The organism is Staphylococcus sp. HMSC062A01, assembly GCF_001836805.1.
Lineage (GTDB): Bacteria > Bacillota > Bacilli > Staphylococcales > Staphylococcaceae > Staphylococcus > Staphylococcus haemolyticus.
In genome coordinates, this window is the sequence record NZ_KV830609.1 from 1 (window position 1) to 55,906 (window position 55,906).

Annotated in this window: 54 protein-coding genes and 1 other annotated feature; of the genes, 48 read left to right on the top strand and 6 right to left on the bottom strand. The window is 34.3% G+C overall.

The features are described 5' to 3' along the window. Positions 1 to 195: 195 nt before the first annotated feature. Positions 196 to 546 carry a DoxX family protein gene (locus HMPREF2715_RS03340; protein WP_070581350.1) on the top strand — a complete coding sequence of 117 codons (351 nt, stop codon included), beginning with the start codon at positions 196 to 198 and terminating at the stop codon, positions 544 to 546. A gap of 81 nt (positions 547 to 627) precedes the next feature. Here the strand turns inward: HMPREF2715_RS03340 and HMPREF2715_RS03345 are convergent, their stop codons facing one another. Further along, positions 628 to 1,989, bottom strand: a complete 1,362-nt coding sequence (locus tag HMPREF2715_RS03345) for a MocR-like pyridoxine biosynthesis transcription factor PdxR (protein ID WP_037552098.1) — start codon at positions 1,987 to 1,989, stop codon at positions 628 to 630. 101 nt (positions 1,990 to 2,090) lie between these two features. Here HMPREF2715_RS03345 and pdxS point away from each other — a divergent pair, with 101 nt between their 5' ends. After that, the gene (gene pdxS / locus HMPREF2715_RS03350; protein WP_070443019.1) at positions 2,091 to 2,978 is read left to right on the top strand and encodes a pyridoxal 5'-phosphate synthase lyase subunit PdxS; all 888 of its coding nucleotides are present in this window, start codon (positions 2,091 to 2,093) and stop codon (positions 2,976 to 2,978) included. A gap of 3 nt (positions 2,979 to 2,981) precedes the next feature. Beyond that, positions 2,982 to 3,536 (top strand): pyridoxal 5'-phosphate synthase glutaminase subunit PdxT, encoded by a 555-nt coding sequence (gene pdxT, locus HMPREF2715_RS03355; RefSeq protein ID WP_070839396.1) that lies wholly within the window; start codon positions 2,982 to 2,984, stop codon positions 3,534 to 3,536. A gap of 105 nt (positions 3,537 to 3,641) precedes the next feature. Here the strand turns inward: pdxT and HMPREF2715_RS03360 are convergent, their stop codons facing one another. Continuing rightward, the gene (locus HMPREF2715_RS03360) at positions 3,642 to 4,856 is read right to left on the bottom strand and encodes a NupC/NupG family nucleoside CNT transporter (protein ID WP_037552096.1); all 1,215 of its coding nucleotides are present in this window, start codon (positions 4,854 to 4,856) and stop codon (positions 3,642 to 3,644) included. A 154-nt stretch (positions 4,857 to 5,010) separates the two neighbouring features. Here HMPREF2715_RS03360 and HMPREF2715_RS03365 point away from each other — a divergent pair, with 154 nt between their 5' ends. The 28 genes from HMPREF2715_RS03365 to tuf all read left to right on the top strand — a co-directional run bounded on the left by HMPREF2715_RS03365 (position 5,011) and on the right by tuf (position 36,303). Next, positions 5,011 to 5,472 carry a CtsR family transcriptional regulator gene (locus HMPREF2715_RS03365; protein WP_070443018.1) on the top strand — a complete coding sequence of 154 codons (462 nt, stop codon included), beginning with the start codon at positions 5,011 to 5,013 and terminating at the stop codon, positions 5,470 to 5,472. 22 nt (positions 5,473 to 5,494) lie between these two features. Next, complete coding sequence (locus HMPREF2715_RS03370) at positions 5,495 to 6,058, top strand: UvrB/UvrC motif-containing protein (RefSeq protein ID WP_011276738.1); 564 nt, start codon at positions 5,495 to 5,497, stop codon at positions 6,056 to 6,058. Next, positions 6,051 to 7,058, top strand: coding sequence for a protein arginine kinase (locus tag HMPREF2715_RS03375; RefSeq protein WP_037552094.1), 1,008 nt, complete (start codon positions 6,051 to 6,053; stop codon positions 7,056 to 7,058). The genes HMPREF2715_RS03370 and HMPREF2715_RS03375 overlap by 8 nt, the downstream gene beginning before the upstream one ends. Before the next feature lie 15 nt (positions 7,059 to 7,073). After that, positions 7,074 to 9,548, top strand: a complete 2,475-nt coding sequence (locus tag HMPREF2715_RS03380) for an ATP-dependent Clp protease ATP-binding subunit (RefSeq protein WP_070839399.1) — start codon at positions 7,074 to 7,076, stop codon at positions 9,546 to 9,548. A gap of 221 nt (positions 9,549 to 9,769) precedes the next feature. After that, positions 9,770 to 11,134 (top strand): DNA repair protein RadA, encoded by a 1,365-nt coding sequence (gene radA / locus HMPREF2715_RS03385; RefSeq protein WP_070839402.1) that lies wholly within the window; start codon positions 9,770 to 9,772, stop codon positions 11,132 to 11,134. Positions 11,135 to 11,159: 25 nt separating this feature from the next. Further along, positions 11,160 to 12,227 (top strand): PIN/TRAM domain-containing protein, encoded by a 1,068-nt coding sequence (locus tag HMPREF2715_RS03390; protein WP_053025233.1) that lies wholly within the window; start codon positions 11,160 to 11,162, stop codon positions 12,225 to 12,227. A gap of 444 nt (positions 12,228 to 12,671) precedes the next feature. After that, the gene (gltX, locus tag HMPREF2715_RS03395) at positions 12,672 to 14,126 is read left to right on the top strand and encodes a glutamate--tRNA ligase (protein ID WP_070839404.1); all 1,455 of its coding nucleotides are present in this window, start codon (positions 12,672 to 12,674) and stop codon (positions 14,124 to 14,126) included. A 456-nt stretch (positions 14,127 to 14,582) separates the two neighbouring features. Continuing rightward, positions 14,583 to 15,212, top strand: a complete 630-nt coding sequence (cysE, locus tag HMPREF2715_RS03400) for a serine O-acetyltransferase (RefSeq protein WP_172458793.1) — start codon at positions 14,583 to 14,585, stop codon at positions 15,210 to 15,212. Beyond that, the gene (gene cysS / locus HMPREF2715_RS03405) at positions 15,196 to 16,596 is read left to right on the top strand and encodes a cysteine--tRNA ligase (RefSeq protein WP_070839407.1); all 1,401 of its coding nucleotides are present in this window, start codon (positions 15,196 to 15,198) and stop codon (positions 16,594 to 16,596) included. Before cysE ends, cysS begins: the two co-directional genes overlap by 17 nt. A 1-nt stretch (position 16,597) precedes the next feature. Further along, positions 16,598 to 16,984: a Mini-ribonuclease 3 gene (locus HMPREF2715_RS03410; protein ID WP_029376688.1), complete on the top strand. Its 387-nt coding sequence runs from the start codon at positions 16,598 to 16,600 to the stop codon at positions 16,982 to 16,984. An 8-nt stretch (positions 16,985 to 16,992) separates the two neighbouring features. Continuing rightward, positions 16,993 to 17,742, top strand: a complete 750-nt coding sequence (gene rlmB / locus HMPREF2715_RS03415; RefSeq protein ID WP_070839409.1) for a 23S rRNA (guanosine(2251)-2'-O)-methyltransferase RlmB — start codon at positions 16,993 to 16,995, stop codon at positions 17,740 to 17,742. After that, on the top strand, positions 17,739 to 18,266 hold the full coding sequence (locus HMPREF2715_RS03420; RefSeq protein ID WP_011276728.1) for an NYN domain-containing protein: 528 nt from the start codon (positions 17,739 to 17,741) through the stop codon (positions 18,264 to 18,266). The genes rlmB and HMPREF2715_RS03420 overlap by 4 nt, the downstream gene beginning before the upstream one ends. Positions 18,267 to 18,336: 70 nt before the next feature. After that, entirely contained in the window at positions 18,337 to 18,927 is a 591-nt protein-coding gene (locus tag HMPREF2715_RS03425; protein ID WP_070839411.1) for a sigma-70 family RNA polymerase sigma factor, read from the top strand. 95 nt (positions 18,928 to 19,022) lie between these two features. Further along, on the top strand, positions 19,023 to 19,166 hold the full coding sequence (gene rpmG / locus HMPREF2715_RS11620) for a 50S ribosomal protein L33 (RefSeq protein ID WP_016931334.1): 144 nt from the start codon (positions 19,023 to 19,025) through the stop codon (positions 19,164 to 19,166). A 61-nt stretch (positions 19,167 to 19,227) separates the two neighbouring features. Beyond that, a complete protein-coding gene (secE, locus tag HMPREF2715_RS03430; RefSeq protein WP_011276726.1) occupies positions 19,228 to 19,428 on the top strand; it encodes a preprotein translocase subunit SecE in 201 nt (66 codons plus the stop codon). Between the two features lie 17 nt (positions 19,429 to 19,445). Further along, on the top strand, positions 19,446 to 19,994 hold the full coding sequence (gene nusG / locus HMPREF2715_RS03435) for a transcription termination/antitermination protein NusG (RefSeq protein WP_053025238.1): 549 nt from the start codon (positions 19,446 to 19,448) through the stop codon (positions 19,992 to 19,994). A gap of 186 nt (positions 19,995 to 20,180) precedes the next feature. After that, the gene (gene rplK, locus HMPREF2715_RS03440; RefSeq protein WP_001832298.1) at positions 20,181 to 20,603 is read left to right on the top strand and encodes a 50S ribosomal protein L11; all 423 of its coding nucleotides are present in this window, start codon (positions 20,181 to 20,183) and stop codon (positions 20,601 to 20,603) included. Between the two features lie 224 nt (positions 20,604 to 20,827). Beyond that, positions 20,828 to 21,523, top strand: a complete 696-nt coding sequence (gene rplA / locus HMPREF2715_RS03445) for a 50S ribosomal protein L1 (RefSeq protein WP_011276724.1) — start codon at positions 20,828 to 20,830, stop codon at positions 21,521 to 21,523. Positions 21,524 to 21,781: 258 nt separating this feature from the next. Then, positions 21,782 to 21,933 (top strand) — a sequence feature (ribosomal protein L10 leader region). Positions 21,934 to 21,971: 38 nt separating this feature from the next. Then, positions 21,972 to 22,472, top strand: a complete 501-nt coding sequence (gene rplJ / locus HMPREF2715_RS03450; RefSeq protein WP_070839413.1) for a 50S ribosomal protein L10 — start codon at positions 21,972 to 21,974, stop codon at positions 22,470 to 22,472. A gap of 39 nt (positions 22,473 to 22,511) precedes the next feature. After that, positions 22,512 to 22,880 (top strand): 50S ribosomal protein L7/L12, encoded by a 369-nt coding sequence (rplL, locus tag HMPREF2715_RS03455; RefSeq protein ID WP_011276720.1) that lies wholly within the window; start codon positions 22,512 to 22,514, stop codon positions 22,878 to 22,880. Between the two features lie 172 nt (positions 22,881 to 23,052). Then, positions 23,053 to 23,661, top strand: a complete 609-nt coding sequence (locus HMPREF2715_RS03460) for a class I SAM-dependent methyltransferase (protein WP_070581358.1) — start codon at positions 23,053 to 23,055, stop codon at positions 23,659 to 23,661. A gap of 205 nt (positions 23,662 to 23,866) precedes the next feature. Further along, positions 23,867 to 27,418, top strand: a complete 3,552-nt coding sequence (gene rpoB / locus HMPREF2715_RS03465) for a DNA-directed RNA polymerase subunit beta (protein ID WP_037552082.1) — start codon at positions 23,867 to 23,869, stop codon at positions 27,416 to 27,418. 197 nt (positions 27,419 to 27,615) lie between these two features. Further along, the gene (gene rpoC, locus HMPREF2715_RS03470; RefSeq protein ID WP_176746963.1) at positions 27,616 to 31,209 is read left to right on the top strand and encodes a DNA-directed RNA polymerase subunit beta'; all 3,594 of its coding nucleotides are present in this window, start codon (positions 27,616 to 27,618) and stop codon (positions 31,207 to 31,209) included. Positions 31,210 to 31,406: 197 nt separating this feature from the next. Next, on the top strand, positions 31,407 to 31,667 hold the full coding sequence (locus tag HMPREF2715_RS03475; protein ID WP_070839420.1) for a ribosomal L7Ae/L30e/S12e/Gadd45 family protein: 261 nt from the start codon (positions 31,407 to 31,409) through the stop codon (positions 31,665 to 31,667). Between the two features lie 89 nt (positions 31,668 to 31,756). Beyond that, on the top strand, positions 31,757 to 32,170 hold the full coding sequence (rpsL, locus tag HMPREF2715_RS03480) for a 30S ribosomal protein S12 (RefSeq protein WP_070839423.1): 414 nt from the start codon (positions 31,757 to 31,759) through the stop codon (positions 32,168 to 32,170). Positions 32,171 to 32,240: 70 nt separating this feature from the next. After that, the gene (rpsG, locus tag HMPREF2715_RS03485; protein WP_001137495.1) at positions 32,241 to 32,711 is read left to right on the top strand and encodes a 30S ribosomal protein S7; all 471 of its coding nucleotides are present in this window, start codon (positions 32,241 to 32,243) and stop codon (positions 32,709 to 32,711) included. Positions 32,712 to 32,832: 121 nt separating this feature from the next. Next, entirely contained in the window at positions 32,833 to 34,914 is a 2,082-nt protein-coding gene (gene fusA / locus HMPREF2715_RS03490) for an elongation factor G (protein WP_049396704.1), read from the top strand. Between the two features lie 204 nt (positions 34,915 to 35,118). Then, complete coding sequence (gene tuf, locus HMPREF2715_RS03495) at positions 35,119 to 36,303, top strand: elongation factor Tu (RefSeq protein ID WP_037552072.1); 1,185 nt, start codon at positions 35,119 to 35,121, stop codon at positions 36,301 to 36,303. 207 nt (positions 36,304 to 36,510) lie between these two features. On the opposite strand, the gene HMPREF2715_RS03500 is transcribed toward tuf, so the two are convergent. Next, positions 36,511 to 37,677 carry a M20 family metallopeptidase gene (locus HMPREF2715_RS03500; protein ID WP_070839426.1) on the bottom strand — a complete coding sequence of 389 codons (1,167 nt, stop codon included), beginning with the start codon at positions 37,675 to 37,677 and terminating at the stop codon, positions 36,511 to 36,513. Between the two features lie 234 nt (positions 37,678 to 37,911). On the opposite strand from HMPREF2715_RS03500, the gene HMPREF2715_RS03505 reads away from it, so the two are divergent. The 4 genes from HMPREF2715_RS03505 (at position 37,912) to HMPREF2715_RS03520 (ending at position 41,672) form a co-directional block, all read left to right on the top strand. After that, the gene (locus HMPREF2715_RS03505) at positions 37,912 to 39,102 is read left to right on the top strand and encodes a glycine C-acetyltransferase (protein WP_053022462.1); all 1,191 of its coding nucleotides are present in this window, start codon (positions 37,912 to 37,914) and stop codon (positions 39,100 to 39,102) included. 212 nt (positions 39,103 to 39,314) lie between these two features. Then, positions 39,315 to 39,821 carry a GNAT family N-acetyltransferase gene (locus HMPREF2715_RS03510; protein WP_053022463.1) on the top strand — a complete coding sequence of 169 codons (507 nt, stop codon included), beginning with the start codon at positions 39,315 to 39,317 and terminating at the stop codon, positions 39,819 to 39,821. Between the two features lie 11 nt (positions 39,822 to 39,832). Further along, positions 39,833 to 40,252 (top strand): NUDIX hydrolase, encoded by a 420-nt coding sequence (locus HMPREF2715_RS03515; protein ID WP_053025244.1) that lies wholly within the window; start codon positions 39,833 to 39,835, stop codon positions 40,250 to 40,252. A gap of 460 nt (positions 40,253 to 40,712) precedes the next feature. Next, positions 40,713 to 41,672 carry an ornithine cyclodeaminase family protein gene (locus HMPREF2715_RS03520; RefSeq protein ID WP_070581363.1) on the top strand — a complete coding sequence of 320 codons (960 nt, stop codon included), beginning with the start codon at positions 40,713 to 40,715 and terminating at the stop codon, positions 41,670 to 41,672. 198 nt (positions 41,673 to 41,870) lie between these two features. Here the strand turns inward: HMPREF2715_RS03520 and HMPREF2715_RS03525 are convergent, their stop codons facing one another. Beyond that, positions 41,871 to 44,711, bottom strand: coding sequence for a 5'-nucleotidase C-terminal domain-containing protein (locus tag HMPREF2715_RS03525; RefSeq protein WP_070839428.1), 2,841 nt, complete (start codon positions 44,709 to 44,711; stop codon positions 41,871 to 41,873). 288 nt (positions 44,712 to 44,999) lie between these two features. Between HMPREF2715_RS03525 and HMPREF2715_RS03530 the strand changes: the two genes are divergently transcribed. From HMPREF2715_RS03530 to HMPREF2715_RS03550, 5 genes are all read left to right on the top strand, one after another. After that, positions 45,000 to 45,956, top strand: coding sequence for an L-threonine 3-dehydrogenase (locus HMPREF2715_RS03530; RefSeq protein ID WP_033079552.1), 957 nt, complete (start codon positions 45,000 to 45,002; stop codon positions 45,954 to 45,956). Positions 45,957 to 46,199: 243 nt separating this feature from the next. Continuing rightward, positions 46,200 to 47,276, top strand: coding sequence for a branched-chain amino acid aminotransferase (locus HMPREF2715_RS03535; protein ID WP_070839431.1), 1,077 nt, complete (start codon positions 46,200 to 46,202; stop codon positions 47,274 to 47,276). A 149-nt stretch (positions 47,277 to 47,425) separates the two neighbouring features. Continuing rightward, positions 47,426 to 47,689, top strand: a complete 264-nt coding sequence (locus HMPREF2715_RS03540; RefSeq protein WP_141757440.1) for a TrmB family transcriptional regulator — start codon at positions 47,426 to 47,428, stop codon at positions 47,687 to 47,689. Between the two features lie 417 nt (positions 47,690 to 48,106). After that, complete coding sequence (locus tag HMPREF2715_RS03545) at positions 48,107 to 48,526, top strand: GNAT family N-acetyltransferase (protein WP_070839434.1); 420 nt, start codon at positions 48,107 to 48,109, stop codon at positions 48,524 to 48,526. Positions 48,527 to 48,625: 99 nt separating this feature from the next. Next, on the top strand, positions 48,626 to 49,327 hold the full coding sequence (locus HMPREF2715_RS03550) for an HAD family hydrolase (protein WP_049395836.1): 702 nt from the start codon (positions 48,626 to 48,628) through the stop codon (positions 49,325 to 49,327). A gap of 58 nt (positions 49,328 to 49,385) precedes the next feature. Here the strand turns inward: HMPREF2715_RS03550 and HMPREF2715_RS03555 are convergent, their stop codons facing one another. Together HMPREF2715_RS03555 and HMPREF2715_RS03560 are read right to left on the bottom strand one after the other, a co-directional pair. Beyond that, positions 49,386 to 50,048, bottom strand: coding sequence for a deoxynucleoside kinase (locus HMPREF2715_RS03555; protein WP_049395837.1), 663 nt, complete (start codon positions 50,046 to 50,048; stop codon positions 49,386 to 49,388). Further along, on the bottom strand, positions 50,041 to 50,658 hold the full coding sequence (locus tag HMPREF2715_RS03560; protein WP_053017854.1) for a deoxynucleoside kinase: 618 nt from the start codon (positions 50,656 to 50,658) through the stop codon (positions 50,041 to 50,043). The genes HMPREF2715_RS03555 and HMPREF2715_RS03560 overlap by 8 nt, the downstream gene beginning before the upstream one ends. Positions 50,659 to 50,721: 63 nt before the next feature. On the opposite strand from HMPREF2715_RS03560, the gene tadA reads away from it, so the two are divergent. The 8 genes from tadA to HMPREF2715_RS03595 form a co-directional block, all read left to right on the top strand. Then, positions 50,722 to 51,195, top strand: a complete 474-nt coding sequence (gene tadA, locus HMPREF2715_RS03565; RefSeq protein WP_053027034.1) for a tRNA adenosine(34) deaminase TadA — start codon at positions 50,722 to 50,724, stop codon at positions 51,193 to 51,195. A 136-nt stretch (positions 51,196 to 51,331) separates the two neighbouring features. Continuing rightward, the gene (locus HMPREF2715_RS03570; protein ID WP_070581366.1) at positions 51,332 to 52,201 is read left to right on the top strand and encodes a Cof-type HAD-IIB family hydrolase; all 870 of its coding nucleotides are present in this window, start codon (positions 51,332 to 51,334) and stop codon (positions 52,199 to 52,201) included. Between the two features lie 22 nt (positions 52,202 to 52,223). Then, positions 52,224 to 52,790 carry an NADPH-dependent FMN reductase gene (locus HMPREF2715_RS03575; RefSeq protein WP_070839437.1) on the top strand — a complete coding sequence of 189 codons (567 nt, stop codon included), beginning with the start codon at positions 52,224 to 52,226 and terminating at the stop codon, positions 52,788 to 52,790. A 241-nt stretch (positions 52,791 to 53,031) separates the two neighbouring features. Then, the gene (locus tag HMPREF2715_RS03580; RefSeq protein ID WP_070839440.1) at positions 53,032 to 54,096 is read left to right on the top strand and encodes a YSIRK-type signal peptide-containing protein; all 1,065 of its coding nucleotides are present in this window, start codon (positions 53,032 to 53,034) and stop codon (positions 54,094 to 54,096) included. Beyond that, positions 54,068 to 54,196, top strand: a complete 129-nt coding sequence (locus HMPREF2715_RS12200) for a hypothetical protein (RefSeq protein ID WP_256327010.1) — start codon at positions 54,068 to 54,070, stop codon at positions 54,194 to 54,196. Before HMPREF2715_RS03580 ends, HMPREF2715_RS12200 begins: the two co-directional genes overlap by 29 nt. 90 nt (positions 54,197 to 54,286) lie before the next feature. Then, a complete protein-coding gene (locus HMPREF2715_RS03585) occupies positions 54,287 to 54,670 on the top strand; it encodes an Ig-like domain-containing protein (RefSeq protein WP_256327012.1) in 384 nt (127 codons plus the stop codon). A 3-nt stretch (positions 54,671 to 54,673) separates the two neighbouring features. Beyond that, positions 54,674 to 55,300 carry a fibrinogen-binding adhesin SdrG C-terminal domain-containing protein gene (locus tag HMPREF2715_RS03590; protein ID WP_083318746.1) on the top strand — a complete coding sequence of 209 codons (627 nt, stop codon included), beginning with the start codon at positions 54,674 to 54,676 and terminating at the stop codon, positions 55,298 to 55,300. A gap of 295 nt (positions 55,301 to 55,595) precedes the next feature. Next, the coding region (locus HMPREF2715_RS03595) for a YSIRK-type signal peptide-containing protein (protein WP_256327011.1) at positions 55,596 to 55,906 on the top strand (311 nt) is incomplete at its 3' end.

The window sequence follows — 55,906 nt, forward strand, 5'->3', positions numbered from 1 at the left end:
TGGTAGTTGGATTTACGTTCCGCTAGAGTAGGACATTGCCAGGCAAATTGTATGGATGCGATGGGCCGATATCGAGACCGAAAGGTCTCTTTTTTTTATGCACCAAAACAAAACCGAAGGTTTAATAAGATATCAACAAATCAAAGTGTTATAGCTTTACGAAGAGCAAGCATTTGAAGTCGATGAATTAAGAATATTGGTTTATTATTAATAAGACTTAGGTTAGGTATTACATTTACAATACATGGTGCTCAAAAAGTATTTGGTGGCTTTAAAGAGCCAATGGCAATGATGTCTGATTTAGGTTTCCCTGCCTTCTTCGGTGTTATTTTAGGATTATTTGAATTCATCGGAGGCATTTTAATGATCATTGGTTTATTTGCTAATTATGTAGCTGCCGGCTTTATCATAATTATGCTTGGAGCTTTATTTACTGTCCATCTGTCACAAGGTTATATGGCATCTGAACTTGTGATTATACTATTGGTGATGAGTGTAGCCATATTGATTTCTTATAATTGGAAGAAAGCACTTGAACTGTATTAAGAAACTATTAATGTCTAATTATTACTTAATATAAACGATGGCACGTCGACAAGTTTTTAACTTATGGACGTGCTTTTTTTACTATACAGTTAATGATTTTATTAAAACGTCGGTGTGCTCTTTAAGTTTATGATTCGGAATACCACCAAATCCAATAATAAATTTTGGAAGTAGTTCATTTTCTTCCGCATAATTGTAAACGTTCAATTTTAATTTCAGTTTCTCAGCATTGTGGAGGCATTGAGACATTGTAAGTCCATTGTCAACAGTTATAGTAAAATGCATTCCTGTTAAAGCACCTTCGATTTTTAATTGATCTTCATGTGGCTTCAAACGTTCTAATATATAATTTAGTTTCTCTCTATAAATCTTTCTCATTTTATTTAAATGACGCTCAAAACTTCCAGATGACATGAAGTTAGCAATAATTTGTTGGATATGCACAGGTACTGTGTTGCTTTCTTTATAAGGCATTGACAGATAAGATTGTAATAATTTTTGAGGTAAAACAATATAAGCAATACGGCAACTCGGGTAAAGTGACTTTGAAAATGTACTAATATAAATCACTTTGTCATTTTTATCTAAACTTTGTAAAGCTGGAATAGGTTTACCGTAATATCTAAATTCTGAATCATAATCGTCCTCAATTATATATCGGCTATTTTGTTGATGTGCCCATTTAATTAACTGTGTTCGTTTCTTTAAATTCATGACATATCCTGTAGGAAACTGATGTGACGGTGTTATATAAACAATATCGTTATTAGAATTTATGATGTCAATCATATTAATTCCATCTTTTTCAACTGTTGCCTGTATATAATCATGCTTGTTTTTATCTAAAACATGTTTTATGGGCGGATAACTTGGTTTTTCTATTATAAAAGATGATGTTTTAAGTAAATCTGTAATCATGTTTAACAGCTGCTCTGTAGAAGATCCAATGACGATTTGATTGGGATGGCACGAAACCCCTCTACTATTAAATAGATAATGGGCAATTTGTTGACGTAAATTTAATTCTCCTTGGATATCACCTTTTTCTAAAAGTGCTAATTCATTATCTTCAAAGGCTTCTTTTGCATACTTTCGGAAAAGGTTGAGGGGGAAGTATTCTGCATCAATTTCAGCTAAATTAAAAGCATACTTGTATTGTTTACTCTCAGGTGTCTTAGGTTCGGTTTCTATAAATTGATTATTAATATTGATGACAGGTAATGACTGAATATCGGAAACATAATAGCCAGAACGTGGTTTAGAGTATATAAAACCTTCATCAAGTAGGAGTTGATAGGCGTGTTCAATCGTTGTATGACTAAGAGATAAATGTTCACTTAACTGGCGTTTCGATGGAAATTTGTCTTGTGCTTGGTATTGACCTTCTATAATTTGGTTTTTTAATTGTTCATAAAGTGATATATATAATTTTTGCTTTTTCATTTTAATAACTGACCCCTAATTTTATAAATAAATTGTACCTTTTTAAATATCAGTTTATAACTTAAAATGAATTTAATCAAATTGGAAAAGGGGTTAATTTTATGTCAAAAATCGTAGGATCAGATCGAGTTAAACGAGGAATGGCTGAGATGCAAAAAGGCGGCGTTATTATGGACGTTGTTAATGCAGAACAAGCTAAAATTGCAGAAGAAGCTGGCGCAGTTGCGGTTATGGCTTTAGAACGTGTACCATCTGACATCAGAGCAGTTGGTGGGGTAGCACGTAGCGCTAATCCTAAAATTGTTGAAGAAGTAATGAATGCTGTATCAATTCCAGTTATGGCGAAAGCACGTATTGGTCATATTACTGAAGCACGTGTGTTGGAAGCTATGGGCGTAGATTATATTGATGAATCAGAAGTGTTAACACCTGCTGATGAAGAATATCATTTAAGAAAAGATCAATTCACGGTTCCTTTTGTATGTGGTTGTCGTAACTTAGGTGAAGCTGCGCGTCGTATTGGTGAAGGTGCTGCAATGTTACGTACTAAAGGTGAACCTGGTACTGGTAACATTGTAGAAGCAGTTAGACATATGAGAAAAGTTAATTCAGAAGTTAGTCGCTTAGTTGTGATGAATGACGATGAAATTATGACTTATGCAAAAGAACTTGGTGCGCCTTATGAAGTTTTAAAACAAATCAAAGATCACGGACGTTTACCAGTAGTTAACTTTGCAGCTGGTGGTGTTGCTACACCTCAAGATGCTGCTTTAATGATGGAATTAGGTGCTGATGGTGTATTTGTTGGTTCAGGTATTTTCAAATCTGAAGATCCTGAGAAATTTGCTAAAGCAATTGTTCAAGCTACAACGCATTACCAAGATTATGAGCTTATTGGCAAATTAGCTTCAGAATTAGGCACAGCAATGAAAGGTTTAGATATTAATCAAATCTCATTAGAAGAACGTATGCAAGAGCGTGGTTGGTAATATATGAAGATTGGTGTATTAGCATTGCAAGGTGCCGTACGTGAACACATCCGTCATATTGAACTTAGTGGTCACGAAGGTATTGCAGTTAAAAAGGTTGAACAATTAGATGAGATAGATGGGTTAATTCTTCCAGGTGGCGAATCTACTACATTGCGAAGATTAATGGATTTATATGGATTTAAAGAAAAATTACAACAATCGTATTTACCAATGTTTGGCACATGTGCAGGTCTTATCGTACTAGCGAAAGATGTCGAAGGTGAAACTGGCTATTTGAAGAAATTAGACATAACTGTTGAACGTAATTCATTTGGACGACAAGTAGATAGTTTTGAAGCAGAGTTAGATATTAAAGGTATTGCTGAAGACATTGAAGGTGTATTTATTAGAGCACCTCATATCGCTAGTGTTGAAGAGGGCGTAGAAATATTAAGCACAGTTGGCGATAAGATTGTAGCAGTAAAGCAAGGCAAATATTTGGGCGTATCATTCCATCCGGAATTAACAGATGATTACAGAGTAACGCAATACTTTATTGATCATATGGTTAAATAAATGAATAATGGCAATTTTAGGGACGTTTTAAAAGTCTTCAATTTGCAAAAAAATAACCTAGAACTTCTTTATAAATTGGAAGTTCTAGGTTATTTAATTTCGATATTAGATAAAGAAACCAGCAATTGCAGCTGAAATGAATGATACTAATGTTGCACCAAATAATAACTTAAGTCCAAAGCGCGCTACGACATCACCTTTTTCAGAGTTAAGTGATTTAATGGCACCTGAGATAATACCGATTGAACTGAAGTTTGCGAATGATACTAAGAATACAGACGTTACACCTTTTGTATGTTCAGATATATCTTTTAAGTTACCTAATGATTGCATTGCAACAAATTCATTAGATAATAATTTAGTTGCCATAACGGAACCTGATTTAACAGCGTCTTCCCAAGGTACACCAGCTAAGAATGCTAATGGTGCAAAGACAAATCCGATTAATGTTTGGAAGTCCCATTTAATTGCGCCACCTGATACTAAGCTAAATGCACCACTTACTAAACCGTTTAATAATGCGATGATTGCAATATAACCAATTAACATTGCGCCTACGATTACTGCAACTTTGAAACCATCTAAAATGTATTCTCCTAACATTTCGAAGAATGACTGTTTTTTAGTTTCGCTTTCGTCTACTAATAGTTTATCGTCTTCTTCATTAACTTTATAAGGGTTAATGATTGAAGCAATAATGAAACCACCAAATAAGTTTAAAACAACAGCTGTAACAACATATTTAGGTTCAATCAATGTGAAGTATGCACCAATAATTGACGCTGATACTGTAGACATTGCTGAAGCTGTTAATGTGTACAAACGTTGTTTAGGTATGTAAGGTAACTGTTGTTTCAATGAAATGAATACTTCAGATTGACCTAAGATTGCAGCAGCAACTGCATTGTATGATTCTAAACGTCCCATACCATTAATTTTAGAAATTAAGAATCCTAAAACATTAATAATCCATGGTAAGATTCGAGTATATTGTAAGATACCAATTAATGCTGAAATAAATACAATTGGTAGTAACACACTGAAGAAGAATGGTGGGTTTTTAGGATCTACGAACTTAAATCCGCCAAACACGAAGTTAACCCCTTCTGCAGCTTTTTGTAATAAGTAGTTAAATCCTTCCGAAATGCCCCCAATAACTGTAATACCTGCTGTCGTTTTCAATAAAATAAACGCGAACACAAGTTGGATAACTAATAAAATACCAACATATTGCCAGCGGATATTTTTTCTGTCAGAGCTAAACAAAAATGCAAGTGCCAAAAAGAAAATTATCCCTATAATCCCAATAAGAATATGCATAATTCTACTCCTTTAAATTTACTTAACTAATATAATACAATAAATTCTTACATGTAACATCAATAATTTTAGAAAATTAAAAAACAAATTGGTTGAAAAAGGTCAAAGATGCTCATATAATATAGTCAAAGAAGGTCAAAAGAGGTGGTAAATCATGCACAACATGTCTGACATCATAGAACAATACATTAAAAAGTTATTCGAAGAAAGTAATGAAGACGTGGTAGAAATTCAACGAGCAAATATTGCTCAACGGTTCGACTGTGTACCTTCTCAATTAAATTATGTCATTAAAACTAGATTCACAAACGAACATGGTTATGAAATAGAAAGTAAACGAGGTGGTGGAGGTTATATCCGAATCACCAAAATTGAAAATAAAGATGCAACGGGGTATATTAATCATCTGTTGCAAATCATTGGGCCATCCATTTCCCAGCAACAAGCTTACTATATTTTAGATGGTTTGCTAGATAAAGGTCTCATTAGTGAAAGAGAAGCAAGAATGATTCAAGTTATAGTTGATCGAGAGACTTTGAAAATGGATGTTGTTGCTCGAGATATTATTAGAGCGAATATTTTAAAACGTTTGTTACCAATCATTAGTTTTTATTAATAGAAAAGCGAGGTGTCTATGTGTGCTTTGCGAAAACTGCCATTTAAATGAAGCAGAGGTTAAACTTACAGTAAAAAGTAAAGAAGGCACTTCTGAGAAATGGGTATGTTCTATATGTGCTCAAGGTGAAAACCCTTGGCAACAAAATGAAACGCCATCCCCGCATTCTCAGTTTCAAGACGATATTGAAGAAGCATTTGTCGTCAAACAAATATTGCAACATTTGGCAACGAAACATGGTATTAATTTCCATGAAGTAGCTTTTCAAGAAGAGAAGCGATGTCCAACGTGTAAGATGACATTAAAAGATATTGCGCATGTAGGGAAATTCGGGTGTGCAAATTGTTATGCCACTTTCAAAGATGACATCGTAGATATAGTAAGACGCGTTCAAGGTGGACAATTTGAACACGTAGGTAAAACGCCTCGTTCGTCTCATAAGAAACTTGCCATCAAGAAACAAATTGAGGAAAAAACAAAATATCTCAATGTACTAATAGATGAACAAAACTTTGAAGAGGCTGCTATCGTTAGAGACGAAATAAAAGCATTGAAAGACGAGAGCGGGGTGGAACGCAATGAGTGATATGAATGCACATATCAGTGAATGGATGAAGGAAACTGAAGAATCTCCAATTGTTATGTCATCAAGAGTTCGATTGGCTAGAAATTTAGAAAATCACGTTCACCCACTCATGTTTCCATCAGAACAAGATGGGTTCAGAGTTATAAATGAAGTACAAGATGTATTGCCTGATTTAGATTTAATGCGTTTGGATACAATGGATCAACAAAACAAAATGAAACTTGTTGCAAAACATTTAATTAGTCCTGAACTGATTAAACAACCCGCATCAGCAGTGTTATTGAATAAAGATGAATCAATAAGTATTATGATTAATGAAGAAGATCATATACGCATACAAGCAATGGGCACCGATTTATCTTTACACGACTTATATAACAAAGCTAGTGAGATTGATGATACTTTAGATCAATCATTAGACATTAGTTATGATGAACATTTAGGATATTTAACTACGTGTCCAACAAATATTGGTACAGGTATGCGAGCAAGTGTGATGTTACACTTGCCAGGATTATCCATTATGAAACGTATGAATCGTATTGCACAGACAATTAATCGTTTCGGTTTTACAATTCGAGGTATATATGGAGAAGGCTCGCAAGTGTATGGCCATATTTATCAAATCTCAAATCAATTAACACTTGGTAAGACTGAAGATGAAATCATAGATAATTTAACTGAAGTTGTTCAACAAATCATAAATGAAGAAATGCAAATTCGTGAACGTTTAACTCAATACAATGAATTAGAAACGCTAGACCGTATTTATCGGTCATTGGGTATTTTACAAAATAGTCGAATCATTTCAATGGAAGAAGCTTCTTATCGTTTAAGTGAAGTGAAATTAGGTATCGATTTAGGGTATTTAACATTGAGTGATTTTAAATTTAATGAACTAATGGTAAGTATTCAATCAGCGTTTATCTATAACGATGAAGATGAAACAATCTCTGTAAATGAAAAGAGAGCAAATATATTAAGAGAATATACTCAATAGGAGGTACAAAAATATATGCTATTTGGTAGATTAACTGAACGTGCACAACGTGTCCTAGCACACGCACAAGAAGAAGCGATACGTTTAAATCATTCTAATATAGGTACAGAACATTTGTTATTAGGTTTAATGAAAGAACCAGAAGGTATTGCTGCTAAAGTATTAGAAAGCTTTAATATTACCGAAGATAAAGTGATTGAAGAAGTCGAAAAATTAATCGGTCACGGACAAGATCAAACAGGAACATTGCATTATACACCAAGAGCTAAGAAAGTAATTGAACTTTCAATGGATGAAGCAAGAAAGTTACACCATAACTTTGTAGGTACAGAACACATATTATTAGGTTTAATTCGTGAAAATGAAGGCGTAGCTGCTCGCGTATTTGCTAATCTTGATTTAAATATTACAAAAGCGCGTGCACAAGTCGTCAAAGCACTAGGTAGTCCTGAAATGAGCAATAAAAATGCTACAGCAAATAAATCAAATAATACCCCTACATTAGATGGATTAGCACGTGATTTAACTGTCATTGCCAAAGATGGAACGTTAGATCCAGTTGTTGGTAGAGATAAAGAAATTACTCGTGTAATTGAAGTGTTAAGTCGTCGTACTAAAAACAATCCTGTACTAATTGGTGAACCCGGTGTAGGTAAAACTGCAATTGCAGAAGGACTTGCTCAAGCTATTGTTAATAATGAAGTACCTGAGACACTTAAAGGTAAACGCGTGATGTCACTTGATATGGGAACAGTTGTAGCTGGTACTAAATATCGTGGTGAATTTGAAGAACGTTTGAAAAAGGTAATGGAAGAAATTCATCAAGCTGGTAACGTAATCTTATTCATTGATGAATTACACACATTAGTTGGTGCTGGTGGAGCTGAAGGCGCAATCGATGCGTCAAACATATTAAAACCAGCATTAGCACGTGGTGAATTACAATGTATCGGTGCGACAACATTAGATGAATATCGTAAAAACATCGAGAAAGATGCAGCGTTAGAACGTCGTTTCCAACCTATTCAAGTTGATGAACCAACAGTTGAAGACACAATTGCAATTTTAAAGGGATTACGTGATCGTTATGAAGCGCATCACCGCATCAATATTTCAGATGAAGCACTTGAAGCGGCTGCTAAATTAAGTGATCGTTATGTATCAGATCGTTTCTTACCCGATAAAGCGATTGATTTAATTGATGAAGCAAGTTCAAAAGTAAGACTGAAAAGTCATACAACACCTAACAACTTGAAAGAAATTGAGCAAGAAATTGAAAAAGTAAAAAATGAAAAAGACGCAGCAGTTCATGCTCAAGAATTCGAAAATGCTGCTAATTTACGTGATAAACAAACTAAACTTGAAAAACAATATGAAGATGCCAAAAATGAGTGGAAAACAACTCAAGGCGATCAATCCACTTCTCTATCAAAAGAAGATATTGGTGAAGTCATTGCAGGTTGGACAGGTATCCCGCTTACAAAAATTAATGAAACTGAATCAGATCGATTATTAAATCTTGAACAAACGTTACATGATAGAGTTATAGGCCAAAATGATGCTGTAACTTCTATTAGTAAAGCGGTACGCCGTGCTCGTGCAGGATTGAAAGATCCTAAACGTCCAATCGGTAGTTTTATCTTCTTAGGTCCAACAGGTGTAGGTAAAACAGAATTAGCTAGAGCATTAGCAGAATCAATGTTTGGTGAAGAAGATGCAATGATTCGCGTTGATATGAGTGAGTTTATGGAAAAACATGCTGTGAGTCGTTTAGTTGGAGCGCCTCCAGGCTATGTAGGTCATGATGAAGGTGGTCAATTAACTGAGAAAGTAAGACGTAAACCATACTCAGTTATCTTATTTGATGAAATCGAAAAGGCGCATCCAGATGTATTTAATATTCTATTGCAAGTTCTAGACGATGGTCATTTAACTGATACAAAAGGACGTCAAGTTGATTTCCGAAATACAGTGATTATCATGACTTCAAATGTCGGTGCACAAGAATTACAAGATCAACGCTTTGCTGGTTTCGGTGGTAGTTCTGAAGGTCATGACTATGAAACAATTCGCAAGACAATGATGAAAGAATTGAAAAATTCATTCCGTCCAGAGTTCTTAAACCGTGTTGACGACATCATCGTATTCCACAAACTTTCTAAAGATGAATTGAAAGAAATCGTTACAATGATGGTTAATAAACTAACACAACGACTATCTGAGCAAGATATTAATATTGTTGTAACTAATAAAGCAAAAGAAAAAATTGCTGAAGAAGGCTATGATCCAGAATACGGTGCCCGTCCATTAATCAGAGCTATTCAAAAAACAGTTGAAGATAACTTGAGTGAATTAATTTTAGACGGTAACCAAATTGAAGGTAAAGAAGTTGTCATCGACCATGATGGTGATGAATTTAAATATAATATCAATGAAAAAAATAATGGTATTTCAGATGAAGGCAACGAAGCAACTGAAACTGAAGCATAATACTATAAAATTAATGTTAAATATAAGCTGAGACATATCGTATTCGAATGTCTCAGCTTTAATTTTTTGATTTCAATGAATCAATTTTAATCATTATAAGTATTAATTATCACTAAAATAAATAGAATCAAATTTATACTAATTTGCTTAAGTTTACATTTGTCATTGTGCAACGTTACATATAAAATAGATTTGTTCAAAGAAAAATCGGGGGTGCAATTTTGGCCAAAAAGAAAGTAATTTTTGAGTGTATGGCTTGCGGCTATCAATCTCCAAAATGGATGGGAAAGTGTCCTAATTGTGGGTCATGGAATCAAATGGAGGAAATTGTTGAAAAAGCTTCAAATCCTAAACACGGCGTAAAGACATCAACGTCTAGCGCAAAAGTCCAGAAATTAAATGATATCAAGAATGAAGTGACACCGAGAGTTCAGACAGAATCAAAAGAGTTCAACCGCGTTTTAGGTGGTGGCATTGTAAGTGGCTCTTTAGTGTTAATAGGTGGAGATCCTGGTATCGGTAAATCAACGTTATTACTGCAAATTTGTGCATCATTGTCACAAAAATTAAATGTACTGTATATTACAGGTGAAGAATCACTAAATCAAACTAAATTACGTGCCGATCGACTAGATGAAGATTCGAGTAATTTAAATGTGTTAGCAGAAACAGATTTAGAGGTAATACATCAAACAGTTCAACAAGCACAACCTGATATTTTAGTTGTGGATTCCATTCAAACAATATATCATCCTGAAATTAGTTCGGCACCTGGTTCTGTGTCTCAAGTTAGAGAAAGTACACAGAGTTTAATGAATATTGCTAAACAAATGAATATTGCAACATTTATCGTCGGACATGTTACAAAAGAAGGTCAAATTGCAGGACCGCGTCTATTAGAACATATGGTTGATACTGTACTGTACTTTGAGGGAGATGAGCATCATGCTTATCGTATCTTGAGAGCGGTTAAGAACCGTTTTGGTTCTACTAATGAAATGGGCATTTTTGAGATGAAACAAAGCGGGTTAAAAGGCGTTCATAATCCTTCTGAAATGTTCTTAGAGGAACGTTCTACCAATGTGCCGGGATCAACGATTGTAGCAACTATGGAAGGTACACGACCTCTATTAATAGAAGTTCAGGCATTAGTGACGCCTACAACATTTAATAACCCTAGACGTATGGCAACAGGTATAGATCATAATCGTTTGAGTTTATTAATGGCTGTATTAGAGAAAAAAGAAAACTATTTATTACAACAACAAGATGCATATATTAAAGTAGCTGGTGGCGTTCGATTGACAGAGCCGGCAGTTGATTTAAGTGTTATAGTAGCAACAGCTTCAAGTTTTAAAGATAAAGCAGTAGATGGGCTTGATTGTTATATTGGAGAAGTAGGTTTGACCGGTGAAGTGAGACGTGTTTCTCGAATTGAACAACGTGTTCAAGAAGCAGCTAAATTAGGCTTTGAACGTGTTATTATTCCACAGACAAATATCGGTGGATGGCAATTTCCTGAGGACATTAAAGTAGTAGGAGTGTCTACAGTACATGATGCACTAAAATATGCATTCAAATCGTAAATAAAGTGAAAAAGAGGTGAGACTTATGAAAGTATTAAAAGGAATTGTAATCATCATATATATTATTCTAGGTGCCGCACTTGGTATTTTGTTAATACCTGAAATACTCAAGGATTTTAATATTGATGGTTACCCATTTTTACATAACTATTATATTGATGGCTTAATTGGAATAGTAGTATTTTTCTTGATTTTTGGCTTCTTTATTAATAAAGTTACGAAAACTTTTAAAGCCATTGAGCATTGGATTATGCAACGTAGTGCTGTTGAAATTTTATTTGCAACACTTGGACTTATCATTGGATTATTTATATCAGTTATGGCTTCGTTTATTCTAGAAATGATTGGAAACACGATATTAAATCATCTAGTACCACTTATTATTACATTATTGCTATGTTATTTAGGTTTCCAATTTGGTTTGAAAAAGCGTGACGAAATGTTAATGTTCTTGCCGGAAAATATGGCACGCTCTATGTCTAAAAGTAATATTAGTGCTGTACCTAAACTTTTAGATACAAGTGCAATTATCGATGGACGTATTTTAGATGTCATTCGTTGTGGTTTTATAGATGGTGAAATCCTTATCCCGCAAGGTGTTATTAATGAACTTCAAGTTGTAGCTGATGCGAATGATAGTGTGAAACGTGAAAAAGGACAACGCGGTTTAGATATATTAAATGAATTGTATGACTTAGAGTATCCTACACGCGTGATACATCCACAAAAGTCTCACAGTGATATTGATGAACTATTGGTAAAGTTAGCACAGACTTATCATGCGCATGTGATTACTACCGATTTTAATTTAAATAAAGTATGTCACGTTCAAGGAATTAAAGCTTTAAATGTAAACGACTTATCTGAAGCAATTAAACCGAATGTTCATCAAGGTGACCGCATTAATATTCTATTGACTAAAATGGGTAAAGAGCCTGGTCAAGGTGTAGGCTATTTAGATGACGGCACAATGGTAGTCGTTGACAATGCGAAATCACTTGTAGGTAAATATGTAGATTTAGAAGTCATCAGTTTATTACAAACATCATCAGGACGTATTATTTTCGCTAAAAAAATAGACGATTCAGAGTAATGATAAATATGTTCTTTAAACTTAGAGATTAAGAAGATATGTTCAATTATAAAAAAATTAAATTATTGTAAGTGATTAGGTTTCATGTGAAACGCTAAATGTGGAGGGCACTCTTTTCAAGAAGCGAAGCATGGAACCTATTTACATAAAGTATATTTATGAATTAATGATAATCTATAGCGCAAACAAGTGACTTATCAAAGTGTTGATTTAGTGCTACAATAATGAAGAAATGCGAACTTTTATCTAAGGTTAATGTAAAGTGGAAAGTTATTCGGGAACATGTCTAAAATGATAGTTTAGAATAGCTTTTTTCTAATGGTTTGAAGATGTTTCTTACTGGCGTAGAACGACTCGGTTAGAGTGTAAAGTTTGTAGCCTGTATTAGATAAAGCGTATAAATTCGAAGTTAAAACATAACTAATATTTATAGGAGTGAATACGATGAGTGAACGCATTAGAGTGAGATATGCACCAAGTCCAACGGGATATTTACACATTGGTAATGCAAGAACTGCATTATTTAATTATTTATTTGCTAAACATTATGATGGTGATTTCGTAGTGCGTATTGAAGATACGGATAGTAAACGTAATCTTGAAGATGGTGAGTCATCTCAATTTGATAACTTAAAATGGTTAGGATTAGATTGGGACGAATCAATCGATAAAGACAAAGGTTATGGACCTTATCGCCAATCAGAACGTGGTGATATCTATAATCCACTTATTCAACAATTATTGGACGAAGATAAAGCGTACAAATGTTACATGACTGAAGAAGAGCTTGAAAAAGAACGTGAAGATCAAATCGCACGTGGTGAAATGCCTCGTTACGGTGGTCAACATGCACATTTAACTGAAGAAGAACGTCAACAATTTGAAGCTGAAGGTCGTCGCCCATCAATTAGATTCCGTGTGCCTCAAGATCAAACGTATACGTTTAATGATATGGTTAAAGGTGAAATTTCATTCGATTCAAACAATATAGGTGACTGGGTTATCGTTAAAAAAGATGGCATCCCTACCTATAACTTTGCTGTAGCTATCGATGATCATTACATGGAAATTTCCGATGTTATTCGTGGTGACGATCACGTTTCTAACACACCAAAACAACTTATGATTTATGAAGCATTTGGTTGGGAAGCGCCACGCTTTGGTCATATGTCGCTAATTGTTAATGAAGAACGTAAAAAATTAAGTAAACGTGATGGCCAAATTTTACAATTTATTGAGCAATACCGTGATTTAGGTTACTTGCCAGAAGCGTTATTTAACTTTATTACATTATTAGGTTGGTCTCCAGAAGGAGAGGAAGAAATCTTTTCTAAAGAAGAATTTATTAAGATCTTTGATGAAAAACGCCTCTCTAAATCACCAGCGATGTTCGATAGACAAAAATTAGCATGGGTTAATAACCAATATATGAAAACAAAAGATACTGACACAGTATTTGAACTTGCATTGCCTCATCTTATTAAAGCTAATTTAATCCCAGAATCTCCAAGTGAAGATGATAAAGAATGGGGTCGCAAATTAGTGGCACTATATCAAAAAGAAATGAGCTATGCTGGCGAAATTGTACCTTTATCTGAAATGTTCTTCCATGAAATGCCTGAATTAGGAGAAGAAGAACAAGAAGTCATTAATGGAGAACAAGTTCCTGAATTGATGACACATTTATATGGTAAATTAGAAGCTTTAGAACCATTTGAAGCGGCTGACATTAAGAAAACAATTAAAGAAGTACAAAAGGAAACAGGTATTAAAGGTAAACAATTATTCATGCCTATTCGTGTTGCCGTAACTGGTCAAATGCATGGTCCTGAATTACCTAATACAATTGAAGTATTAGGTAAAGATAAAGTACTTTTACGATTGAAAAAATTCGTGTAAAGGACATCAGGCAAGTTGCACGAATGAGATGCTAATTTAACTTATCTAACACTTGAAATTTCACATTAAAGCAAATATGATAATGTTAAAGATGGCGAAGCCATTTTGGTATGAGTATTTAAAGGCGAAGGATTAGTAAATATTGGACTATGATTTCAGAGAGTGTACGGTTGCTGTGAGTACGCCATAGACGATGTTGAATGCACCTTTGTATAATCAACTAAATATAGTAAATGAGTATGATAAAGTGAATCTAGTAATCTATAGTTATATAGATATACTAGCTTGCATTTATCTAGAATACAGAGTGGAACCGTGCAATAGCGCCTCTAGCATCTTAAGTGTTAGGGGCGCTAATTATTTTATTTAGAGTGTATTTAAGTATTTTGTTATTAAATTTGGAAATTTTTAAACTTTTTAAAAAACTGAGGGGGGGCGACAGTCTTGATAAAAAGAATGAGAGACGATGTGAAAATGGTATTCGAACAAGACCCAGCAGCTCGTACAACATTTGAGGTTATTACAACATATGCTGGATTACATGCAGTTTGGAGTCACCTTATTGCACACAAACTATATAATAAGAAACGCTACGTATTGGCGAGAATTATATCTCAAGTATCACGTTTCTTTACAGGTATTGAAATACATCCAGGCGCGAAAATTGGCAAACGCTTATTTATAGACCATGGTATGGGTGTAGTAATTGGTGAGACTTGTACAATTGGTGATAATGTGACTATTTATCAAGGTGTAACACTGGGGGGTACGGGCAAAGAAAAAGGAAAACGTCACCCTGATATTGGCGATAATGTATTAATCGCAGCTGGGTCAAAAGTGTTAGGTAATATTCAAATTGATTCAAATGTGAATATTGGTGCGAATTCAGTGGTATTACAATCAGTTCCAAGTTACACGACTGTAGTCGGTATTCCTGGACATATTGTTAAACAAGAGGGTAAACGTATCGGTAAAACATTTGATCACCGTAATTTACCCGACCCTTTATATGAACAAATTAAGCAACTAGAAAAACAACTTGAAAAAGCGAAGAACGGAGAGATTAAAGATGATTACATTATATAATACATTAACGCGTCAAAAAGAGACATTTGAACCTATCGAACCAGGTAAGGTGAAAATGTATGTCTGTGGTCCGACAGTATACAATTATATTCACATTGGTAATGCACGTCCTGCCATAAATTATGATGTTGTACGTAGATATTTTGAATATAAAGGATACGAAGTGATTTATGTTTCAAACTTCACAGATGTAGACGATAAATTAATAAACCGTTCTAAGGAATTGAATGAGAGTGTACCGGATATTGCAGATAGATACATTAAAGCATTTTATGAAGATGTTGGTGCATTAAACGTTAAGAAAGCGACTTCGAATCCACGTGTAATGAATCATATGGATGAGATTATTGATTTTATTAAAGAGCTAGTTGATGAAGGTTACGCTTATGAGAGTGACGGCGATGTCTACTTTAGAACACGCAAATTTGAAGGTTACGGTAAATTAAGCCATCAGTCATTAGATGATTTAAAGGTAGGAGCAAGAATAGAAGCTGGGGAACATAAAGAAGATGCGTTAGACTTTACTTTATGGAAAAAAGCAAAACCAGGTGAAATTAGTTGGGAAAGTCCTTTTGGTGAAGGGCGTCCAGGTTGGCATATTGAATGTTCAGTAATGGCGTTTCATGAACTAGGCAAAACAATTGATATTCATGCTGGTGGTTCTGACTTACAATTCCCTCATCACGAAAACGAAATTGCGCAATCAGAAGCGCATAATCATGCCCCATTTGCTAATTACTGGATGCATAATGGTTTTATAAATATAGATAACGAGAAAATGAGTAAATCGTTAGGTAACTTTATACTAGTTCATGACATCATAAAAGAAGTAGATCCTGACGTACTGCGATTCTTCATGATTAGCGTACATTATAGAAGTCCTATTAACTATAATCTAGAACTTGTTAATGCAGCTAAGAGTGGTTTAGAACGCATTCGTAATAGCTATCAATTGATAGAAGAACGTGAAACAATCGCGACAGACATCGTTGACCAATCTAAATATATCGAACAAATCGATGCTATTTTAGAGCAATTTGAGACAGTAATGGATGATGATTTCAATACTGCTAATGCTGTTACGGCTTGGTACGATTTATCTAAACTTGCGAATAAATATGTTTTAGAGAACAATACATCTACTCAAGTCATTTCTCGATTCAAAGAAGCTTATCAGATATTTAGTGATGTACTTGGAGTTCCACTAAAAGGTAATAAATCAGATATGTTACTTGATGAAGATATTGAAAAGCTCATCGAAGAACGTAATGAAGCGCGTAAAAATAAAGACTTTGCACGTGCAGATGAAATAAGAGATATGCTTAAAGAACAAAATATTATATTAGAGGATACGCCACAAGGTGTACGCTTTAAACGTGGATAATATGGATATTAAATTGTTAAACCCGTTAACACTAGCCTACATGGGTGACGCAGTGTTGGACCAGCACGTGCGAGAATATATCGTTCTTAAATTACAAAGTAAGCCTAATCGATTGCATCAAGTTTCGAAAAGTTATGTGTCTGCGAAAAGTCAGGCGCAAACTTTAGAAACATTATTTGAAATGGGTTGGTTCACGGATGAAGAATTAGATATTGTTAAAAGAGGTCGTAATGCTAAAAGTCACACTAAGGCTAAAAATACGGATATTCAAACTTATCGTAAAAGTTCTGGTTTAGAAGCAGTCATTGGATATTTATATTTAGATCATCAAGAAGAAAGATTGGAAAATTTACTTGATATGATTGTTCAAACAGTCAATGAAAGGTAGTGAAAACAGTGGAAGATATCGTTATTGTCGGTAGGCATGCTGTTAAAGAAGCGATTGTTTCTGGCCATACAATTAATAAAATTTGGATACAAGAGGGAATCAGAAAGCAACAAATCAATGATATTTTACAAAATGCTAAAGAGCAAAAATTGATTGTTCAAACAGTTCCAAAATCCAAATTAGATAATTTAGCAAATGCACCTCATCAAGGTGTTGCTGCGCTTATTGCACCATATGAATATGCTGATTTCGATCAATTTATTCAATCTCAAAAGGATAAAGAAGGTTTATCAACTGTAGTGATTTTAGATGGCCTTGAAGATCCGCATAACTTAGGCTCTATATTGAGAACGGCAGATGCTAGCGGTGTTGATGGTGTTATTATTCCTAAAAGACGTTCAGTAGCATTAACGCAAACAGTTGCTAAAGCATCAACAGGTGCGATACAACATGTTCCAGTTATGCGTGTTACGAATTTAGCAAAAACAATTAACGAATTAAAAGAACATGGCTACTGGGTAGCAGGTGCTGAAGCGGATAATGCAACAGACTATAGAGAAATGGCGGCGGATATGCCATTAGCTATCGTTATCGGTAGTGAAGGACAAGGCATGAGTAGATTAGTGAAAGATAAATGTGATTTTTACATTAAAATACCTATGGTTGGACATGTTAATAGCCTCAATGCATCGGTAGCTGCTAGTTTAATGATGTATGAAGTATATCGTAAACGTCATCAAATCGGAGATAACGCATGAAAGATAAATATTTGATAATTGATGGCTACAATATGATTGGACAGTCACCTGAACTCGGTAAAATTGCAAAAGATAATTTGCAAGAAGCACGAGAGCAATTATTAGATGCTATAGCAAACTATAATGCTGTTGTAGCTGATGAAATTGTATGTGTGTTTGATGCGTATGAACAATCAGGTATAGAAAGAGAATACATTTATCATGGTGTAAAAACAGTATTTACAAAAGAAAAGGAGACTGCGGATAGCTATATAGAACGTTATGTTTATAATTTATATAACAAGCACACGACACATATTACCGTTGTAACCAGTGATATGAGCGAGCAACATGCAATATTTGGTGCTGGCGCATATCGTGTATCTTCGAGAGAGATGTGGCGTGATTTAAGAGAAAATGAAATCACAGTGAGTAAGTCATTAGATGATTTCACAGAAAGTAAACCGAGAACTCGCATTTCGTTATCAAATGATGTATTAGCAGAATTTGAAAAGATTAGACGTGGGAATCATAACAAAGATTAAAATCGTCCACTTGTCTTTTGAAAACGACTTCATATAAACTTTGCCTAACTTAATTTGAAAGGTAAGGTTTATGGCGCATCAATTTATACAACTAGAGAAGATCTTTAAAGCATTCCAAAATAGTCGTAGTAGTCACGAACAAGAGAGATTATTTATAGATATAGTAAACCACATACAACCTAAACTTTTTATAAAATTTAAAAGTTATGGAATGAAAAATGAAGATATTGAAGATTTAGTACAAGAAATTTTAATCAGGACTTATTTAGCACTTCATACATTTGATTTTAGTACAGATGTTCCCTTCGAACACTATTTGAATTGTATCGTACGATCAATGCGAAATGATTTTTGGAGAAGAAAATATATTGAGACTGATAAGCACGAAAGCATCATTAATGACTATGTTATTGACTACAAATTGAATCAATCAAGTAAACATATTGAAGATATCTGTATGATAAAAGAGAAGCGAGAATTGCTAGCGAGTAGTTTAACAGTATTAAGTCGATTCGAGCGAAGCGTAGCTGAATTACTAATGTCTGATTATTCGCCTAATGAAATTGCAAAACAGCTAGGTATTAAAGATAAAGTGGTTTACAATAGTATTCAACGTTGTAAAATGAAAATGAAGTACTATTTATTGAGGCGTCTTTATTAAGTTGTATCAACTCATACATAACGGCGCTTGTTTGACATTTAATGTTAGGTTTATGTATAGTATACTGGTATTAAAATGAGCAAAGGTGAACTGATTTGAAAAAAGTACCTTTAATTTGTGAGGTTTGTGGTACTAGAAATTATAACGTACCGAAAAAAGAAACTTCTGCAACGAGACTAGAAATAAAAAAATATTGTTCGAGATGTAATGCACATACGATTCATAAAGAGTCTAAATAATAGTGAAAGTATTGCTATTAAAGTTAACGGTTAACTAACTGTGAGTATGGAGGTAATTTTGATGGCTAAAGATAAGGGCACAAACAAAGAAAAAGACAGTTTCTTCCAAGGCGTTAAAAGTGAAATGGAAAAAACGAGTTGGCCAACAAAAGAAGAACTTTTTAAATATACTGTAATTGTAGTTTCTACAGTAATCTTCTTTATGGTCTTTTTCTGGGTATTAGATATAGGTATTGGGAATTTAATTGAACTATTTAGATAAGAATAAGGAGTGACAACATGTCTGAAGAGGTTGGCGCAAAGCGTTGGTATGCTGTGCATACGTATTCTGGATATGAGAATAAAGTTAAGAAGAATTTAGAAAAAAGAGTAGAATCAATGAATATGACAGAACAGATTTTTAGAGTTGTCATACCTGAAGAGGAAGAAACACAAGTTAAAGATGGTAAAGCTAAAAAGCAACTTAAAAAAACGTTCCCTGGTTATGTACTTGTAGAACTAGTGATGACTGATGAATCTTGGTATGTAGTACGTAACACACCTGGTGTTACAGGATTCGTTGGTTCAGCTGGAGCTGGTTCTAAACCAAACCCATTATTACCTGAAGAAATGCGATTCATTTTAAAACAAATGGGACTTAAAGAAAAAACAATCGATGTAGAATTAGATGTCGGAGAACAAGTTCGTATTAAATTTGGACCGTTCGCTAATCAAGTTGGAGAAGTTCAAGAAATCGAACCTGATAAATTTAAATTAACAGTATTAGTTGATATGTTTGGAAGAGAAACACCAGTTGAAGTTGAATTTGATCAAATAGAAAAATTATAATCAATTAAATTTTAAAAACATTGAACAACAAAAAAGATGAAATTTTACTATTGCTTTTTAAGTTGGTTCAGTGTTAAAATAATGTGGTCGCGTTTTTATAGCGCTCATTTCGTCACGAAATGTTTATGAGTGGGAGGGCAAAACTGAGCCCTGTGACCACATCACGATATCAAGGAGGTGCACATCGTGGCTAAAAAAGTAGAAAAAGTAGTTAAATTACAAATTCCTGCAGGTAAAGCGAACCCAGCACCACCAGTTGGTCCAGCATTAGGTCAAGCAGGTGTGAACATCATGGGATTCTGTAAAGAATTCAACGCACGTACACAAGAACAAGCAGGTTTAATCATTCCGGTAGAAATCAGTGTTTATGAAGATCGTTCATTTACATTCATTACTAAAACTCCACCGGCTCCAGTACTACTTAAAAAAGCGGCTGGCGTAGAAAAAGGTTCTGGTGAACCTAACAAAACTAAAGTTGCTACAGTAACTAAAGATCAAGTACGTGAAATTGCTCAAACTAAAATGCAAGACTTAAACGCTGCAGACGAAGAAGCAGCTATGCGTATTATCGAAGGTACTGCTCGTAGTATGGGTATCACTGTACAATAATTAATGAATATAAAGTTAGTTTAATTTTGAAATAAACTGATAGACGATAGCAGGTAACAGAAATGACAACGACAATATTGTCTATGATTAGTCTGGGTGACTAGTAATCTTTCTTAAGATTACTCAAACATTAGACATTCATCTGTTATCTGCTCTTAACTTGTGTTAGGCACAAGTAAGCGTGGGAGGAAATTCCGCTAAAACCACTAAAGGAGGAACAATAAATGGCTAAAAAAGGTAAAAAGTATCAAGAAGCAGCTAATAAAGTTGATCGTACTAAACATTATAGTGTTGAAGAAGCAATCAGCTTAGCTAAAGAAACAAGCATTGCTAATTTTGACGCATCAGTTGAAGTTGCTTTCCGTTTAGGAATTGATACACGTAAAAATGACCAACAAATCCGTGGTGCAGTAGTATTACCAAACGGAACTGGTAAATCACAACGTGTATTAGTATTTGCTAAAGGTGACAAAATCACTGAAGCAGAAGAAGCAGGCGCAGATTACGTAGGTGAATCTGAATACGTACAAAAAATCCAACAAGGTTGGTTCGACTTTGACGTAGTAGTAGCTACACCAGACATGATGGGCGAAGTAGGTAAATTAGGTCGTGTATTAGGACCTAAAGGTTTAATGCCAAACCCTAAAACTGGTACAGTAACTATGGACGTTAAAAAAGCTGTTGAAGAAATCAAAGCTGGTAAAGTTGAATACCGTGCTGAAAAAGCAGGTATTGTACATGCTTCAATCGGTAAAGTTTCATTCAGCGATGAAAAATTAGTTGAAAACTTCAAAACTTTACAAGATGTATTAGCTAAAGCTAAACCATCATCTGCTAAAGGTACTTACTTCAAATCTGTTGCTGTAACCACAACAATGGGTCCTGGAGTTAAAATTGATACTTCATCATTCAAATTATAATTAAGTGTAAACTTATTTGATTATAGAACCTGTGACTTTCGAATGTCACAGGTTATTGTTATGTATATACAGAAATAACTTTTGTGTGAACATGATGTAATCTATAAATGGAATTTATTTATTCCGAACATATTGAAGTCTATGTCTTCATATATGATGACGAAGAAATAATTAGTCGATAGAGAAGTAATAACTTTATCTCATTTATAGAAAAAATTGGAAAAGTGATTGACATATTACAATAATGAGGTTATATTATTTATTGTGATTATTTTACCTAAGACAGTAGGAGTTATAGTATAACTTAAAAATTATCCTGCCGAGGCTAAAATTGACTTGAACGTGTGATCATAAAAATGATCTTTCAAGCGCTTTTTGCCGTGGGTAGAAAGTGCTTTTTTTATTGAGAAATTTAAAAAGCACCAAAAATAAAAATGGAGGTGTCTGAATGTCTGCTATTATCGAAGCTAAAAAACAACAAGTTGATGTTATTGCTGAACAACTTAAAAATTCAGTTTCAACTGTTATCGTTGACTACCGTGGCTTAACAGTTGCAGAAGTAACTGAACTACGTTCACAATTACGTGAAGCTGGTGTTGAGTACAAAGTTTACAAAAACACTATGGTTCGTCGTGCAGCTGAACAAGCAGGTATCGAAGGCTTAGATGAATTCTTAACAGGTCCTACAGCTGTTGCAACTTCAACTGAAGATGTAGTAGCACCAGCGAAAGTTATCGCAGGATTTGCTAAAGAACATGAAGCTTTAGAAATCAAAACAGGCATTATGGAAGGTAGCGTTATTTCAGCAGAAGAAGTTAAAACTGTTGGTTCATTACCTTCACACGATGGTCTTGTTTCTATGCTTTTATCAGTATTACAAGCTCCAGTACGCAACTTCGCTTATGCGGTTAAAGCTGTTGGAGAACAAAAAGAAGAAAGCGCTGAATAATTGCGCATAAAAAATTAAAATAATTGGAGGAAATATAAAATGGCTAATCAAGAACAAATCATTGAAGCAATTAAAGAAATGTCAGTATTAGAATTAAACGATTTAGTAAAAGCAATTGAAGAAGAATTTGGTGTAACAGCAGCAGCTCCTGTAGCAGCAGCTGGTGCAGCTGGTGGCGGAGACGCAGCAGCAGAAAAAACTGAATTTGATGTTGAGTTAACTTCAGCTGGATCTTCAAAAATCAAAGTTGTTAAAGCAGTTAAAGAAGCAACTGGCTTAGGCTTAAAAGATGCTAAAGAATTAGTAGATAACGCTCCTAAAGTAATCAAAGAAGGCGTTGCTAAAGAAGAAGCTGAAAAACTTAAAGAACAATTAGAAGAAGTTGGAGCTACTGTAGAATTAAAATAATTCTAGTATCTTAACTTAATATCGAAGGTTATGTGTTTTTAATGTATTAATAATGCATTATCAGAACTAACCCGAAGTCTTTGAGAAATTAAAACCCCGTTATCACGATAACGGGGTTTTTACTTCATTTTCTAGTAAAATAAAGATGAACAATGAAAAAAGAGGTGACGTTATGGGACACTATTATGATGAAAATCCAAATGTACAAAGTGATGAAAGAGTCATTCAATATCATTATCATTCCCATCAATTAAATTTAACTACAGATGCAGGTGTGTTCTCAAAAGCACAAGTAGATTTTGGATCAGATACGTTAGTACAAACATTTTTAAACGAGCATCCTCCTGGACCAAGTAAGACGATTGCTGATGTCGGATGCGGGTATGGTCCGATAGGATTAATGATTGCAAAAGTTTCGCCACATCATCAAATTACTATGGTTGATGTGAATCATCGTGCGTTAAATCTTGCTGAAAAGAATAAAAAAGCAAATCAAATTGATAACGTCATTATCAAAGAAAGTGATGGTTTATCACAACTAAAGGATAGTCATTTTGATTATGTACTAACCAATCCTCCCATTAGAGCAGGCAAAGAAGTTGTTCATCGTATTTTTGAAGAAGCATATCAACAGTTAAATTCACAAGGTGAGTTGTACGTTGTGATTCAAAAGAAACAAGGTATGCCTTCTGCTAAAAAGAAAATGGAAGAAATTTTCAATAATGTCGAAGTTGTTAACAAGAATAAAGGATACTATATATTGAAAAGCCGAAAAGGTTGATTTCAAAGTCGTATTCTGATATAGTTATAAAATGTAAAAATTTATGTTCAATAAGTGTGTACTTTTACGCGAAAAGAGTACGATAAACAAGAATAAATGTAGAATCGAAAATGGTGTCATCAACTGTGTTGCCGTTTTCTTTTTGTCTTGTTATACGATTTTACGCGTATTGGTTCATCACACAATATTTGAGGGGTGAATCTGTTTGGCAGGTCAAGTTGTCCAATATGGAAGACATCGTAAACGTAGAAATTATGCGAGAATTTCAGAAGTATTAGAATTACCAAACTTAATAGAAATTCAAACTAAATCTTACGACTGGTTCCTAAAAGAAGGTTTATTAGAAATGTTCCGTGATATTTCTCCAATTGAAGATTTCACAGGTAACCTTTCTTTAGAGTTTGTAGATTATCGATTAGGTGAACCAAAATATGATTTAGAAGAATCAAAAAACCGTGACGCTACTTATGCTGCACCTCTTCGTGTTAAAGTACGTCTAATAATCAAAGAAACTGGCGAAGTTAAAGAACAAGAAGTATTTATGGGTGACTTCCCATTAATGACAGATACAGGCACATTCGTAATCAATGGTGCAGAACGTGTAATCGTGTCTCAATTAGTACGTTCACCATCCGTTTATTTCAATGAAAAAATTGACAAAAACGGTCGTGAAAACTATGATGCGACAATTATCCCTAACCGTGGTGCATGGTTAGAATATGAAACAGATGCTAAAGATGTAGTTTATGTACGTATTGATAGAACGCGTAAATTACCATTAACAGTATTATTACGTGCTTTAGGCTTCTCAAATGATCAAGAAATTATTGATTTATTAGGAGACAGTGAATATTTACGTAATACGCTTGAAAAAGATGGCACTGAAAATACTGAGCAAGCATTATTAGAAATATACGAACGTTTACGTCCTGGTGAACCACCAACAGTTGAAAATGCGAAAAGTTTACTTTATTCACGCTTTTTCGACCCTAAACGTTATGATTTAGCAAGTGTTGGTCGTTACAAAGCTAATAAAAAATTACACTTAAAACACCGCTTATTTAACCAAAAATTAGCAGAACCAATCGTTAATAGCGAAACTGGTGAAATTGTTGCCGAAGAAGGTACAGTTTTAGACCGTCGTAAATTAGACGAAATTATGGAAGTTTTAGAAACAAATGCTAATAGTGAAGTGTTTGAATTAGAAGGTACAGTTATTGATGAACCTGTTGAGATTCAATCAATCAAAGTTTACGTACCAAATGATGAAGAAGGTCGTACGACTACTGTAATTGGTAATGCATTACCAGATTCAGAAGTTAAATGTATTACACCAGCAGATATTATTGCTTCAATGAGTTATTTCTTTAACTTGTTAAATGGCATTGGTTATACAGATGATATTGACCACTTAGGAAACCGTCGTTTACGTTCAGTTGGTGAATTATTACAAAACCAATTCCGTATCGGCTTATCAAGAATGGAACGAGTTGTACGTGAAAGAATGTCAATTCAAGACACAGACTCTATCACACCACAACAATTAATTAATATCCGTCCAGTTATTGCGTCAATTAAAGAGTTCTTCGGTAGCTCTCAATTATCACAATTCATGGACCAAGCCAATCCATTAGCTGAGTTAACGCATAAACGTCGTCTTTCTGCATTAGGACCTGGTGGTTTAACACGTGAACGTGCTCAAATGGAAGTACGTGACGTTCACTACTCTCACTATGGTCGTATGTGTCCAATCGAGACTCCAGAGGGACCAAACATTGGTTTGATTAACTCATTATCAAGTTATGCACGTGTGAATGAATTTGGTTTCATTGAAACACCATATCGTAAAGTAGACTTAGACACTAACTCTATTACAGATCAAATCGACTATTTAACAGCTGATGAAGAAGATAGCTATGTAGTTGCTCAAGCGAACTCTCGCTTAGATGAAAATGGTCGTTTCTTAGATGATGAAGTCGTATGTCGTTTCCGTGGTAATAACACAGTTATGGCTAAAGAGAAAATGGACTACATGGACGTATCTCCTAAACAAGTAGTTTCAGCTGCGACAGCATGTATTCCTTTCCTTGAAAATGATGACTCTAACCGTGCATTAATGGGTGCAAACATGCAACGTCAAGCAGTACCATTGATGAACACAGAAGCACCATTTGTTGGTACAGGTATGGAACATGTTGCTGCACGTGATTCAGGCGCTGCAATTACAGCTAAATATAGAGGTCGCGTTGAACATGTTGAATCTAAAGAAATCTTAGTTCGTCGTTTAGTAGAAGAAAACGGTACTGAACATGAAGGTGAATTAGATCGTTATCCATTAGCTAAATTCAAACGTTCAAACACTGGTACTTGTTACAACCAACGTCCAATTGTTTCAGTTGGCGATGTCGTTGAATATAATGAAATTTTAGCTGACGGACCATCAATGGAATTAGGTGAAATGGCATTAGGTCGTAACGTTGTCGTTGGTTTCATGACTTGGGACGGTTACAACTATGAGGATGCTGTTATTATGAGTGAACGTCTAGTTAAAGATGACGTTTATACTTCAATTCATATTGAAGAGTATGAATCAGAAGCCCGTGATACTAAACTAGGACCTGAAGAAATCACTCGTGATATTCCAAATGTTTCAGAAAATGCACTTAAAAACTTAGATGATCGTGGTATTGTCTACGTTGGTGCTGAAGTTAAAGACGGTGACATCTTAGTAGGTAAAGTAACGCCTAAAGGTGTGACTGAATTAACAGCTGAAGAAAGATTATTACACGCTATCTTCGGTGAAAAAGCACGTGAAGTACGTGATACATCATTACGTGTACCTCACGGAGCTGGTGGTATCGTTCTAGATGTTAAAGTGTTTAACCGTGAAGAAGGCGATGATACTTTATCTCCAGGCGTTAACCAATTAGTACGTGTATACATCGTACAAAAACGTAAAATCCATGTTGGGGACAAAATGTGTGGTCGTCATGGTAACAAAGGGGTTATCTCTAAGATTGTACCTGAAGAAGATATGCCTTACTTACCAGATGGACGTCCAATTGATATCATGTTAAACCCACTTGGTGTACCATCTCGTATGAACATCGGACAAGTATTAGAATTACACTTAGGTATGGCTGCTAAAAACTTAGGCATCCATGTTGCATCTCCAGTATTCGATGGTGCGAACGATGATGATGTATGGTCAACAATCGAAGAAGCAGGTATGGCTCGTGACGGTAAAACAGTCTTATACGATGGTAGAACTGGTGAACCATTCGATAATCGTATTTCTGTTGGTGTTATGTACATGCTTAAACTTGCACACATGGTTGACGATAAATTACACGCTCGTTCAACTGGTCCATATTCACTAGTTACACAACAACCACTTGGTGGTAAAGCACAATTCGGTGGACAACGTTTCGGTGAGATGGAGGTATGGGCATTAGAAGCATATGGTGCTGCTTACACATTACAAGAAATCTTAACTTACAAATCTGACGATACAGTAGGACGTGTTAAAACTTACGAAGCTATCGTTAAAGGTGAAAACATCTCTAGACCAAGTGTTCCAGAATCATTCCGCGTATTGATGAAAGAATTACAAAGTTTAGGTTTAGATGTCAAAGTTATGGATGAACAAGATAATGAAATCGAAATGGCTGATGTTGATGATGAAGATGCAACTGAGCGCAAAGTAGATTTACAACAAAAAGATGTTCCTGAAACTCAAAAAGAAACTACTGACTAATTAGAATTTGAAGTTATAAAAGGTAAGGGATTAGAAACTCAGTTCGATTTCAACTTAAAATAAGCTAATCGTGCTGATTTCTTCCCTACAATCATATGACTTGTTTTAGTTTCAATAGATGTAAATCAATCAAATAGCACAGCTAATCTAAATTGAAGGAGGTAGGCTCCTTGATTGATGTAAATAATTTCCATTATATGAAAATCGGTTTAGCCTCACCTGAAAAAATCCGTTCATGGTCATACGGTGAAGTAAAAAAACCAGAAACAATCAACTATCGTACATTGAAACCAGAAAAAGATGGTCTTTTCTGTGAAAGAATTTTTGGACCTACAAAAGACTGGGAATGTAGTTGTGGTAAGTACAAACGTGTACGCTACAAAGGCATGGTTTGTGACAGATGTGGTGTAGAAGTAACTAAATCTAAAGTACGTCGTGAAAGAATGGGACACATTGAATTAGCTGCTCCAGTTTCACATATTTGGTATTTCAAAGGTATTCCAAGTCGTATGGGTCTTTTATTAGACATGTCTCCTAGAGCATTAGAAGAAGTTATTTATTTCGCTTCATATGTTGTAGTAGATCCAGGCCCAACAGGCTTAGAGAAAAAATCATTATTATCTGAAGCTGAATTCAGAGAATATTATGATAAATACCCAGGTCAATTTGTAGCTAAAATGGGTGCTGAAGGTATTAAAGACCTATTAGAAGAAATTAACTTAGACGAAGAATTAAAATCATTACGTGACGAATTAGAATCTGCAACTGGTCAAAGATTGACACGTGCGATTAAACGTTTAGAAGTTGTTGAATCATTCAGAAACTCTGGTAATAATCCAGCGTGGATGATTTTAGACGTACTTCCAATTATTCCACCTGAAATCCGTCCAATGGTTCAGTTAGATGGTGGACGTTTCGCAACAAGTGATTTAAATGATTTATACCGTCGTGTTATTAACCGTAATAATCGTTTAAAACGTTTATTAGACTTAGGTGCTCCTGGCATCATCGTTCAAAACGAAAAACGTATGTTGCAAGAAGCAGTTGATGCTTTAATTGATAACGGTCGTCGTGGTCGTCCAGTTACTGGTCCAGGTAACAGACCATTGAAATCACTTTCACATATGTTGAAAGGTAAACAAGGTCGTTTCCGTCAAAACTTACTTGGTAAACGCGTTGACTATTCAGGTCGTTCAGTTATCGCTGTTGGTCCAAGCTTAAAAATGTATCAATGTGGATTACCTAAAGAAATGGCGCTTGAATTGTTCAAGCCATTCGTAATGAAGGAATTAGTTCAACGTGAAATTGCTACTAACATCAAAAATGCTAAAAGTAAAATTGAGCGTATGGACGATGAAGTATGGGACGTATTGGAAGATGTAATTAGAGAACACCCTGTATTACTTAACCGTGCACCTACACTTCACAGATTAGGTATCCAAGCATTCGAACCTACATTAGTTGAAGGTCGTGCTATCCGTCTACACCCACTTGTAACAACAGCTTACAACGCGGACTTTGACGGTGACCAAATGGCCGTTCATGTTCCTTTATCTAAAGAAGCACAAGCTGAAGCACGTATGTTAATGTTAGCTGCTCAAAACATCTTGAACCCTAAAGATGGTAAACCTGTCGTAACACCATCACAAGATATGGTATTAGGTAACTATTACTTAACATTAGAACGTAAAGATGCAGTGAACACTGGTACTATCTTTAATGATACAAACGAAGTGCTTAAAGCTTATGCAAATGGCTATGTTCATTTACACACTCGTATTGGTGTACATGCGAAATCATTTAACAACCCTACATTCACAGAAGCTCAAAACAACAAAATTTTAGCTACTTCAGTAGGTAAAATAATTTTCAATGAAATCATTCCTGATTCATTCGCATTCATCAATGAACCTAGTCAAACAAATCTTGAAGGTAAAACACCTGACAAATACTTTATTGATCCAACTCAATTAGGTGAAGGTGGACTTAAAGCATACTTTGAAGAACAAGAACTTATTGAACCGTTCAATAAAAAATTCTTAGGTAATATTATTGCCGAAGTGTTCAATAGATTCAGTATCACTGATACATCTATGATGCTTGATCGTATGAAAGATTTAGGTTTCAAATTCTCATCTAAAGCTGGAATCACTGTTGGTGTAGCAGATATTGTTGTACTTCCAGATAAACAAGACATTTTAGATGAGCACGAAAAATTAGTAGAACGTGTATCTAAACAATTTAATCGTGGTTTAATTACTGAAGATGAACGTTATAATGCCGTTGTTGAAATTTGGACAGATGCCAAAGATCAAATTCAAGGCGAATTAATGCAATCTCTTGAGAAAACAAACCCAATCTTCATGATGAGTGATTCTGGTGCACGTGGTAACGCATCTAACTTTACACAATTAGCTGGTATGCGTGGTTTAATGGCCGCACCATCAGGTAAAATTATTGAGTTACCAATCACATCTTCATTCCGTGAAGGTTTAACAGTGTTAGAATACTTCATCTCTACACACGGTGCGCGTAAAGGTCTTGCCGATACAGCCCTTAAAACAGCTGACTCTGGTTATCTTACTCGTCGTCTTGTTGACGTTGCTCAAGACGTTATTGTTCGTGAAGAAGACTGTGGCACAGACCGCGGCTTACTAGTTTCTGATATCAAAGAAGGTACAGAAATGATCGAACCATTCATCGAACGTATTGAAGGACGTTATTCTAAAGAAACAATTCGTCATCCTGAAACTGATGAAATCATCATCCGTCCAGACGAATTAATCACTGCTGAAATCGCTAAGAAAATCACTGATGCCGGTATTGAACAAATGTACATCCGCTCAGCATTTACATGTAACACACGTCACGGTGTATGTGAAAAATGTTACGGTAAGAACCTTGCTACTGGTGAAAAAGTTGAAGTGGGTGAAGCAGTTGGTACAATCGCTGCCCAATCAATCGGTGAACCTGGTACCCAACTTACAATGCGTACATTCCATACAGGTGGTGTAGCAGGTAGCGATATCACTCAAGGTCTTCCACGTATCCAAGAGATCTTCGAAGCACGTAATCCAAAAGGTCAAGCTGTGATTACTGAAATTGAAGGTGTCGTTGAAGATATTAAATTAGCAAAAGATCGCCAACAAGAAATTGTTGTTAAAGGTGCTAATGAAACAAGATCTTACTTAGCTTCAGGTACTTCTAGATTAAAAGTAGAAGTCGGTCAATCAGTTGAACGTGGTGAAGTATTAACTGAAGGTTCAATCGAACCTAAGAACTTCCTAGCTGTTGCTGGTTTAAATGCGACTGAAAGCTACTTACTTAAAGAAGTTCAAAAAGTTTATCGTATGCAAGGTGTAGAAATTGACGACAAACACGTTGAAGTAATGGTAAGACAAATGTTACGTAAAGTTAGAATCATCGAAGCTGGTGATACTAAGTTATTACCTGGTTCATTGGTTGACATTCATAGCTTCACAGATGCAAACAGAGAAGCGTTTAAAGAACGTAAACGTCCAGCAACTGCTAAACCAGTATTGCTTGGTATTACAAAAGCTTCTCTTGAAACTGAAAGCTTCTTATCAGCAGCATCATTCCAAGAAACAACTCGTGTACTAACAGATGCAGCAATCAAAGGTAAACGCGACGACTTACTTGGACTTAAAGAAAACGTTATTATTGGTAAGTTAATTCCAGCTGGTACTGGTATGAGACGTTATAGTGACGTTAAATATGATAAAGCTGAAACACTAGTTACTGAAACTGAAGAAGCAGAAATCATTGAATAATAAATGAAATAACACTGAATTCATATTCATTTCAATATCTACGAGACGGGACTTATCAATCTTTTAAGACGATAGTCTCGCTCTCGTTCTCTATTTTTTATAATTAGTAAAAAGTTTGCAAAATATGTTGACTTAATGCTGATTTAAGTGTTATTATTGTAAAGGTTGATGCAAGCAGAACTTTGGAGGATATTTTAATGTCTAATGAAAAAGTTGCACGCTTTAACAAACAACACTATGTAGTTGGTCTTAAAGAAACGCTTAAAGCGTTAAATAGAGATCAAGTTGCATCTTTGATTATTGCTCAAGACGTTGAGGTACATTTGTTAGCTCACGTATTTAGTTTAATCAATCATAAAAATATACCTATTACTTATTTTCAAAGTAAGCATGCTTTAGGAAGTTATGTAGGTATTAACGTTAATGCGACAATTGTTGCGTTATTGAATGAGAATTAGTAAGTATATTGCTTACTAAATTTTATTTAACCTAAAAATGAACCACCTGGATGTGTGGAATTAAAAAGTGAAGAGAGGAGGACATTTCAATGCCAACTATTAACCAATTAGTACGTAAACCTAGACAAAGCAAATCTAAACAATCAGATTCACCAGCTTTAAACAGAGGTTTTAATAGTAAAAAGAAACAATTTACTAACTTAAATTCACCTCAAAAACGTGGTGTTTGTACTCGTGTAGGTACTATGACACCTAAAAAACCTAACTCAGCGTTACGTAAATATGCACGTGTGCGTTTATCAAACAATATTGAAATCAATGCATACATCCCTGGTATCGGTCATAACTTACAAGAACACAGTGTAGTACTTGTACGTGGTGGACGTGTAAAAGACTTACCTGGTGTGCGTTACCATATCGTACGTGGTGCACTTGATACTTCAGGTGTTGACGGACGTAGACAAGGCCGTTCATTATACGGAACTAAAAAACCTAAAAATTAAGTTTAAGATTGTGTAAATTTTAATTTCAATTTTTAATAATATACTATAATAGGAAGGGAGGATTTTAATTATGCCTCGTAAAGGATCAGTACCTAAAAGAGACGTATTACCAGATCCAATTCATAACTCTAAATTAGTTACAAAATTGATCAACAAAATTATGTTAGATGGTAAACGCGGAACAGCACAAAGAATTCTTTATTCAGCATTTGACCTTGTAGAACAACGCAGTGGTCGTGATGCTTTAGAAGTATTTGAAGAAGCAATTAATAACATTATGCCAGTATTAGAAGTAAAAGCTCGTCGTGTGGGTGGTTCAAACTACCAAGTACCAGTTGAAGTTCGCCCAGAACGTCGTACTACACTAGGGTTACGTTGGTTAGTTAACTACGCTCGTCTTCGTGGTGAAAAAACTATGGAAGATCGTTTAGCTAACGAAATCTTAGATGCTGCTAATAATACAGGTGGTGCCGTTAAGAAACGTGAGGACACTCACAAAATGGCAGAAGCGAACAAAGCATTCGCTCACTACCGTTGGTAAGATTAAAGCTTTAACCCTGAGTGTGTTCCGTCACATTGGTTTACCTAATAAGATGGCTCATGCTTAGGGCATCGCCATATTCAATAGTACTTATTCAGTAATTACTGGAAGGAGAAAAACAATGGCTAGAGACTTTTCTTTGAAAAACACTCGTAACATCGGTATCATGGCTCACATTGATGCTGGTAAAACAACTACGACTGAACGTATTCTTTACTATACAGGTCGTATCCACAAAATTGGTGAAACACACGAAGGTGCTTCACAAATGGACTGGATGGAACAAGAACAAGACCGTGGTATTACAATCACATCAGCTGCTACAACAGCTCAATGGGATGGCCACCGTGTAAACATTATCGATACTCCAGGACACGTAGACTTCACTGTTGAGGTTGAACGTTCTTTACGTGTACTTGATGGTGCGGTTACTGTACTTGATGCTCAATCAGGTGTAGAACCTCAAACTGAAACAGTTTGGCGTCAAGCTACAACTTATGGTGTACCTCGTATCGTATTCGTAAACAAAATGGATAAATTAGGCGCTAACTTCGACTATTCTGTAAGTACATTACATGATCGTTTAGATGCTAACGCTGCACCTATCCAATTACCAATTGGTGCCGAAGACGAATTTGAAGCTATCATCGACTTAGTAGAAATGAAATGCTACAAATATACTAATGACTTAGGTACTGAAATTGAAGAAATTGAAATTCCTGAAGATCACAAAGAAAGAGCAGAAGAAGCTCGTTCTAATTTAATCGAAGCAGTTGCAGAAACTAACGATGAATTAATGGAAAAATATCTTGGTGATGAAGAAATTTCAGTAGCAGAATTAAAAGATGCAATTCGTCAAGCAACTACTGACGTAGAATTCTACCCAGTACTTTGCGGTACAGCATTCAAAAACAAAGGTGTTCAATTAATGCTTAACGCAGTAATTGACTACTTACCATCACCTTTAGATGTTAAACCAATCGTAGGCCATCGTGCTGAAAATCCTGAAGAAGAAGTAATTGCTAAACCAGACGATTCAGCTGAATTTGCTGCATTAGCATTCAAAGTTATGACTGACCCTTACGTTGGTAAATTAACTTTCTTCCGTGTATATTCAGGTACTTTAACATCAGGTTCTTACATTAAGAACTCAACTAAAGACAAACGTGAACGTGTAGGTCGTTTATTACAAATGCATGCTAACTCACGTCAAGAAATCGACACTGTTTACTCAGGCGATATCGCTGCTGCAGTTGGTCTTAAAGATACAGGTACTGGTGACACATTATGTGGTGAAAAGAATGACATTATCTTAGAATCAATGGAATTCCCTGAACCAGTTATCCACTTATCAGTAGAACCAAAATCTAAAGCTGACCAAGATAAAATGACTCAAGCTTTAGTTAAATTACAAGAAGAAGACCCTACTTTCCATGCACACACAGATGAAGAAACTGGACAAGTTATCATCGGTGGTATGGGTGAGTTACACTTAGACATCTTAGTTGACCGTATGAAGAAAGAATTCAACGTTGAATGTAATGTAGGTGCGCCAATGGTTTCATATCGTGAAACATTCAAGCAATCTGCACAAGTTCAAGGTAAATTCTCTCGTCAATCTGGTGGTCGTGGTCAATACGGTGATGTTCACATTGAATTCACACCAAACGAAACTGGCGCAGGTTTCGAATTCGAAAACGCTATCGTTGGTGGTGTAGTTCCTCGTGAATACATTCCATCAGTTGAAGCTGGTCTTAAAGATGCTATGGAAAACGGTGTATTAGCTGGTTATCCATTAATCGATGTTAAAGCTAAATTATTTGATGGTTCATACCATGATGTCGATTCATCTGAAATGGCCTTCAAAATTGCTGCATCATTAGCGCTTAAAGAAGCTGCTAAAAAATGTGATCCAGTTATCTTAGAACCAATGATGAAAGTAACAATCGAAATGCCTGAAGAATACATGGGCGATATCATGGGTGACGTAACAGCTCGTCGTGGACGTGTTGATGGTATGGAACCTCGTGGTAATGCACAAGTTGTTAACGCTTATGTACCACTTTCAGAAATGTTCGGTTACGCAACTTCATTACGTTCTAACACTCAAGGTCGCGGTACTTACACTATGTACTTCGATCACTATGCAGAAGTTCCAAAATCAATTGCTGATGATATCATCAAAAAAAATAAAGGTGAATAATTAAACTTGTTTTAGCTAGAATTTCTAGGTAAAATACAGCGTAAGCTTATTAATTAAGTGAACATCTTTATGAATTGATTTTTTACTGAAAATGCATTATAAATGAATTATGAATTCTAACAATCATTATGTCTCATGATGGTGAGAAACTATCATGAGAGATAATATTGAAATAACTTTTACTAGAATAGGAGAGATTTAATAATGGCAAAAGAAAAATTTGATCGCTCAAAAGAACATGCCAATATTGGTACTATCGGTCACGTTGACCATGGTAAAACTACTTTAACAGCTGCTATCGCAACTGTATTAGCTAAAAATGGTGACACTGTAGCACAATCATATGACATGATTGACAACGCTCCAGAAGAAAAAGAACGTGGTATCACAATCAATACTGCACACATCGAGTATCAAACTGACAAACGTCACTATGCTCACGTTGACTGCCCAGGACACGCTGACTATGTTAAAAACATGATCACTGGTGCTGCTCAAATGGACGGCGGTATCTTAGTAGTATCTGCTGCTGACGGTCCAATGCCACAAACTCGTGAACACATTCTTTTATCACGTAACGTTGGTGTGCCTGCATTAGTAGTATTCTTAAACAAAGTTGACATGGTTGACGATGAAGAATTATTAGAATTAGTTGAAATGGAAGTACGTGACTTATTATCTGAATACGACTTCCCAGGTGACGATGTACCTGTAATCGCTGGTTCAGCATTAAAAGCTTTAGAAGGCGATGCTCAATACGAAGAAAAAATCTTAGAATTAATGCAAGCAGTTGATGATTACATTCCAACTCCAGAACGTGATTCTGACAAACCATTCATGATGCCAGTTGAGGACGTATTCTCAATCACTGGTCGTGGTACTGTTGCTACAGGCCGTGTTGAACGTGGTCAAATTAAAGTTGGTGAAGAAGTTGAAATCATTGGTATCCATGACACTTCTAAAACAACTGTTACTGGTGTAGAAATGTTCCGTAAATTATTAGACTACGCTGAAGCTGGTGACAACATCGGTGCATTATTACGTGGTGTTGCTCGTGAAGACGTACAACGTGGTCAAGTATTAGCTGCTCCAGGTTCAATCACACCTCACACAAAATTCAAAGCAGACGTATACGTTTTATCTAAAGACGAAGGTGGACGTCACACTCCATTCTTCACAAACTATCGTCCACAATTCTATTTCCGTACTACTGACGTAACTGGTGTTGTTAACTTACCAGAAGGTACAGAAATGGTTATGCCTGGCGACAACGTTGAAATGACAGTAGAATTAATCGCTCCTATCGCGATTGAAGACGGTACTCGTTTCTCAATCCGTGAAGGTGGACGTACTGTAGGATCAGGCGTTGTAACTGAAATCTTCGAATAATTATAATTATTCCTTATTTCTAAATGAGACTCCCTATTGGGAGTCTTTTTTTATTTTTGTAAATGTCATATTTACATTTTAATCTCATTTCTAGTTTTCAGATTATGCTTTTTCAATCTCATTTTTAATAATAATAAAAAATGCCTATGATTAACTCAATATAAAAGTAATCATAGACATACAGAATCTAAATAAATTTATTCAATTTTAAAATACTTGTTCAATTTCTAAAATTTTTAAAAACTCACTAGCTGCATACTTAAATGCAGACTCATCGATGTCAAAGTGAGGGTTATGATGTGGCGCTGTTATGCCTTTGTCTGGATTACCACAGCCAGTTAAGAAAAAAGCACCTGGACGTACTTTTAAATAGTGAGAGAAATCCTCACCAATCATCATTAATTCAGATTCATTAAAACGTAAATGTAAATCATTCGCTGCTTGTTTAACAACTTCATATGCATTTAGATGATTATGTACAGGTAAATAACCACGAATGTATTCCAAGTCATAAGTTATGTCGTTTGCTAACGCAAGTCCTTGTAATAACTTATCCATTTTATTGTGTATATGAGTTTGAAGTTCTGTGTCGAATGTTCGCACAGTTCCTTTACAAAAGGCACTATCAGGAATAACACTATCCGATGATCCTGCTTGAATCATTCCGAATGTGAGCACGGCTTCTTTTACAGGATCAATTGTTCTAGAGATGATCTTTTGCGCACTTAGGATAAACTCTGCCATGATGACGATAGGGTCAATGGTTTCATGTGGCTTAGCACCATGTCCACCTTTACCATTAATTGTAACTGAGAACTCATCTGGTGATGCCATAATAGCACCAGGTCTTGAATATATTGTACCAGTACGATAACCACTCCATAAATGTGTACCATAAATTTTGTCTACACCATTTAAGCAACCATCATCAATCATTTCTTGAGAACCACCAGGCATAATTTCCTCACCATATTGGAAGATAAAGACCACATTTCCTTTTAATAAATGACGGTGTTCATGCACAATTTCAGCGACACCCAATAGGATTGCTGTATGTCCGTCATGACCACATGCATGCATTAATCCATCATTTTTAGATTTATAGGGTACATCGTTAAGTTCTTGTACCGGCAAAGCATCAAAGTCAGCGCGAAAGGCCACAGTAGGGCCATCTTCTTTTCCTTTAAACGTTGCTTTAATACCATTACGCCCAATAGGTGATTCGATCTCGCAATCAAGATGACTGAGCTGATTTAGAATATAATTATGCGTCCAAGTTTCCTCGAAAGAAGGTTCAGGATATTGATGCATATATCGGCGCATCTGTATCATTCTATTTTCCTTATTACTGGCTAATTGAAACCAATCTAACACATTAACCACTTCTTCCTAATTATTATGAATTTTAGTATATCAAATTCTAATACAACTCAATAGTTTAATTATTTATTTTTTGAAAAATGAAGTGAAAATTACATGTTGTATGAACAATTGTACATGAGGTGAAGAATATGCAATATATTGAATTTATTGGAATGATAGTGCTTTCATGTTGAAGGAAAATCAGTTATGATTATGTTGATATAAAAATACAAAGGGGATATGAATATGGTTCAATCACTACACAATTTCTTAGAAGAAAATATTCAATATTTAAAAGATAATGGGTTATATAACGAAATCGATTCTATCGAAGGTGCTAATGGTCCAGAAATCACAATCAATGGGAAACAATATATTAACTTATCATCAAACAACTACTTAGGACTAGCAACTAATGAAGATTTAAAATCTGCTGCTAAACATGCTATCGATTCACACGGTGTTGGTGCTGGTGCCGTACGTTCAATCAACGGTACATTAGACCTACACGATGAATTAGAAGAGACTTTAGCTAAATTCAAAGGTACTGAAGCAGCTATCGCTTATCAATCAGGTTTCAACTGTAACATGGCAGCTATTTCAGCAGTAATGAACAAAAACGATGCGATTCTTTCAGATGAATTAAACCATGCTTCAATTATTGATGGTTGTCGTCTATCTAAAGCTAAAATCATCCGTGTTAACCACTCTGATATGGATGACTTAAGAGCTAAAGCAAAAGAAGCTGTAGAATCTGGTCAATATAATAAAGTAATGTACATTACTGATGGTGTATTCAGTATGGATGGAGATGTTGCTAAATTACCAGAAATCGTTGAAATTGCTGAAGAATTCGGTTTAATTACTTATGTTGATGATGCACATGGTTCAGGCGTTATGGGTAAAGGTGCAGGTACGGTTAAACATTTTGGCCTACAAGATAAAATTGATTTCCAAATCGGTACACTTTCTAAAGCTATCGGTGTAGTTGGCGGTTACGTAGCAGGAACTAAAGAATTAATTGATTGGTTAAAAGCTCAATCACGTCCATTCTTATTCTCAACTTCTTTAGCACCTGGAGATACAAAAGCAATTACAGAAGCTGTGAAAAAATTAATGGCTTCTACTGAATTACACGATCAATTATGGGATAACGCTAAATATTTAAAAGATGGCTTAGAAAAACTTGGATTCAATACTGGTGAATCAGAAACACCAATTACACCAGTTATTATTGGTGATGAAAAAGAAACTCAAGAATTTAGTAAACGTCTTAAAGATGAAGGCGTGTATGTAAAATCTATCGTATTCCCAACAGTACCTCGTGGTACAGGTCGTGTAAGAAACATGCCTATAGCAGCACATACAAAAGAAATGTTAGATAAAGCAATTGCTGCTTATGAAAAAGTTGGTAAAGAATTAGGTACTATTAAATAAATTAAAATAGAAGATAGAATTTTTAGACTGGGATGATATTCATTGTCCCAGTCTTTTTATTGTGACAAAAAGCTGATTTTGAAATTTATGCTTTGTTTTTATGTGAGGAACAGATTAGTATTTTGGTAAAATTGATTTATAACAAATAATTTTAAAATATGAAATGAGAAACTAAAACAATATAAGCTTATAGTGCAGAAGGAGGGATACTCGTGTTACGTTTAAGACAATTGAGTTATGCAGATAAAGATGCTTTAACGAAGTACCTCCAAGAATGGTATGTGAATGATGAACCAATAGTGCCTTCAAACACAGACATGTCAAGGTATGAATCATTTGAGAGTATGGTAGACCATCTAAATAGTACTGAAGTTGATGACGGCTGGGTACCGACGACAACATTATTTTGTTTCGAGAATGAGGTGATTGTTGGTGCAGTCGATATTCGTCATTACTTGAATCAACGCTTAGTAAATATAGGTGGTCATGTAGGTTACGGAGTGTGTAGGTCACGTAGAGGACAAGGTATTGCTTCGTTGATGCTGAAAGAGGCTAAAGCTTTTCTAAAAGAAATAGGCGTAGATAAAGTGTTAATGACTACAAATCCCAAAAACGTTGCCTCTCAAAAAGTGATCAAACATAGTGGTGGTTATGAAATTGAATCTTACGTTAAAAAGAATGGAAATTTGGTCAGTCGATTTGAAATTCCTAATGAATGAAGGTTAGATGAATGAAGGATTTAAAAGTAGTATATGCATTGATACAAAATGAAGAGGGGAACGTGTTATTAGTTCATAATACGGATGGTGGCGGATGGTCATTACCAGGTGGCAAAGTTGAATACGGTGAAACTTTAGTTGAAGCGCTAAATCGGGAAGTTAGAGAAGAAACAGGATTATTAGTTGAAGTTAACGACATAGTAAGTGTTAATGAGGGTAAATCGACACAAATGAATGTTCATACACTTTTTTTCATGTTCAAAGCACAGGTTCAAGATTATACAACAGACATACAAATGAAAGATGAAATTTCGACATTAGGTTGGTTCTCGATTCCAGAAGCTGATGAAAAGTTAATCTATTATCATCATAGTTTGAATGCGTTTTTAAATAATAAGGCTACTTATTATGATGAGGGTTTCGTGGATTGAAATGTGAAAAAGAGGATGGGCCGAATATAATATTTTAATCATTCAGAGTACATTTGCAGAAGCTAACTCAACTGAAAAGACACTTAAATCAAGCACATCAAAATTTTTAGTACATTTAAGAGTGAAATCTAGCTAAAAAATTTAAAAGATTAATGAATAATGCAAATTAGAGTAGCCCAACGATTTCGTCGTGCCACTCTAGGCGTCAAAAGTTTATAAATAGTTTCATAATAAGCATGAAATCTCAAGGCTACACTTCTGTGCAAGCCTTTTATTTATAGTAATAAGATAGCACCATTAACATATAAGCACAATACTAAATTAATACTTTAATCAAATTAACTTAACATATACATATTTTTGAAATAATGGTATTGATAATGCCATTTAACAATGACAATTTGGTGTTTTGACGGGTAAAAGATAAATAGATATTAAATATAAAGTGGAGGTATCAGACATGTTAGTTTTGAATGAACAAGACCAGCAATCATTATTAGACATGAAAGAAGTTATTGATGAAGTTGCGAATTCATTAAAGGCATTTTCAGGAGGGAAGACAGACACACCGTTAAGGTATGTCTTACCGTTTAATGAAGGTAATAGATATTTAGTTATGCCAGCATTATCTGATGATCTTAAAGTGGTTGGTATTAAAACAGTTACATTTGCGCCAGATAATCCTAAAAAAGGCAAAAAGACAATTACAGGATCAGTGTTATTAAGTGATTATGAAACTGGGGAAACATTAGCTGTATTAGATGGTAGTTATTTAACTAAGATTCGTACAGGTGCTATCTCTGGAGTAGCAACTAAATACTTGGCACGTGAAGATGCTAAAACACTATGTGTTATTGGTTCTGGTGATCAAGCACAAGGACTAATTGCTGCAGTAATGGCAGTTAGAAATATCGATACAATTCACTTTTCGAGTCGTACTAAGGAAAATGCAGAACGTTTAGCTCAAGAAGTAGCTAATAATTATAATGTATCGACAAAAGTCTTTGAAGAAGCGGATGATGCGATGGAAGAGGCTGATGTTGTTGTAACTGCGACAAATTCTAATCATCCGGTATATTCACATTCATTACATCCCGGCGTTCATTTAAACGCAGTAGGCTCATTTAAACCAGATATGCAGGAATTACCATCAGAGTCTATGTTAGTAGCGAATAAAATTGTTGTTGAATCAGTAGAAGCAGCGATGGAAGAAACTGGTGATTTAAAGGTACCTCAAGAAGAAGGAATTATAATGAAAGATTCATTACATGGTGAACTAGGGGACATCGTAGCCGGTAAAGTTTCAGGGCGTGAAGATGATAAGGAAGTAACGCTATTTAAATCAGTAGGGTTAGCAATTGTAGATATCGTTGTTGCTAATTATTTCTATAAAAAAGCAGTAGCAAATAAAGAAGTATAATGCTGAAGTAGCTTTAATATTGTGAGGAAATTGCGAGTGTAAGTATGTAATTTTAAATAAATAGACTGCCGGGCCACTAAAAATTAAAGTATTCACATTAAAGAACTTACTGTGTGTATCTACACATTTTCAAAATTATGAATAAACCGTGTAAATGACATATTGTTAACTGTCATCTACACGGTTTTAAATTTGAAATTATGCTGATTTTTTACGAGTTCGGATGTAAATTAATCCTGTTCCTGCTACTACTAATATAATAGCGATACCATGTTCTAAACTGCCATCTTTCAAACCTGTATTTGGTAATGATGTGATTGCGTCATGTTGTTGTGTAAACATAAGATTTGAATTTTTAGAAGCATCACTATTAGTAGTTATTAGTGTCTCATTATAAAAATTATCTTTAGGATTCATTTGAACTGGGAATTTAATGACATCTTTACAATGTTGTGAATGACTTGCATTACCAGTTAATTGGTCTCGTGTTCCTTTGTTGTTATTAGAAATACTCACTAAGTTTGAAGTAGGGTGATGTTCGATTGCATTTCCTTTTATGTTGTTAGTATGCATCTTGTCGGTAACGCTTGGAATGACAATATTATCATCAGTGCTATTATGAGTTTGATTATTGTTAGCTGGGATTTCAATTACGTTGTCATTATCTTTTTGATGGTCTTTATTAGGGAATTCAATGACATTATCTTTATTAGAAGAATCAGCTTGTTTATCGTCTTTAGTATTGTCATCATTATCATTAATATGACCAGTATTGTCTTTGTCATCATTGTTTGAATCTGGTGTTTGTTGTTGGCCATCTTGTCCATTAGTTGAATGATTATTATCATTATCTTCTTTACCAGTATTTGGTTGTTCATTACTTTCCGGTAGACCATTAATGATACGTACAGGTTCTTCGGTATTGTATTGATTTAAATCTGTATTCTTAATATATTGAGCGACAACTGCATCTAAAGAAATGCCTTCCTCACGTTGTCCACCAAACATATCATAGCCATCTCCTTGATTAGCTGTGAAGTCATTGGTAGTTACATAGTAAGTACGGTTAGGATCTAGATCTTCATATTCTCCATTCTCTTTATTCAGTACCTTGATTGCATTAATGCGTTGGCCAGATGCTTTATTGATATCATAATACACTCTAAGTGAGTCAGATACTTGTAAGAATCCTCCATTTGCACCTAAGACCTTCTTACCGTCATGAGTTTCAGTATCAGCACTTAAACTGTGTTCAAATGCTTTTTCAATATCTGAACCTTTTACTTGAATTTGAGAAATTAAATTACCGAATGGTAACACTGTTATGATGTCATTTTCAGTAACCTCACCTTTTTCAATTGAAGCTCGAATACCACCACCGTTAGTGATTGCGAAATCAGGTTGATGTGAGAAATTCTTAGAGGCATATGCTTCCATAGCATCCGTAATTAGGTTACCTAGGTTTGTTTCTTGCGTGCGCGCTTGAGCACGTTCACCATTTAACGTCACTGTATTATTAGGTATAACAATTGTTGATGTTTCTTTTAAGAAGTCGTCATTTGCCTTTTTAGTTTGTGCATCAATTTGTGAGTCAGGTGTGATATCTTTGGCGTCCGCTACATTGATTAATGATGCTTTGATATCAGACGCTTTTTGATTTTGAAAAGTAAAATCCACACGTCCTACATTTGCTAGTGCAGTACCAGTTTGAGCGAGTAGATTATTGGTACCATAATGTTCACCGTTATCAATCACGGTATGTGAGTGACCATCTAATACGAAGATAGGTTGTTTAAATGAACCGTCTTTCGTAAGTTGATCAATTAAATAATCACCACGCCAAGTTTTTTGCGTCGATTTATCTACACCTAAGTGCGATAAGATAACGAATACATCGACATTGTTTTTAATCTCATTCATGGCTTGTTTGACACTAGTTAATGGGTCTTTAAATTCAACACCTTCAACAGCAGTAGGCGATGTTTTAGTTTTTGTTTCAGGTGTCGTGACACCTACAATACCATAACGGACATTGTTTTTAGTTACTGTAGTTGAAGAATCAAATACGCGTTTACCATTTTTGTAGATATTAGAAGAAACAATAGGGAAGTTTAATTGTTTCTGCAATTTAAGTAATTGATCATAACCAAAGTCAAATTCATGGTTTCCGACAGTCATTGCATCATAGCCAACACTATTCATAGCTTTGGACATTTCTTCTCCCTTTGAATTGTTAGAAACAGGTAAACCTTGAAAAGCATCTCCTGAATCCACCATTAAATCCGGATTATATTTGTCTTTAAGACCTTTTACTTTAGCCATACCGATGACTCTCCCATCATCCTCTACAAATCGGCCATGAATATCATTTGTATGTAAAATTGTATGTTCATTTGTGTTGTCAGAAGTAGTTGCCATTCTTTTGTTGACAGTCACATGTTGAGATTTCGGTGCTGCTTGTTCTGATGTAGTATTGCTATTTTTTGAAGCAGGTGTAGATTGTTGTGATTCTGGAACATTACGCTTTTGCTGTTGTTGAGTTGATTCTTGAGGTGTTTGTTTAACTTTAGTGGAAGTAGATTCTTTTGTAGTTTCTACTTGCGTAGACTTGCTTTGCTCCGACGTCGAAGGAGAAGGTTTCACCTCCGTATCATGGGATTGCGATGTATTATTTTCGTTTGAAGCAGGTTCAGGTGTAGCTTTTTCTTGTGAAAAGGCAGAACCTTGAGATGAATTATTATGCTTCTCTGAAGTAGTGTTTTGTGTTGTAGACATTTCAAAATTAAGATATGAAGTTGTTTCAGACGAAGGTGTGGCTTGGTAATTATGTGAAACGTTGTTTGACTCAAGAGATAAAGGTTTATTAGTAGATTCAATGTTAGCTGATGATGCTTCTTTTGAAGCAGATTGTGGTACTTCTGCGGTAGCTGTTGTGTTAGTAGCTTGTGTTGCCTGTGATTCAGCTGCATAAGAGGTACCAGTGGTAATACCAAATACGATAAAACATAAAACTAAAAGTGGAATAAGATATCGCTTCATATTTGCCTCCTTTATTAGATGAAATTTACATTCTCATATTAGCATAAGTCGCAAAGCCTTAAGCTTACTCATTAAATTATTTACAATAATTTTAAAAACAATTAATAAATATAACGTTATGAAGAGTATGTATCTCTGACTTTTCAAAAATAAAGTGAATTTAAAAGAGTGTACTTTGTGAGTATACAAGAAAGCGCTTTTATATTATAATAAGCATGTAAACAGGGATTATGTACACCTTAAAAGGACAATCATTCGTGGTAAACACACAAAGGGAGTTTTTTATTTATGGAAAGAATTGTAATTACAGGAGCACTTGGTCAAATTGGTACTGAGTTGGTATTAAAATGCAGAGAAATTTACGGAAATGACAATGTATTAGCTACGGATATTAGAGAGCCGGAAGAAGATTCACCAGTTAACAATGGTCCGTTTGAAGTATTAGATGTTACAAATCGTGAAGCTATGATGGCAATCGTTGAGAACTTTAAAGCAGATACGTTAATGCATATGGCTGCATTATTATCAGCGACTGCAGAGAAAAATCCTTTATTAGCATGGGATTTAAATATGGGCGGTCTAATGAACGCATTAGAAACAGCTAGAACGTATGAATTACATTTCTTCACACCAAGTTCAATTGGTGCATTTGGTGATTCAACGCCTAAGAAAGATACACCACAAAATACAATTCAACAACCTACTACAATGTATGGTGTGAACAAAGTTGCTGGTGAGTTATTATGCCAATACTATTTCACAAAATTTGGTGTCGATACGCGTAGTGTGAGATTCCCAGGACTTATCTCTCATGTTAAAGAACCAGGTGGCGGTACTACTGATTATGCTGTTGAAATTTATTTTGAAGCGGTTAGAAAAGGTCGTTACACAAGCTATATTGCTAAAGACACATATATGGATATGATGTATATGGATGATGCAATTGATGCAATTATTAAATTAATGGAAGCAGATAGCGACAAACTTGTAACACGTAATGGCTATAACTTAAGTGCTATGAGTTTTGAACCTGAGCAAATTAAAGCTGAAATCCAAAAGCATTATCCTGACTTCGCATTAGATTATGAAGTAGATCCAGTACGTCAAGCAATTGCTGATAGCTGGCCAGATAATATTGATACAAGTTATTCTCGTAAAGAGTGGGGCTTTAACCCTAAATACGATTTAGCTGGTATGACTGAATTAATGTTAAAAGCAATTGAAGAAAAAGAACAAAATAAATAAAGTTTGACTGTCATACAAGTCATATAACACAGAACCTCAGACGAAATGTTTGAGGTTTTCTTTTTTATCCGAAATTAGTTATTAACGGCCATTAAAAATTTACTAAAGTATGTTATTTTTAAAGAAAGGGTTTACAATTAGTGTTTAGTTTGAATTTTTAGAAAATTCATTGAATCAACATTACGAGATTGCTATAATTTAATATACTATTACTAACTAAGATTTATTTAGGAGGCTTTCATCATGTCAGAAAAAGTTAAATTTGAACAACGCGACTCGCTTAAAGAAAAACCAGAAGGTAATTTAGGATTCGGTCAATACTTTACAGATTATATGTTAAGTTTTGATTATGATGTAGATAAAGGTTGGCATGATTTAAAAATTGTTCCTTACGCACCATTTGAAGTTTCACCAGCTGCACAAGGTCTTCACTATGGACAAGCGGTATTTGAAGGTTTAAAAGCATACAAACATGAAGGAGAAGTTGTATTATTTAGACCAGACCAAAACTTCAAACGTATTAATGATTCATTAGCACGATTAGAAATGCCTAAAGTAGATGAAGAATTATTACTAGAAGGTTTAAAACAATTAGTAGACGTTGAACGTGATTGGGTACCTGAGGGAGAAGGACAATCATTATATATCCGTCCGTTTGTATTTGCGACTGAAGGCATTTTAGGAGTAAGGGCATCTCATCAATACAAATTATTAATTATTTTATCTCCATCAGGCGCATATTATGGCGGAGACACTTTAAAAACAACTAAAATTTACGTTGAAGATGAATATGTTCGTGCCGTACGCGGTGGTGTAGGATTCGCTAAAGTAGCAGGTAACTATGCTGCAAGCTTATTAGCACAAACAAATGCTAATAATTTAGGCTATGATCAAGTATTATGGTTAGACGGTGTAGAACAAAAATATGTTGAAGAAGTTGGTAGTATGAACATCTTCTTCGTTGAAAATGATAAATTAGTTACACCTGCTTTAAATGGAAGTATCTTACCAGGTATTACACGTAAATCAATCATTGAATTAGCTAAAGAGTTAGGCTATGAGGTTGAAGAACGTAAAGTGTCAATCGATGAATTATTCGAAGCTTACGACAAAGGTGAATTAACTGAAGTATTCGGTTCAGGTACAGCAGCAGTTATTTCTCCAGTCGGTACATTAAAGTATGAAGATAGAGAAATCGTTATTAACAATAACGAGCCAGGAGAAATCACTAAAAAATTATACGACACATATACTGGTATCCAAAGTGGTAAATTAGAAGATACGCATGGTTGGCGTGTAGTTGTCCCAGAATATAAATAAGGTAAGTTTAAAGAACTAGAAATCCTGAGGAATCGAGGTTTCTAGTTTTTTTGTTTTATTGCGAAGGTTTAAATATAAGATTGCTGATTTATTATTAGAAATAGATAGAAACGTTTGAAAATAATACAGAAAACATTAAAAGACTTGCAATGGCACTTGATCAACAAGAATTGAATAAATATGATTCAGATGTTCTCTTTATATTACTTCAAGATAAAATTTTTGGAAGTAAATATTCTAGAATTACTATTAAAGGAGTCAAAGATATCGCAGGATATTCAAGAAATAAAGTTAATGAGGTAATAAAAAAATATGAAAGCAAATTAATTAAGTTAAAAAGTAATCCTGTTGTTTACGAGGTGAAGGAAAGTTACGTACAAGAATTGCTTTCTATGCAAAACAATATAAATTGAAATATATAAACATACAAATACGCATCGTTAATGGGCAATTACGCAATAAACGCCAAATTTATCCTCAGGTGCTTACAATAAAAGTGTAATTTAAATATTAATGAAGGAGTGGAATCAAATGACAGACGTATTCGGTTTCATAAAAAAAGCGATTGACTTTATTAGTAGCATTTTAGTACACGGTGAACCTAAATAATTATTTTTATAATGAAAAATCACCCCGGTGTCAGATTAAAAATCTAATTTTCGGGGTGAATTATTTATATCGGTTTTTAAATTACACAATCATAAATTTCGCTCAATTAAATCAACGTAGGCAAATGATAAATGAAACGGTATTGGTTCGCGTATTTTTGAAACTTAAAAGATATTAAATAAGTTTGTATAATAAAATATAAAGATGATTGGGGGGGTTGAATGAAATTTAAACTAATTACTTATTTCGATGAAAGCTATATTGATTCAATTTACGAAACATATCAATCAGTTGGTTGGTTAAAACATGATAAAGATAAGATACGAAAAATTTTCGAGAATAGTACGCACGTAGTCTTAGCAATTTATGATAATAAAGTCATTGGTTTTGCTAGAGCATTATCAGATGGTGTATTCAATGCAGCTATTTATGACTTAGTTGTTAATAAAGATTTTCAAAATAATCAAATTGGTATGCATATGCTTAAACACATTCTTAAGGAAATAGGGTCACTTTCATGTATCCATTTAATCTCAACTATCGATAATTTAGAATTTTATCAAAAGGCTGGATTTAAAAAATTGAAAACTGGTATGGTTATATATCAAGATAAACGCCTAACAGATACATATACTGAATAATTGGTAGATGGAATATTAAATCATTCTATTGAGTATAAAATAAAAATTTGTATTACAATAGAAGAGTTAATAATCATAATTCACAGGAGTGTTATGAAAATGGAATGGATATTATTTGATAAAGACGGGACTTTAATAGAATTTGATAAGAGTTGGGAGAAAATTGGTATAAGATTAGTGGATAGTCTTTTAGATGAATTCCCAGTAGCTAATAAAGAAGTTGCACATCGACAATTAGGTGTTCTTGATAATGCAATCGTTCCTGATTCTGTAATGGGTTCAGGGTCACTAGATGAAATGATTAAAGCTTTTAATAACGTTGTTGGTAAAGATGTCTCAACTTGGACACGTAATACGAGCCAGGAACTTGTTGATACACGTGTGCCAGAGAACAACTGGATTGATGGTGTGTATGATATGATTCAATCTTTAAAAAAAGACGGCTATAAAATTGGAATTGTTACAAGTGATTCACGAAAAGGAGTATTGCAATTTCTTGAAGATACCAATTCTAAAGACGCTTTCGACTTAGTTATCTCTACAGAATCACATGCAGCGGAAAAGCCAAATCCAGCAGTATTAAATCCACTGTTTGATTCTTATGATGTCAAACCTGAAGATGTAGTTATAGTAGGAGATACTAATAACGACATGAAAACAAAGGTTAATGCTGAATTAGGTTTAGCAATTGGTGTGCTTACTGGTATAGCTAAAAAAGAAGAGTTAGTAGATGCTGATGTGATAATAGAGACAGCTGTGAGTGTGCCCGAAGTCTTAAAACAATATATTGAAAACAAATAAGGTAAAAAATGTAAAAACGCTACACAATGAGTTTGAAATGTGTAGCGTTTGTTTTATGTTAACGATTATCTACCTTGCGATAAGTATTAATTACATGAGCAATTTTATCAATAATTGGGTCTAAAGAGTCTAGGTTTTCATGAATATCATATTCGTTTATGTTAACGCGCACGACCGGACAGGCATTAAAGTTATTTATCCAGTCATCATAACGTTTGAATAACTTTTGCCAATACTCAGGATCCGTATTAATTTCCATATCACGACCACGTGCTTTGATACGCTCAATTACTTCATTGTAGTCGCACTCAAGATAAATTAATACATCAGGTTTAGGGAAGTAAGGTGTCATTACCATTGCATTGAACAACTCAGAATATGTTTTAAAATCATCTTCATTCATAGTACCTTGTTCTTCATGCATTTTCGCGAAAATATCAACATCTTCATAAATAGAGCGATCTTGAATGAATCCACCACCATATTCAAACATACGTTTTTGTTCTTTAAAACGTTCTGCTAAAAAGTAGATTTGTAAGTGGAAACTCCAACGTTCAAAGTCATCATAAAATTTATCTAGATAAGGATTATGATCAACATTTTCAAAAGAGGTTTTAAAATTCAATTTGTCAGCTAAAGCCTGTGTCAATGTCGATTTCCCAACACCAACGGTACCAGCAATGGTGATTATTGCGTTTTGAGGTACTTTATAATTATTCATGTTCAATTGCTCCTATCATAGGTCTTATTTTTTCTAAAATTGATTGATAATCTGAGTCATTTTTAACAAAATCAATTTCACTTGTATTAATTAAGACGACATTCGCGCCTTCACTTTTCATGGCATTATAAAATGTTAAATAATCTTCTTTGAGATTCAATAAATAGTCATCCTCAATATGATGTTCAAAACTACGATTACGTTGAGCTATTCTTTGTTTCAGAACATCCAAATCAGCATCTAAGAAAATAATCATGTTAGGCATTTCAAGATCTTCAGTTAAAATATCGAAAATGCGATCAAATTTATCAAATTCATTATTACTCAACGTGTTACGAGCGAAAATTTTATTTTTATAAATATGATAATCGCTAACAACACCTTGAGTCATTTTAGCGATATCTTTTGCCTGTTTATATCGATTACAGAGGAAAAACATTTCTGTTTGAAAACTCCATTTAGAAATATCATCGTAGAAGTCAGATAAAAATGGATTTTCATCAATTATTTCTTTTTCTTCATAGTAATTTAATGTCTGGCTAAGCTTATGAGTTAGGGAAGATTTACCTACACCAATTGGCCCCTCAATTGCGATAAATGGTTTGTTCATAATCACATCTCCAAATGTTAAAATAGACAATGAGTATTGTATCATAAGTGAGGTATAACACACATGGCAAATGATGAATATTACATGAAATTAGCGATTGAAGAAGCTAAAAAAGCTCAAAAACTTGGAGAAGTTCCTATAGGCGCAATCATAGTTAAAAACAATGAAGTCATAGCAAGCGCACATAACTTAAGAGAAACTGCGCAGCTTCCTACGGCTCACGCAGAACATATCGCTATTGAACGTGCTTCAAAAGTAGTTGGAAGTTGGCGTTTAGAAGAATGCAAATTATATGTGACACTTGAACCGTGCGTCATGTGTGCCGGTGCCATTGTGATGAGTAGAATTCCTAAAGTGGTATACGGCGCCACTGATCCTAAAGGTGGATGTAGTGGTAGCTTGATGAATCTATTAGAAGAATCTCGATTTAATCATAGAGCTGAAGTTATTAAAGGCGTACTTGAGCAAGAATGTGGTGATTTATTACGAAACTTCTTCCGTGAGCTACGATTAAAGAAGTCTAAAGGGAACATGTAAGCGTACAAATTGAGCTATATTTGTTAAAATAATACACGTGAATTAAGTGTTCAAGTTGAGATTTTAAATTTTAACTTTAAGATGTTTTTTTAAAGATAAATAGCAATTAATTAAGAGAATGAAACGAGGTAACTGTATGATTAAATTAATAGCAACAGATATGGATGGCACATTGTTAAATGCTGCACATGAAATTTCTCAAGAAAATGTTGATGCAATAAAATATGCACAATCACAAGGGATAACAGTTGCCATTGCGACAGGTCGTGCATTTTATGAGGCAAATACACCTGTAGCTGAGACAGATTTAAGCGTACCATATATTTGTTTAAATGGTGCAGAAGTACGTGATGAATCATTTAATATTATGAATACGTCTAATTTAAATCATGAATTAGTGGAACGCATTAAATCAATTCTAGATAAAAATGACGTATATTATCAAATTTATACTAATAGAGGGATTTATACAGAAGATCCAACCAAAGATTTAGATATTTACTTAGATATTGCTAAACAAGCAGGACAAGAAGCGGATGTTGAAAAGATTAAACAAGGTATTCAAAAGCGCATAAATAATGGGACATTAAAAGTTGTAAATAGTTATGAAGAAATTGAAGATATCCCGGGCGAATTAATCATGAAAGTGTTAGCTTTTAATCCGGATTTAGAGAAAATTAATGCCATTGGAGTAGAACTTTCAGCTATTCCAAGTTTAGCCATTTCATCATCTTCACGCGGAAATCTTGAGATTACACATTCTGACGCGCAAAAAGGAATCGCGTTAGAGTCTATTGCTAATCAATTAAATATTGATTTAAAAGACGTTATGGCTTTAGGCGATAACTTGAATGACGTATCAATGCTAGAGCGTGTTGGTTATCCTGTTGCAGTAGAAAACGCTATGCCTGAAGTTAAAGCAGTTGCTAAATATGTAACGGACACAAATGAAAATAGTGGTGTTGGAAAAGCCATAATGAAGTTATTGAAAGAAGAAAATAATTAATATTAAGAGGTGTATAGTAGAAATGAAAGGACTTATAATTGTTGGTAGTGCCAAAGTTGGTTCACATACAAATGCGTTAGCTAAATATTTAGTGGGACAGTTTGATACACATGATTTAGATGTTGATATTTATGATTTAGCAGAACGCCCATTGAATCAATTAGACTTTTCTGGGACAACGCCGTCTATCGATGAAATTAAAATCAATATTAAAGATTTTCAAGAAAAAGTAATAGCAGCAGACTTCTTAGTACTTGGAACTCCTAATTATCATGGTTCATATTCTGGCATCTTAAAAAATGCATTAGATCATATCAATATGGATTATGTCAAAATGAAACCAGTAGGATTAATCGGTAATAGCGGAGGTATCGTAAGTTCAGAACCATTATCACATTTACGTGTTATTGTGCGCAGTTTATTAGGTATCGCTGTGCCTACACAAATTGCTACACATGACTCAGACTACAGTAAACTTGACGATGGTACATTATATCTTGATGATGACCAATTTCAGTTGCGTGCAAAATTATTTGTAGACCAAATTGTATCATTTGTGAATAATAGTCCTTATGAACATTTAAAATAAATTTTAATTACCTAAAAAAACACATATATAATAGTAGAAACTAGTTTTTTAAGAACGATAATTATCGTTCTTTTTTTATTGTTTAAAAAAAGAATATTTTAGCAAATCATTTATAAAAAATATAGAAGTGTAGCACAACCACCTTATTATTCATGATTTAAGAATAAAAAATAATTAATCTTTAAATTAAAATTATTAATGAATTTAGGTCGGTTTATAATTCATTTAAAGAGTGTTCTGTTTGAAAAATAAACAAAATAAGAGGTTAGATTTTATACCGAATAAACAAAATAAATATTCGATTAGAAAGTTTACAGTAGGGACAGCATCTATATTGGTTGGCGCAGTATTGATTTTTGGCAGTGCAAATGATGAAGCAAAAGCAGCTGAGAAGGATCAAGTTTCTACAACTACTAATAGTAATGAAGAACAAAATGTAAAAGCTAAAGGTAATGTACAAACATCAGAGAGCACTACACTATCACAGGTTAATCCAGAACAAGTTGATGTAACAAAACAAAATGTTGAAACAGATGTAGATAATAATTCATCTGAAAATGCATCTAACAACGAAATTTCAAATGAAACTAGTAAACAAGAAAGTACAGAAAATTCATCAAATCAAGATGTAAGTTCTCAAGAAGGTACAAATGAAAATAATAGCATTGAAACTAGTAAAAATTCAAATTCTACAGAGACATTAAGTTCAGAAGAACCATCACAAAATAATTCTGCAGAAAAATCAATTAGTGAAAAAACAACAGAAAAAGCATCTACAGAGGAAAGTCAAAGTACCCTAAATTCTAATAATGACGCACCTAATGAAGCTAAATCAGAACAACCAAGTACAGAAGAAACAACTAAGCAAGAATCAAAAATTTCAGCAGACTCAACTCATAACGAACTACAATCGAGCACAGAAAGCGATTCTAAAGAAGCCAATAAAGACGTTAGTATAGAATCTAATCCTGAACAAAAAGACGCTCAAACACCAGAAGTTAATTCAAATGAGCAGACATCTGTTGAAAATAATAATTCAAGTGATGTAACTAGCAATTCAAATAATTCAGTTAACACATCAAATTTAGATACATCATTTAAAAATATTGAGACTCAATTAGATAACGCTACTGATAACACAGCTAAAGAAGAAGCATTAACTAACTTTGTAGCTGAAAATACTGGTAGCTCAGTAGAAGAAGTAAGTGAAAGTGTTAAAAATCTTAATATTGACTATAACAATGTAAATAATAAAGCATTACTAAGTGCGTTAATTAATGCGGATTCAAACAAAAAAAGATTCTGAAATAACTTATGCAACAACGAGTGATGTAAATACAACGCGTTTAATACAACCCAAAAGTAGATTAGCTGTGAATAAATTAGCAGCTACAAGTCAAGGTTAAAACGTAAATGACTTAATTACAGTTTCAAATCAATATATTGAAGAAGGTCAAAATAATGATGGTATAATTCGCGCACAAGAGGGTAAGCCAATTACATATTATTCAGATATTGCTGTCGATGATGCTGTTAATAGTGGGGATACAATGACGATTGATTATGATCCACATACAATCCCATCTGACCTAACTGATCAATATTTTGCACCAGATATTGCAGATAGTAATGGGGATATAATAGCAACAGTTACGTATGATGATGCTACTAAACATGCAACATATACATTGATAGATTTCGTTGATACGCATTCAAATGTTACTGGAACTTTATCATTATCATCATTTATTGATAAATCAAAAGTACAAGCAAGAGACACAAATATCGATATAACATTTAAAACTGCTAATACTGCTTATGATCAGAATTTCACTGTTGATTATCAGTATCCTGAAGTTGAAGGTGATTCTAATATTTAAAGTATATTTGCTCACCTTGATTTAGATAATCAAACAGTCGAACAAACTGTGTATGTTAATCCGTTAAGATATACAGCTAACAATACAGAAGTTACAATCAACGGTACTGGACCAAACGGTAGCACAATTATTGATGATAGTACTGAAATTAAAATTTATAAAGTTGCAGATGATCAATATCTACCAGACAGCAATAGAACTTATGATTATTCTCAATATGAGGATGTTACTAATGATTATCCAATTACTGTTAATGGTGATAGTACTGCCTCCATTAATTTTGGAGATATAAATACACCTTACATAATCAAAGTAGTTAGTAAATATCAGTCTGATTCAGAAGGTAACGTAAATATTCAACAATGGCCATCTATGGTTACAACTAATAAATATTATGTTACTGATGACACGGCTAAATATGGTAACAACATAACATTTGCTACTAGTAATGGTAACGGAAATGGTGACGATACTGACAGTGATGCCGGCGCCGATAGTGAAAAAGAAAATAATGAATTACCAGATACTGGTAGTGATGAAAAAAATGGAGTGATTTTAGAATCATTATTTGCTGCAATTGGAGCATTACTATTAGGTAAGAATCGTAGAAAAATTAATGATAAAAAATAATTAATTTTTAAGTAAAAATTGTGTCCATAGCATCCTTAATTTGAGTATGCTACGGACATTTTATTTAAATAGAATTAGGGAACATTTTTTATTATGCTTAGTAAATTAGAATAACGTAAATTAAACATCATTGAATAAGATAAAATTATTATAAAATTATAAATATTAATTTAGCATAACTAAATTAATATTTTTTTAAAAAACAGAGAAATTATATTGTAACTACATATAAAACATGATAAGTTTTACATGAGTATTGTGTTAAATTAATTTGAAAAATAGGGGCGTGAGTTATTTGAAGAAAAAATCAAATAAAAGATTAGATTTCTTACCGAATATCAATAACAAATATTCAATTCGAAAATTCACAGTAGGGACAGCATCAATTTTAGTTGGTGCAACATTAATTTTCGGCGTAGCGCATGATGAAGCGAAAGCAGCTGAAGACACTAAAACTGAAGAAGGAGTTACAAGTAACTCAAATGAATCGGCTCAATCTTCTTCTGAAACAGCAAACACAGGAGTAGAAACTACAGAACAAGCAACAGCTGAACAACCGACAACAGAAGCATCAAGTACTGAAGAAAGTACAAAAGAAGAAGCAAC

Bases quoted from the DNA above. Each gene is read 5' to 3' on its own strand.
- HMPREF2715_RS03345 (WP_037552098.1), bottom strand. From the start codon at position 1,989: ATGAAAAAGCAAAAATTATATATATCACTTTATGAACAATTAAAAAAC.
- pdxS (WP_070443019.1), top strand. From the start codon at position 2,091: ATGTCAAAAATCGTAGGATCAGATCGAGTTAAACGAGGAATGGCTGAG.
- pdxT (WP_070839396.1), top strand. From the start codon at position 2,982: ATGAAGATTGGTGTATTAGCATTGCAAGGTGCCGTACGTGAACACATC.
- HMPREF2715_RS03360 (WP_037552096.1), bottom strand. From the start codon at position 4,856: ATGCATATTCTTATTGGGATTATAGGGATAATTTTCTTTTTGGCACTT.
- HMPREF2715_RS03365 (WP_070443018.1), top strand. From the start codon at position 5,011: ATGCACAACATGTCTGACATCATAGAACAATACATTAAAAAGTTATTC.
- HMPREF2715_RS03375 (WP_037552094.1), top strand. From the start codon at position 6,051: ATGAGTGATATGAATGCACATATCAGTGAATGGATGAAGGAAACTGAA.
- HMPREF2715_RS03380 (WP_070839399.1), top strand. From the start codon at position 7,074: ATGCTATTTGGTAGATTAACTGAACGTGCACAACGTGTCCTAGCACAC.
- HMPREF2715_RS03390 (WP_053025233.1), top strand. From the start codon at position 11,160: ATGAAAGTATTAAAAGGAATTGTAATCATCATATATATTATTCTAGGT.
- gltX (WP_070839404.1), top strand. From the start codon at position 12,672: ATGAGTGAACGCATTAGAGTGAGATATGCACCAAGTCCAACGGGATAT.
- cysE (WP_172458793.1), top strand. From the start codon at position 14,583: ATGAGAGACGATGTGAAAATGGTATTCGAACAAGACCCAGCAGCTCGT.
- cysS (WP_070839407.1), top strand. From the start codon at position 15,196: ATGATTACATTATATAATACATTAACGCGTCAAAAAGAGACATTTGAA.
- HMPREF2715_RS03410 (WP_029376688.1), top strand. From the start codon at position 16,598: ATGGATATTAAATTGTTAAACCCGTTAACACTAGCCTACATGGGTGAC.
- HMPREF2715_RS03420 (WP_011276728.1), top strand. From the start codon at position 17,739: ATGAAAGATAAATATTTGATAATTGATGGCTACAATATGATTGGACAG.
- HMPREF2715_RS03425 (WP_070839411.1), top strand. From the start codon at position 18,337: ATGGCGCATCAATTTATACAACTAGAGAAGATCTTTAAAGCATTCCAA.
- secE (WP_011276726.1), top strand. From the start codon at position 19,228: ATGGCTAAAGATAAGGGCACAAACAAAGAAAAAGACAGTTTCTTCCAA.
- nusG (WP_053025238.1), top strand. From the start codon at position 19,446: ATGTCTGAAGAGGTTGGCGCAAAGCGTTGGTATGCTGTGCATACGTAT.
- rplA (WP_011276724.1), top strand. From the start codon at position 20,828: ATGGCTAAAAAAGGTAAAAAGTATCAAGAAGCAGCTAATAAAGTTGAT.
- rplJ (WP_070839413.1), top strand. From the start codon at position 21,972: ATGTCTGCTATTATCGAAGCTAAAAAACAACAAGTTGATGTTATTGCT.
- rplL (WP_011276720.1), top strand. From the start codon at position 22,512: ATGGCTAATCAAGAACAAATCATTGAAGCAATTAAAGAAATGTCAGTA.
- HMPREF2715_RS03460 (WP_070581358.1), top strand. From the start codon at position 23,053: ATGGGACACTATTATGATGAAAATCCAAATGTACAAAGTGATGAAAGA.
- rpoC (WP_176746963.1), top strand. From the start codon at position 27,616: ATGAAAATCGGTTTAGCCTCACCTGAAAAAATCCGTTCATGGTCATAC.
- HMPREF2715_RS03475 (WP_070839420.1), top strand. From the start codon at position 31,407: ATGTCTAATGAAAAAGTTGCACGCTTTAACAAACAACACTATGTAGTT.
- rpsL (WP_070839423.1), top strand. From the start codon at position 31,757: ATGCCAACTATTAACCAATTAGTACGTAAACCTAGACAAAGCAAATCT.
- rpsG (WP_001137495.1), top strand. From the start codon at position 32,241: ATGCCTCGTAAAGGATCAGTACCTAAAAGAGACGTATTACCAGATCCA.
- fusA (WP_049396704.1), top strand. From the start codon at position 32,833: ATGGCTAGAGACTTTTCTTTGAAAAACACTCGTAACATCGGTATCATG.
- tuf (WP_037552072.1), top strand. From the start codon at position 35,119: ATGGCAAAAGAAAAATTTGATCGCTCAAAAGAACATGCCAATATTGGT.
- HMPREF2715_RS03505 (WP_053022462.1), top strand. From the start codon at position 37,912: ATGGTTCAATCACTACACAATTTCTTAGAAGAAAATATTCAATATTTA.
- HMPREF2715_RS03515 (WP_053025244.1), top strand. From the start codon at position 39,833: ATGAAGGATTTAAAAGTAGTATATGCATTGATACAAAATGAAGAGGGG.
- HMPREF2715_RS03520 (WP_070581363.1), top strand. From the start codon at position 40,713: ATGTTAGTTTTGAATGAACAAGACCAGCAATCATTATTAGACATGAAA.
- HMPREF2715_RS03525 (WP_070839428.1), bottom strand. From the start codon at position 44,711: ATGAAGCGATATCTTATTCCACTTTTAGTTTTATGTTTTATCGTATTT.
- HMPREF2715_RS03530 (WP_033079552.1), top strand. From the start codon at position 45,000: ATGGAAAGAATTGTAATTACAGGAGCACTTGGTCAAATTGGTACTGAG.
- HMPREF2715_RS03535 (WP_070839431.1), top strand. From the start codon at position 46,200: ATGTCAGAAAAAGTTAAATTTGAACAACGCGACTCGCTTAAAGAAAAA.
- HMPREF2715_RS03540 (WP_141757440.1), top strand. From the start codon at position 47,426: ATGGCACTTGATCAACAAGAATTGAATAAATATGATTCAGATGTTCTC.
- HMPREF2715_RS03545 (WP_070839434.1), top strand. From the start codon at position 48,107: ATGAAATTTAAACTAATTACTTATTTCGATGAAAGCTATATTGATTCA.
- HMPREF2715_RS03550 (WP_049395836.1), top strand. From the start codon at position 48,626: ATGGAATGGATATTATTTGATAAAGACGGGACTTTAATAGAATTTGAT.
- HMPREF2715_RS03555 (WP_049395837.1), bottom strand. From the start codon at position 50,048: ATGAATAATTATAAAGTACCTCAAAACGCAATAATCACCATTGCTGGT.
- HMPREF2715_RS03560 (WP_053017854.1), bottom strand. From the start codon at position 50,658: ATGAACAAACCATTTATCGCAATTGAGGGGCCAATTGGTGTAGGTAAA.
- tadA (WP_053027034.1), top strand. From the start codon at position 50,722: ATGGCAAATGATGAATATTACATGAAATTAGCGATTGAAGAAGCTAAA.
- HMPREF2715_RS03570 (WP_070581366.1), top strand. From the start codon at position 51,332: ATGATTAAATTAATAGCAACAGATATGGATGGCACATTGTTAAATGCT.
- HMPREF2715_RS03575 (WP_070839437.1), top strand. From the start codon at position 52,224: ATGAAAGGACTTATAATTGTTGGTAGTGCCAAAGTTGGTTCACATACA.
- HMPREF2715_RS12200 (WP_256327010.1), top strand. From the start codon at position 54,068: ATGCGGATTCAAACAAAAAAAGATTCTGAAATAACTTATGCAACAACG.